62 protein-coding genes and 1 pseudogene (1 of these 63 running past the window's edge) are annotated in these 56,219 nt (G+C 48.6%); 26 read left to right on the forward strand and 37 right to left on the reverse strand.

Annotated elements, in window-relative coordinates:
- Positions 1-310: 310 nt before the first annotated feature.
- A complete protein-coding gene (gene mobB / locus GTPT_RS02865; protein ID WP_029991656.1) occupies positions 311-844 on the reverse strand; it encodes a molybdopterin-guanine dinucleotide biosynthesis protein MobB in 534 nt (177 codons plus the stop codon).
- Positions 841-1,413 carry a molybdenum cofactor guanylyltransferase MobA gene (gene mobA, locus GTPT_RS02870; protein ID WP_029991657.1) on the reverse strand — a complete coding sequence of 191 codons (573 nt, stop codon included), beginning with the start codon at positions 1,411-1,413 and terminating at the stop codon, positions 841-843. Before mobA ends, mobB begins: the two co-directional genes overlap by 4 nt.
- Positions 1,414-1,486: 73 nt before the next feature.
- Between mobA and GTPT_RS02875 the strand changes: the two genes are divergently transcribed.
- The 4 genes from GTPT_RS02875 to polA all read left to right on the forward strand — a co-directional run bounded on the left by GTPT_RS02875 (position 1,487) and on the right by polA (position 6,596).
- Positions 1,487-1,756 carry a YihD family protein gene (locus GTPT_RS02875; RefSeq protein ID WP_025902446.1) on the forward strand — a complete coding sequence of 90 codons (270 nt, stop codon included), beginning with the start codon at positions 1,487-1,489 and terminating at the stop codon, positions 1,754-1,756.
- Between the two features lie 56 nt (positions 1,757-1,812).
- A complete protein-coding gene (locus tag GTPT_RS02880; protein WP_025902445.1) occupies positions 1,813-2,799 on the forward strand; it encodes a serine/threonine protein kinase in 987 nt (328 codons plus the stop codon).
- A gap of 26 nt (positions 2,800-2,825) precedes the next feature.
- Positions 2,826-3,458 (forward strand): thiol:disulfide interchange protein DsbA, encoded by a 633-nt coding sequence (dsbA, locus tag GTPT_RS02885; protein WP_029991659.1) that lies wholly within the window; start codon positions 2,826-2,828, stop codon positions 3,456-3,458.
- 357 nt (positions 3,459-3,815) lie between these two features.
- Positions 3,816-6,596 (forward strand): DNA polymerase I, encoded by a 2,781-nt coding sequence (polA, locus tag GTPT_RS02890; RefSeq protein WP_029991660.1) that lies wholly within the window; start codon positions 3,816-3,818, stop codon positions 6,594-6,596.
- A gap of 236 nt (positions 6,597-6,832) precedes the next feature.
- Here the strand turns inward: polA and GTPT_RS02895 are convergent, their stop codons facing one another.
- The 14 genes and pseudogenes from GTPT_RS02895 to GTPT_RS02955 form a co-directional block, all read right to left on the reverse strand.
- Positions 6,833-7,297, reverse strand: a complete 465-nt coding sequence (locus GTPT_RS02895; protein ID WP_029991661.1) for a DUF943 family protein — start codon at positions 7,295-7,297, stop codon at positions 6,833-6,835.
- Between the two features lie 95 nt (positions 7,298-7,392).
- Positions 7,393-7,857, reverse strand: a complete 465-nt coding sequence (locus GTPT_RS02900) for a DUF943 family protein (protein WP_029991662.1) — start codon at positions 7,855-7,857, stop codon at positions 7,393-7,395.
- Complete coding sequence (locus tag GTPT_RS02905; protein WP_111678773.1) at positions 7,847-8,695, reverse strand: YPO3983 family protein; 849 nt, start codon at positions 8,693-8,695, stop codon at positions 7,847-7,849. Before GTPT_RS02905 ends, GTPT_RS02900 begins: the two co-directional genes overlap by 11 nt.
- Before the next feature lie 380 nt (positions 8,696-9,075).
- A complete protein-coding gene (locus GTPT_RS02910; RefSeq protein WP_038010837.1) occupies positions 9,076-9,540 on the reverse strand; it encodes a DUF943 family protein in 465 nt (154 codons plus the stop codon).
- Positions 9,530-10,378 carry a YPO3983 family protein gene (locus GTPT_RS02915; RefSeq protein ID WP_081671497.1) on the reverse strand — a complete coding sequence of 283 codons (849 nt, stop codon included), beginning with the start codon at positions 10,376-10,378 and terminating at the stop codon, positions 9,530-9,532. The genes GTPT_RS02910 and GTPT_RS02915 overlap by 11 nt, the downstream gene beginning before the upstream one ends.
- Before the next feature lie 384 nt (positions 10,379-10,762).
- A complete protein-coding gene (locus GTPT_RS02920) occupies positions 10,763-11,227 on the reverse strand; it encodes a DUF943 family protein (protein WP_038010840.1) in 465 nt (154 codons plus the stop codon).
- Positions 11,217-12,068 (reverse strand): YPO3983 family protein, encoded by an 852-nt coding sequence (locus tag GTPT_RS02925; RefSeq protein ID WP_029991666.1) that lies wholly within the window; start codon positions 12,066-12,068, stop codon positions 11,217-11,219. Before GTPT_RS02925 ends, GTPT_RS02920 begins: the two co-directional genes overlap by 11 nt.
- Positions 12,069-12,301: 233 nt before the next feature.
- Positions 12,302-12,763 carry a DUF943 family protein gene (locus GTPT_RS02930; protein WP_025902437.1) on the reverse strand — a complete coding sequence of 154 codons (462 nt, stop codon included), beginning with the start codon at positions 12,761-12,763 and terminating at the stop codon, positions 12,302-12,304.
- A pseudogene (locus tag GTPT_RS02935) lies at positions 12,753-13,600 on the reverse strand (YPO3983 family protein). Before GTPT_RS02935 ends, GTPT_RS02930 begins: the two are co-directional and overlap by 11 nt.
- A 243-nt stretch (positions 13,601-13,843) precedes the next feature.
- Entirely contained in the window at positions 13,844-14,137 is a 294-nt protein-coding gene (locus GTPT_RS17965) for a DUF927 domain-containing protein (protein WP_025902435.1), read from the reverse strand.
- 60 nt (positions 14,138-14,197) lie between these two features.
- The gene (locus GTPT_RS02945) at positions 14,198-14,662 is read right to left on the reverse strand and encodes a DUF943 family protein (protein ID WP_029991669.1); all 465 of its coding nucleotides are present in this window, start codon (positions 14,660-14,662) and stop codon (positions 14,198-14,200) included.
- Positions 14,646-15,497, reverse strand: coding sequence for a YPO3983 family protein (locus GTPT_RS02950; protein WP_029991670.1), 852 nt, complete (start codon positions 15,495-15,497; stop codon positions 14,646-14,648). The genes GTPT_RS02945 and GTPT_RS02950 overlap by 17 nt, the downstream gene beginning before the upstream one ends.
- A gap of 18 nt (positions 15,498-15,515) precedes the next feature.
- Positions 15,516-15,689 (reverse strand): hypothetical protein, encoded by a 174-nt coding sequence (locus GTPT_RS17410; RefSeq protein ID WP_156022707.1) that lies wholly within the window; start codon positions 15,687-15,689, stop codon positions 15,516-15,518.
- Between the two features lie 186 nt (positions 15,690-15,875).
- The gene (locus GTPT_RS02955; protein ID WP_025902432.1) at positions 15,876-16,739 is read right to left on the reverse strand and encodes a YicC/YloC family endoribonuclease; all 864 of its coding nucleotides are present in this window, start codon (positions 16,737-16,739) and stop codon (positions 15,876-15,878) included.
- A gap of 144 nt (positions 16,740-16,883) precedes the next feature.
- Here GTPT_RS02955 and GTPT_RS02960 point away from each other — a divergent pair, with 144 nt between their 5' ends.
- On the forward strand, positions 16,884-17,342 hold the full coding sequence (locus GTPT_RS02960; RefSeq protein WP_025902431.1) for a DUF3574 domain-containing protein: 459 nt from the start codon (positions 16,884-16,886) through the stop codon (positions 17,340-17,342).
- A gap of 48 nt (positions 17,343-17,390) precedes the next feature.
- On the opposite strand, the gene GTPT_RS02965 is transcribed toward GTPT_RS02960, so the two are convergent.
- Positions 17,391-18,578 (reverse strand): NupC/NupG family nucleoside CNT transporter, encoded by a 1,188-nt coding sequence (locus GTPT_RS02965; RefSeq protein WP_025902430.1) that lies wholly within the window; start codon positions 18,576-18,578, stop codon positions 17,391-17,393.
- A 544-nt stretch (positions 18,579-19,122) separates the two neighbouring features.
- Between GTPT_RS02965 and GTPT_RS02970 the strand changes: the two genes are divergently transcribed.
- The 5 genes from GTPT_RS02970 (at position 19,123) to pyrE (ending at position 23,597) form a co-directional block, all read left to right on the forward strand.
- Positions 19,123-20,088, forward strand: coding sequence for an HlyD family secretion protein (locus tag GTPT_RS02970; RefSeq protein ID WP_025902429.1), 966 nt, complete (start codon positions 19,123-19,125; stop codon positions 20,086-20,088).
- Positions 20,081-21,001, forward strand: coding sequence for an ABC transporter ATP-binding protein (locus GTPT_RS02975; protein ID WP_025902428.1), 921 nt, complete (start codon positions 20,081-20,083; stop codon positions 20,999-21,001). Before GTPT_RS02970 ends, GTPT_RS02975 begins: the two co-directional genes overlap by 8 nt.
- Positions 20,982-22,121, forward strand: coding sequence for an ABC transporter permease (locus tag GTPT_RS02980; RefSeq protein ID WP_025902427.1), 1,140 nt, complete (start codon positions 20,982-20,984; stop codon positions 22,119-22,121). The genes GTPT_RS02975 and GTPT_RS02980 overlap by 20 nt, the downstream gene beginning before the upstream one ends.
- A 73-nt stretch (positions 22,122-22,194) precedes the next feature.
- Positions 22,195-22,911 carry a ribonuclease PH gene (rph, locus tag GTPT_RS02985; RefSeq protein WP_025902426.1) on the forward strand — a complete coding sequence of 239 codons (717 nt, stop codon included), beginning with the start codon at positions 22,195-22,197 and terminating at the stop codon, positions 22,909-22,911.
- A 44-nt stretch (positions 22,912-22,955) separates the two neighbouring features.
- Complete coding sequence (gene pyrE / locus GTPT_RS02990; RefSeq protein ID WP_025902425.1) at positions 22,956-23,597, forward strand: orotate phosphoribosyltransferase; 642 nt, start codon at positions 22,956-22,958, stop codon at positions 23,595-23,597.
- A gap of 37 nt (positions 23,598-23,634) precedes the next feature.
- Here the strand turns inward: pyrE and slmA are convergent, their stop codons facing one another.
- From slmA to coaBC, 3 genes are all read right to left on the reverse strand, one after another.
- The gene (gene slmA / locus GTPT_RS02995; RefSeq protein ID WP_025902424.1) at positions 23,635-24,231 is read right to left on the reverse strand and encodes a nucleoid occlusion factor SlmA; all 597 of its coding nucleotides are present in this window, start codon (positions 24,229-24,231) and stop codon (positions 23,635-23,637) included.
- Between the two features lie 182 nt (positions 24,232-24,413).
- The gene (dut, locus tag GTPT_RS03000) at positions 24,414-24,872 is read right to left on the reverse strand and encodes a dUTP diphosphatase (protein WP_025902423.1); all 459 of its coding nucleotides are present in this window, start codon (positions 24,870-24,872) and stop codon (positions 24,414-24,416) included.
- Complete coding sequence (coaBC, locus tag GTPT_RS03005; protein WP_029991673.1) at positions 24,850-26,070, reverse strand: bifunctional phosphopantothenoylcysteine decarboxylase/phosphopantothenate--cysteine ligase CoaBC; 1,221 nt, start codon at positions 26,068-26,070, stop codon at positions 24,850-24,852. The genes dut and coaBC overlap by 23 nt, the downstream gene beginning before the upstream one ends.
- A gap of 246 nt (positions 26,071-26,316) precedes the next feature.
- Here coaBC and radC point away from each other — a divergent pair, with 246 nt between their 5' ends.
- From radC to mutM, 4 genes are all read left to right on the forward strand, one after another.
- Positions 26,317-26,973 carry a RadC family protein gene (gene radC, locus GTPT_RS03010; protein ID WP_025902421.1) on the forward strand — a complete coding sequence of 219 codons (657 nt, stop codon included), beginning with the start codon at positions 26,317-26,319 and terminating at the stop codon, positions 26,971-26,973.
- Between the two features lie 258 nt (positions 26,974-27,231).
- Positions 27,232-27,468, forward strand: a complete 237-nt coding sequence (gene rpmB / locus GTPT_RS03015) for a 50S ribosomal protein L28 (protein WP_025902420.1) — start codon at positions 27,232-27,234, stop codon at positions 27,466-27,468.
- Positions 27,469-27,479: 11 nt separating this feature from the next.
- Positions 27,480-27,647, forward strand: coding sequence for a 50S ribosomal protein L33 (gene rpmG / locus GTPT_RS03020; RefSeq protein WP_002436700.1), 168 nt, complete (start codon positions 27,480-27,482; stop codon positions 27,645-27,647).
- Between the two features lie 80 nt (positions 27,648-27,727).
- Positions 27,728-28,537, forward strand: coding sequence for a bifunctional DNA-formamidopyrimidine glycosylase/DNA-(apurinic or apyrimidinic site) lyase (gene mutM, locus GTPT_RS03025; RefSeq protein WP_025902419.1), 810 nt, complete (start codon positions 27,728-27,730; stop codon positions 28,535-28,537).
- Here the strand turns inward: mutM and coaD are convergent.
- The 5 genes from coaD to rfaQ form a co-directional block, all read right to left on the reverse strand.
- Positions 28,534-29,016 (reverse strand): pantetheine-phosphate adenylyltransferase, encoded by a 483-nt coding sequence (coaD, locus tag GTPT_RS03030; RefSeq protein ID WP_025902418.1) that lies wholly within the window; start codon positions 29,014-29,016, stop codon positions 28,534-28,536. The genes mutM and coaD overlap by 4 nt on opposite strands.
- An 11-nt stretch (positions 29,017-29,027) precedes the next feature.
- On the reverse strand, positions 29,028-29,792 hold the full coding sequence (locus GTPT_RS03035) for a glycosyltransferase family 2 protein (protein ID WP_029991674.1): 765 nt from the start codon (positions 29,790-29,792) through the stop codon (positions 29,028-29,030).
- Positions 29,792-31,069: a lipid IV(A) 3-deoxy-D-manno-octulosonic acid transferase gene (waaA, locus tag GTPT_RS03040; protein ID WP_025902417.1), complete on the reverse strand. Its 1,278-nt coding sequence runs from the start codon at positions 31,067-31,069 to the stop codon at positions 29,792-29,794. The genes GTPT_RS03035 and waaA overlap by 1 nt, the downstream gene beginning before the upstream one ends.
- Positions 31,070-31,200: 131 nt before the next feature.
- Positions 31,201-32,328 carry a glycosyltransferase family 4 protein gene (locus tag GTPT_RS03045; protein WP_029991675.1) on the reverse strand — a complete coding sequence of 376 codons (1,128 nt, stop codon included), beginning with the start codon at positions 32,326-32,328 and terminating at the stop codon, positions 31,201-31,203.
- Positions 32,325-33,398 (reverse strand): putative lipopolysaccharide heptosyltransferase III, encoded by a 1,074-nt coding sequence (gene rfaQ / locus GTPT_RS03050; RefSeq protein ID WP_029991676.1) that lies wholly within the window; start codon positions 33,396-33,398, stop codon positions 32,325-32,327. The genes GTPT_RS03045 and rfaQ overlap by 4 nt, the downstream gene beginning before the upstream one ends.
- A 548-nt stretch (positions 33,399-33,946) precedes the next feature.
- Between rfaQ and GTPT_RS03055 the strand changes: the two genes are divergently transcribed.
- Positions 33,947-35,056 carry a glycosyltransferase family 9 protein gene (locus GTPT_RS03055; RefSeq protein ID WP_029991677.1) on the forward strand — a complete coding sequence of 370 codons (1,110 nt, stop codon included), beginning with the start codon at positions 33,947-33,949 and terminating at the stop codon, positions 35,054-35,056.
- A 30-nt stretch (positions 35,057-35,086) separates the two neighbouring features.
- Here GTPT_RS03055 and GTPT_RS03060 read toward each other — a convergent pair whose 3' ends face one another.
- Positions 35,087-36,193, reverse strand: coding sequence for a glycosyltransferase (locus tag GTPT_RS03060; RefSeq protein ID WP_029991679.1), 1,107 nt, complete (start codon positions 36,191-36,193; stop codon positions 35,087-35,089).
- 149 nt (positions 36,194-36,342) lie between these two features.
- Here GTPT_RS03060 and GTPT_RS03065 point away from each other — a divergent pair, with 149 nt between their 5' ends.
- On the forward strand, positions 36,343-37,314 hold the full coding sequence (locus GTPT_RS03065) for a polysaccharide deacetylase family protein (RefSeq protein WP_029991680.1): 972 nt from the start codon (positions 36,343-36,345) through the stop codon (positions 37,312-37,314).
- 8 nt (positions 37,315-37,322) lie between these two features.
- Here GTPT_RS03065 and GTPT_RS03070 read toward each other — a convergent pair whose 3' ends face one another.
- The 7 genes from GTPT_RS03070 to envC form a co-directional block, all read right to left on the reverse strand.
- The gene (locus GTPT_RS03070; protein ID WP_241964932.1) at positions 37,323-38,324 is read right to left on the reverse strand and encodes an O-antigen ligase family protein; all 1,002 of its coding nucleotides are present in this window, start codon (positions 38,322-38,324) and stop codon (positions 37,323-37,325) included.
- 154 nt (positions 38,325-38,478) lie between these two features.
- Positions 38,479-39,387, reverse strand: coding sequence for a sugar glycosyltransferase (locus GTPT_RS03075; protein WP_029991682.1), 909 nt, complete (start codon positions 39,385-39,387; stop codon positions 38,479-38,481).
- Between the two features lie 5 nt (positions 39,388-39,392).
- Positions 39,393-40,364 carry a lipopolysaccharide heptosyltransferase RfaC gene (rfaC, locus tag GTPT_RS03080; RefSeq protein WP_029991683.1) on the reverse strand — a complete coding sequence of 324 codons (972 nt, stop codon included), beginning with the start codon at positions 40,362-40,364 and terminating at the stop codon, positions 39,393-39,395.
- Positions 40,365-41,411 carry an ADP-heptose--LPS heptosyltransferase RfaF gene (gene rfaF / locus GTPT_RS03085; protein ID WP_025902408.1) on the reverse strand — a complete coding sequence of 349 codons (1,047 nt, stop codon included), beginning with the start codon at positions 41,409-41,411 and terminating at the stop codon, positions 40,365-40,367.
- Positions 41,412-41,425: 14 nt separating this feature from the next.
- Positions 41,426-42,358, reverse strand: coding sequence for an ADP-glyceromanno-heptose 6-epimerase (rfaD, locus tag GTPT_RS03090; protein WP_025902407.1), 933 nt, complete (start codon positions 42,356-42,358; stop codon positions 41,426-41,428).
- Positions 42,359-42,603: 245 nt separating this feature from the next.
- A complete protein-coding gene (locus GTPT_RS03095) occupies positions 42,604-43,488 on the reverse strand; it encodes a divergent polysaccharide deacetylase family protein (RefSeq protein ID WP_241964931.1) in 885 nt (294 codons plus the stop codon).
- 40 nt (positions 43,489-43,528) lie between these two features.
- Positions 43,529-44,830: a murein hydrolase activator EnvC gene (gene envC, locus GTPT_RS03100; protein ID WP_051170962.1), complete on the reverse strand. Its 1,302-nt coding sequence runs from the start codon at positions 44,828-44,830 to the stop codon at positions 43,529-43,531.
- A 252-nt stretch (positions 44,831-45,082) separates the two neighbouring features.
- Here envC and GTPT_RS03105 point away from each other — a divergent pair, with 252 nt between their 5' ends.
- From GTPT_RS03105 to cysE, 5 genes are all read left to right on the forward strand, one after another.
- Complete coding sequence (locus GTPT_RS03105) at positions 45,083-45,514, forward strand: rhodanese-like domain-containing protein (RefSeq protein ID WP_025902404.1); 432 nt, start codon at positions 45,083-45,085, stop codon at positions 45,512-45,514.
- A gap of 19 nt (positions 45,515-45,533) precedes the next feature.
- A complete protein-coding gene (gene grxC, locus GTPT_RS03110) occupies positions 45,534-45,788 on the forward strand; it encodes a glutaredoxin 3 (protein WP_025902403.1) in 255 nt (84 codons plus the stop codon).
- 42 nt (positions 45,789-45,830) lie between these two features.
- The gene (secB, locus tag GTPT_RS03115; RefSeq protein WP_025902402.1) at positions 45,831-46,289 is read left to right on the forward strand and encodes a protein-export chaperone SecB; all 459 of its coding nucleotides are present in this window, start codon (positions 45,831-45,833) and stop codon (positions 46,287-46,289) included.
- A complete protein-coding gene (gpsA, locus tag GTPT_RS03120; RefSeq protein ID WP_025902401.1) occupies positions 46,289-47,308 on the forward strand; it encodes an NAD(P)H-dependent glycerol-3-phosphate dehydrogenase in 1,020 nt (339 codons plus the stop codon). Before secB ends, gpsA begins: the two co-directional genes overlap by 1 nt.
- 75 nt (positions 47,309-47,383) lie before the next feature.
- The gene (cysE, locus tag GTPT_RS03125; protein WP_025902400.1) at positions 47,384-48,205 is read left to right on the forward strand and encodes a serine O-acetyltransferase; all 822 of its coding nucleotides are present in this window, start codon (positions 47,384-47,386) and stop codon (positions 48,203-48,205) included.
- A gap of 27 nt (positions 48,206-48,232) precedes the next feature.
- Here the strand turns inward: cysE and trmL are convergent, their stop codons facing one another.
- Genes trmL through cpxR form a run of 3 tightly spaced genes read right to left on the reverse strand, consistent with a single transcriptional unit; the run spans position 48,233 to position 50,812 of the window.
- Entirely contained in the window at positions 48,233-48,706 is a 474-nt protein-coding gene (gene trmL, locus GTPT_RS03130; protein WP_025902399.1) for a tRNA (uridine(34)/cytosine(34)/5-carboxymethylaminomethyluridine(34)-2'-O)-methyltransferase TrmL, read from the reverse strand.
- A gap of 37 nt (positions 48,707-48,743) precedes the next feature.
- Positions 48,744-50,120 (reverse strand): envelope stress sensor histidine kinase CpxA, encoded by a 1,377-nt coding sequence (cpxA, locus tag GTPT_RS03135; protein ID WP_025902398.1) that lies wholly within the window; start codon positions 50,118-50,120, stop codon positions 48,744-48,746.
- Positions 50,117-50,812 carry an envelope stress response regulator transcription factor CpxR gene (gene cpxR, locus GTPT_RS03140; RefSeq protein WP_025902397.1) on the reverse strand — a complete coding sequence of 232 codons (696 nt, stop codon included), beginning with the start codon at positions 50,810-50,812 and terminating at the stop codon, positions 50,117-50,119. Before cpxR ends, cpxA begins: the two co-directional genes overlap by 4 nt.
- Positions 50,813-50,963: 151 nt before the next feature.
- Here cpxR and GTPT_RS03145 point away from each other — a divergent pair, with 151 nt between their 5' ends.
- Positions 50,964-51,434, forward strand: a complete 471-nt coding sequence (locus GTPT_RS03145) for a Spy/CpxP family protein refolding chaperone (RefSeq protein WP_029991686.1) — start codon at positions 50,964-50,966, stop codon at positions 51,432-51,434.
- A 476-nt stretch (positions 51,435-51,910) separates the two neighbouring features.
- Here GTPT_RS03145 and GTPT_RS03155 read toward each other — a convergent pair whose 3' ends face one another.
- Positions 51,911-52,426 (reverse strand): T6SS effector amidase Tae4 family protein, encoded by a 516-nt coding sequence (locus GTPT_RS03155; RefSeq protein ID WP_029991687.1) that lies wholly within the window; start codon positions 52,424-52,426, stop codon positions 51,911-51,913.
- A gap of 449 nt (positions 52,427-52,875) precedes the next feature.
- Here GTPT_RS03155 and fieF point away from each other — a divergent pair, with 449 nt between their 5' ends.
- The 4 genes from fieF to GTPT_RS03175 all read left to right on the forward strand — a co-directional run.
- Positions 52,876-53,778 (forward strand): CDF family cation-efflux transporter FieF, encoded by a 903-nt coding sequence (gene fieF / locus GTPT_RS03160; protein WP_025902393.1) that lies wholly within the window; start codon positions 52,876-52,878, stop codon positions 53,776-53,778.
- Positions 53,779-53,985: 207 nt separating this feature from the next.
- Positions 53,986-54,948 carry a 6-phosphofructokinase gene (gene pfkA / locus GTPT_RS03165; protein ID WP_025902392.1) on the forward strand — a complete coding sequence of 321 codons (963 nt, stop codon included), beginning with the start codon at positions 53,986-53,988 and terminating at the stop codon, positions 54,946-54,948.
- A 133-nt stretch (positions 54,949-55,081) separates the two neighbouring features.
- Entirely contained in the window at positions 55,082-56,071 is a 990-nt protein-coding gene (locus GTPT_RS03170) for a sulfate ABC transporter substrate-binding protein (protein WP_025902391.1), read from the forward strand.
- Positions 56,072-56,142: 71 nt separating this feature from the next.
- Positions 56,143-56,219, forward strand: partial view of a CDP-diacylglycerol diphosphatase gene (locus GTPT_RS03175; RefSeq protein WP_051170970.1) — the 5' end (the start) only. Its footprint extends 706 nt past the window's final position; only the first 77 of its 783 coding nucleotides appear in the window; it begins with the start codon at positions 56,143-56,145; its stop codon lies beyond the right edge, outside the window.

The raw sequence follows: 56,219 nt of genomic DNA on the forward strand, positions 1-56,219 counted from the left end.
TGTCTGTTATGGAATTTTTATCACATTTTTTATTAAGCATGTCTGCGGGCACCGGGGAAAACCGGGCACCGGCGGCATGAAAAGGCAGAGGCCGCCCTGAGGGGCGGCCTTTTTGCATTCCGGCCGGGAAAAAGGGGCGGAGAGGCTCCGTGAGATCACCGCAGCCTTTAATGTGACCACTGAATGATATGCTGAGTGTTTCCATTGAATTACAACCCGACTCAGGTTCAGCCGTCAGGCTCGTGATTTACTACTATGTCCTGATGCAGTAATCATCGTCTCTGCTGCCAGCAGATCGCAACAGCCACGATCAAATCCCTTTTTGTGATGGTTGATCATGCTGGCTAAGACACCACTGATGAATAAACTCCGCAATCGATGCCGGCTGATTAATATCAAGCCAGCTTACCGCGAGTCCGTCTGCCGGGGTGTCACTGGCCAGGGCGAGGGTATATTCATCGATTAATGTGTGAGGGGTGCCCGTACATCCGTGTCGCCAGAGTACAATTTTGGGTATAGGCTCCTGCCTGAACCCTTCTACCAGAATAATATCCAGTGTTTCCTGCGACATCTTCTGAGCTAACGCCATTAATTCAGGCGAATTTTCCGGAGTTTCACTGATAAGAGCCCAACGTTCGCGACTTGCGACCAGCACCTGGCTGGCTCCGGCTTTGCGTAGCTCATAACTGTCCTTACCGGGATAATCAATATCCATCTGATGATGTGTATGCTTTATCAGCCCGGGACGCATACCCTGTTGCTTTAATAACGGGATCAGTTTTTTCAGTAATGTAGTTTTACCTGTTCCGCTCACGGCAGAAATACCCAGTATTGGTAAACTCATTGCATTGCCTCACAGGCTTTCAGTTCCTGCTCAGTGTTGATATTCAAAAAAGCCTGCTCCGGATAATCAACAGACACACTCTTTCCATGCTGACGCAGGAATTGTAAGACCCGTCGTTCCCCGGAATCGAGATAAACCTGCAATGATGGAAGCAATTGTCGGTTCAGCAGGCAAAAGACCGGATGGTCCCGTTGTGATGAACGGATCCAGCAGGCAGGGGCATGGTCTTTCCCCAGCCATAAGTCCCTGACAAAAAAGGGAGGAATGAAGGGAGAATCGCAGGAAGAAAATGCAACCCATTCATTTTCTGATTGGGAAAGCCCGCTTAATATCCCGGCCAGTGGCCCCTGAAAGCCGTTTAAGGTATCAGCGATACACGTATATCCGGATTGTGCATAGATTTCCTGATGTCTGTTAGCGCTGATCAGCAGCGCAGACACCTGTGGTGCAAAGCGATTGACCACATGCATAAACAGCGGTTGCTGTTTAAATATTCGTAGTCCTTTATCTTTCCCTCCCATGCGCCTTGCGGCTCCGCCGGCAAGGATGACGCCGGTAATATTCTTCATATAACCTCGCTTTTCATGTGGAGATAACCCTGATAATTTAAGGGTTAATTATAACCCCGCAGGGAGTTTTAGGATGAAAGATAAACGTCTTACCGAAGTTCTTGAGTTACTGTTACCGGCCTGGAGGGAGGTACCGGATCTCAACCTGTTGCAGTTTTTACAACAGCTTGCCGGAGAATCAGGATACCGGGGAGATCTTTCGTCACTGCCTGATGATGTACTTATCTACCATCTGAAACTGAGGCAGACCGCTAAGACTGAAGCCATTCCGGGATTGAAAAAAGATTATGAGGAGGATTTCAAAACGGCGCTACTGAAAGCCCGCGGTGTTATTAAAGACTAAGCTCGTCAGATAATGGTATTCTTGGGCCAGGTCAGAAGATAGCGATATGAATACTTATGAGCGATGCGGCTTTCAATTTTAAAACACTCGATCCGGAGAGCATTCTGGATGTTCTGTGGGATACCGGGATTCGTGTAGACTCGGGTCTCACTGCCCTGAATAGTTATGAAAACAGGGTATGGCAATTCAGTGATGAAGATAAAAAGCGCTATGTCGCAAAATTTTATCGCCCGCACCGTTGGAATGAACAACAATTACTTGAAGAGCATCAGTTTACTCTGGAACTGGCTGCCGGGGATGTTCCTGTCGTCGCACCTCTTTCTTTCGAAGGTAAGACTCTGCACCATGCTCATGGCTTCTGGTTTGCTGTCTTTCCTGGCATGGGCGGAAGGGAATATGAAACGGATAATTATGACCAGCTGGAAGCTGTTGGCCGCAGTCTGGGCAGGCTCCACCAGATAAGCCGGCAGGGAACATTCAGTCATCGACCGGTTATCGGATTACAGGAGTACTTTGCGGAACCCTGTCAGACTGTGGCGGCATCCCCCCTGATCTCCCCGGCGATAAAACAGGAATTACTTTCTGTTCTTGAAAGGCTGGGTATTACGCTCAGGCAGGCCTGGTATGATATCAGCGCACCCTTAAGGCTGCATGGTGACTGTCACCCGGGAAATATACTGTGGCGTGACGGGCCGTGCTTTGTGGACTTTGATGATGCCCGTAGTGGTCCCGCGGTGCAGGATTTATGGATGCTGGTGAATGGTGATCGCCAGGAACAAGCGATCCAGTGGGATATCCTGTTAGAAGCTTACTCAGAATTCAGCGACTTTGATGTTAATGAATTGAAACTGATTGAACCTTTACGTGTCATGCGCATGGTTTATTATTTAGCATGGATCCTGAAACGCTGGCAGGATCCTGCATTTCCGAGGGCTTTTCCCTGGATGGCAGAAGACGATTTCTGGCGCAGGCAGGTGGCTATTTTCTCTGAACAGGAAAAGTTACTCCATCAGCCTGTATCGCCGTTACATTCGCAATTTTGATTACGTTACCTGGAGTAGTTTATACAATGAAAAAGATCTGGTTCGCGTTAGTTGGTATGATGCTGGTCTTCAGTGCTGCCGCATCTGCATCCTCATTTACTGAGGGAAAACAATATATCACTCTGGATAAAAGCGTTAATGGTGCGCCTAAAGTGGTTGAGTTCTTTTCGTTCTTTTGCCCTCACTGCTACGATTTCGAGCGGACTTATCACATCAACCAGGCAGTCATTGATAGCCTGCCTAAAGGTGTACAGTTTACCCGCTACCATGTTGATTTCCTGGGGGGCGATTTTGCTCCGGTCGTCACTCATGCCTGGGCAGTCGCGATGGCATTAGGCGTAGAAGATAAAGTTGTCGACCCTATCTTTGATGGTTTACAGAAAACACAGACTATTGTTGACCCGGCTTCCCTGAAAGCGGTCTTTATCAAAGCCGCAGGTATTTCTTCTGAAGAGTATGATGCCGCCTGGAACAGCTTTGCTGTTAAGGCGTTAGTCAGCCAGCAGGAAAAAGCAGCCAGTGACTTCAATATCAGTGGTGTCCCTTCTGTATTTGTTGATGGTAAGTACCAGGTGAACAATGCCGGTCTGGATACCAGTTCAATGAATAACTTTGTTGCCGACTATGTGAACGTCGTCAAATATCTGGTATCGAAATAACTCTCAGCGATAAGAGCATAGCGCCGCGAAAGCGGCGTTTTTTTTTATTATAATCAGTGTTAAAAACACTTGTGATAATGAATATCCACAAGATACATATAGCAGCATAACGATAATGATCAATTATAAAAATGCCTATTGATATGATTTAAATTGTTTTTTTTATAACTCCCGGAGAGTGTGATTATAATCCCGGATCTGAGTTAAATTTTACGCACAAAGTTATCCACAGGAAGATCAGTGCGATCTATCCGGCAGATAAATAAATTTCGAGGCACGTGTGCGCTTCCGTTCAACATTCTGCCAGTGATGTGGCATCCTTAGTTATTACCAACAGCGAAGAAGAAATAGCAACCTATGGCTCAAATTGCAGAAAACCCCCTGATTCTGGTAGATGGATCTTCTTACCTCTACCGTGCATATCATGCATTCCCCCCGTTGACGAACAGTGCCGGTGAACCAACGGGTGCAATGTACGGTGTTCTGAACATGCTGAAAAGCCTGTTACTTCAATATAAACCCAGCCATGCGGCCGTGGTTTTTGATGCCAAAGGCAAAACATTTCGTGACGAGCTGTTCGAAGATTATAAATCTCATCGTCCCCCGATGCCTGATGATCTCCGGGCACAGATAGAGCCATTACACCAAATGGTTAAAGCGATGGGATGGCCTGTGCTGGTGATCTCCGGGGTTGAAGCAGATGATGTTATCGGGACACTGGCCCGGGAAGCTGATAAACAGGGGCGTCCGGTCCTCATCAGTACCGGTGATAAAGATATGGCACAGCTGGTTACGCCTAATATCACCCTGATTAATACCATGAACAATACTATCCTCGGCCCTGAAGAAGTGGCCGGGAAATACGGTATTCCCCCTGAACTCATTATCGATTACCTCGCATTGATGGGAGACTCTTCAGATAATATTCCGGGCGTTCCCGGAGTGGGTGAAAAAACAGCACAGGCATTGCTTCAGGGGTTAGGAAGCATGGTGACCATCTATGATAACCTGGATAAGGTGGCCAGCCTCTCATTCCGTGGTGCAAAAACAATGGCTGCCAAACTGGAACAGAATAAGGATGTTGCGTTCCTGTCATATCAGCTGGCGACCATTAAAACCGATGTTGCAGAACTGCCTGGCTGCGAGGCGCTCGGCGTTAATCCTCCGGATAATGAGGTTCTGCTCTCTCTGTTCAGTCGTTATGAATTTAAGCGCTGGATCAGTGAAGTCGATGATGGCCGTTGGCTGGATGACAAAAAACCGGCAAAAAAAGTGGCGGAACAGGCACCTGAAGTCACATCTGCGCCTGCTGAGTCGACTCTTTCGACGGAAAACTATGTCACTATCCTGGATGAGCAGACCTTTGAGACCTGGCTCGAAAAACTGAATAACTGTGAGTTGTTTGCCTTCGATCTGGAAACAGATTCTCTGGATACATTGTCGGCCAATATTGTCGGGCTTTCTTTTGCTGTCGCCCCCGGTGAAGCAGCTTACCTGCCGGTGGCTCATGATTATCTCGATGCGCCAGCCCAGCTTGATCGTAAATATGTTTTAGCGAGGCTGAAAGGGCTGCTGGAAGATGAAAGCCGCAGTAAAGTTGGTCAGAACCTGAAATACGATCGTGGTGTACTGAAGAACTATGATATCGAGCTACGGGGTCTTCATTTCGATACCATGCTTGAGTCCTACATTCTGAACAGTGTTGCCGGTAAACATGATATGGATAGCCTGGCCCGGCGCTGGCTGAACCATAAAACCGTAACGTTTGAAGAAATTGCCGGAAAAGGTAAAAAACAACTGACCTTCAACCAGATTGCGTTGGAACAAGCCAGTGTTTATGCGGCAGAGGATGCTGATGTTACTCTGCAATTACACCTGAAGTTCTGGCCCTTACTGGAAAAAGAGCCGGGTCCACTGAAAGTATTAAACGGCATTGAGATCCCGCTGGTTCCGGTATTATCCCGGGTAGAGCGTAATGGTGTGCTTATTGATCCGGCCATGCTGGCAGAGCATTCACGACAACTGACCGCACGTCTGGCAGAGCTGGAACAGAAAGCCCATGAACTGGCCGGTGAAGCCTTTAACCTGTCATCCCCCAAGCAGTTACAGACAATCCTTTTTGAAAAACAGGGGATTAAACCGACGAAAAAAACCCCGGGTGGTGCACCGTCAACCAGTGAAGAAGTCTTAGCGGAACTGGCACTGGATTATCCGTTACCAAAAGTTATTCTGGAGCACCGCGGACTCTCTAAACTGAAGACAACCTATACCGATAAGTTACCGCAGATGATTAATCCGCTGACGGGGCGCGTACATACCTCTTATCATCAGGCTGTCACTGCTACCGGGCGTCTGTCGTCGACGGATCCGAACCTGCAAAATATTCCTGTACGTAATGAGGAAGGACGGCGTATTCGTCATGCCTTTATCGCGTCTCAGGGACAGAAAATTCTGGCGGCTGACTATTCTCAGATTGAACTGAGGATCATGGCTCATCTGTCACAGGATAGCGGTTTACTGAATGCATTTGCACAGGGTGAAGATATTCATAAAGCGACGGCTGCTGAGGTCTTCGGAACTACAGTGGAAAAAGTCAGTGCGGAACAACGCCGGAGCGCGAAAGCGATCAACTTTGGTCTGATTTACGGGATGAGTTCTTTCGGCCTTTCACGACAGTTAAATATTGCTCCGGGTGAGGCGAAAAAGTATATGGATCTGTATTTTGAGCGCTACCCGGGTGTATTACGCTATATGGAATCTACCCGGCAGAGTGCTGCTGAAAAAGGGTATGTGGAAACGCTGGAAGGGCGGAGACTGTATCTGCCGGATATCAATTCAGGGAATGCCATTCGGCGCAAAGCGGCTGAACGTGCGGCGATCAATGCGCCAATGCAGGGGACTGCAGCTGACATCATCAAGCGTGCCATGATTGGCGTCGATGACTGGCTGAAGTCACAGGACCCGGCAAAAATCAAAATGATTATGCAGGTTCACGATGAACTGGTTTTTGAAATTGATGCGTCATTAATTGAGATCGCCACCGGGAAAATCCGGGAGATCATGGAAAGCAGTCTGAAGCTTGATGTACCTCTGCAGGTGGATATCGGTATCGGTGATAACTGGGAACAGGCTCACTAACAGACTAAGAGGCTCATGCCCGTCGTGGTGGCATGAGCCATTATCTGATCCGGTAATTACCGGACATAAGGTATCTTTCGCTAACGTCCGAATGCGTATTCCAGGGGATCTCTGTTGGGGCTTCCATATGGGGTATAAATAGCCGGAAATCACAATGATTGTATCTTGCTTACTGCGGTGGCAGGTGTTCCGCCGATCGGAAAATTCAGGGCTATCGGTATACGGTGGGGTGTGGTTTACTCGTCTTTCAGCTTTATGATGTTACCGTCATTTTTCATCAGATATCTTCCATTGTAGACGGTAAATATAATTTCTTTGTTCCTGGTGTTCTCGACAGAAAAAACGGAATTTTTATCTATGCAGTTTTCAAGGGTATTCATGTCATTAAAGCAGCGGCGATCATACTTCCCTTCTTCTTTATATCCTTCGCCAAAATCCCAAAAACTCACATAAAAATTACCAGAGGATGAAGGATAGGGGATTTTATATTTTATTTTCAATGAGTCTTTATTTTCCAGCCACCAATTTATCTTTCCTTTATCGGTAAATGGGAAGTTTTTTACCAAGATCTCGCTGAAATTATCCTCCTGATGGACAGCGATAATTTTTACCGGTCGTGAGGCCAACCACCAAAAGTAGCCAGTCAACGCGCAGCTGGTTATACCTAGAACAGAAATAATTATTTTTAGTTTATCTTTCATCGCGTCCCCCGTTGATCTCTACAGTGGCTTCCATATTGGTCGTTTTTTAGCGGATCCGGTAAATGTAGTGCTTTCTTCTGCGAGGCAGGAAGGAGCTACTCTGATTTATTTTTTACTATTTTCCCTTTCTTGTATATCCGGTAGGTTCCGCTATCCAGAGAGATAAAAGTTATTTTTTTATTAAAATTCCTCACAATCATCAGAGATTTTTTATCAATACAATTTATGGGTGGCTTCATATCAGTAAAGCAGCGCCTGTCATATTTTCCTTCCTCTTTGTAACCATCGCCAAAATCCCAAAAAACTATCGAGGAAAACCCATCACTGTCAGGCTTTGGGATATTATATTTTTCTTTCAGTTCAAGGTTTTTTTTAATCCACCAGTCTATTTTTCCCCGATCTGTAAACGGGAAGTTTTTTACCAGGACAGAGCTGAATTCTCCATCTTCATGGACGGCAACCACTTCTGTAGTACGTAACGGAAACAAGAAAAAATAACCCATCAGGACGCAACTCATTGTGAATAATGTACAAAGGAGATTTTTATTTTTAGCTTTCATTACGCCCCCCGGAAATCTCGACAGTGGCTTCCATGTTGGTCATAAATGGCCTGAAGCCGAATTGAGTGTAATGCTGGAGCACAAACCAGATACGAAAGAAATGGAACTGGCTGAACTTTGTTTTCAGTATATCGTCACTATCCAGACCAAAGTGATCCTGAACTTTGTAATGTACTACTGCCACGAAATGGCCATTATTAATATGCAGTGATCTCAGGGTGATATGGGTTGCCCAGGTATCATGAACGGTAACCCCCATGCCGTTAAAGTTGTCTCCGAACCTGTCAAATTTTGGTAATCGCCCCTCAACAATACTTTTTCTCAATTTGTCCTGGTTTACTGCCGGAAGATACATTTTTTCCCAACTGATACCTGTTCGTAAGGCTTTTAATAACAGGATACGTGTACTGTTTTTCTCCGAAGAGTCCCTGATAATTTGCTCCGTTAGCGCCCTGTCCAGGGCCATATCCCTGAAGGGGGTACCGTTGCCAGTCTGCATATGGGTGATCATCTTTTCAATCAGATGACGATAGGGGCCGCAGAAGGAGAACTGGCGGGATAAAAAGCGGAATTCATCGAACAGGATGGCGGCGCACTGCTGGAGGGTGATCTTTTTACCCGGGCCACGCAGATTGCAGCAGAATATGGATTGAGGACGATCCATGGAAGAGCGCCGGGTCAGCGTCCAGGGATCTACCTGATCAGAAATATAATCCAGGCCATAGCATGTTCTTAATTGGGCTTCGGTTAACTCTCCACAGCGCATATCGCCGGCACTATAGTCATCCCTGCGTTTCTGCGTCCTGAAAAGGGTGCAGGGAAGTTGCAGTACATTTATCATGATCTGTTCCTTAGATCGTACTGGCTAAAAAGCAGCCTCTGTATGCAGAGTACTTCGGGCAGCAGGGAAGTACCAGCGCCCGGGGGGAAAATCAGATTCCTGTCTGATCCGCTATGAATGTTGTCAGTTAGAAATGAAGTAAACCAGGGGTGATGCGTGCTGGCAGATCCTGTGGCTCTTAAGTCGTCAGGGGGGGCGCAGAAGCGTATACAGCATCAGGCTTTCCCCGGAGTGCCTTTGTTCACATGTCAGCGCCAGCAGTCTGTCTGTGAATTGACGGAGAATACATTCTGTTATTTTGTTACTTCAGGATGTCTTCGACAGATTTTCGGCAGAACGAGTCACTATATCGCTGACACTGCAACAGGAAGAGCGGTTTAATCGTCTTTCATTTTTATAATGTTACCGTCTTTGTTAATAAAATACCTTTCATTATTAGTGGTAAAATACAGGCCCATATTCCTGCCGTAGTTGACAGTAAATAATTTATTCTTTTCTATACAATTGGCTGGTGGGTTCATATCATCGAAACAGAGTCTGTCATATTTACCTTCTTCTTTATACCCATCACCAAAATCCCAAAAGATAACAGTAAAAAAACCATCAGTGTCAGGCCGGGGGACTCCATACCTGTTTTTAATCATCTTATTTTTTTCCAGCCACCAATTTATTCTCCCTTTATCGGTAAAAGGGAAATGTTTCACTAAAATATAACTATGATTACCATTTTCGTGTACAGCGACGATTTCTACCGTACGCAATGACAGCCAGATTACGCTGGCTGATAGCAGGCAGGCGAAGAATGACAGCATGAACAGACTTACCTGATAGTTAACTTTCACTACGGCCTCCGTTAATCTCTACAGTGGTTTCCATATTGGTCATAAATGGTCTGAACCCAAACCGAGTATCATGCTGGAGCACAAACCATATACGGAAGAAATGGAACTGACTGAATTGTGTTTTCAGTATATCGTCGCTGTCGAGGCCAAAATGATCCTGTACCCTGTAATGCACTACGGCCTGGTAACGGTCATTATGAATCTGCAGTGATCTCAGGGTGATGTCTGTTGCCCAGGTGTCATGAACAGTAATACCCATACCATTAAAATTATCCTGAAACCTATCGAATTTAGGTAATCGTCCTTCAAGGATGGCTTTTGGTAGTTCACTTTTTTGATGGGGCGGGTAATACTTTCTATCCCAGTCGATATATTTTTTTAATCCTTCTTCCAATAACAAGCGTGTACTATTTTCTCTGGAGTTATCCCTGATGATTTGTTCTTTCAATGCCCTGTCCAGGAGCATATCCCTGAAGGGGGTACCGTTGCCAGTCTGCATATGGGTGATCATCTTTTCAATCAGATGACGGTAGGGGCCGTAGAAAGAGAACTGTCTGGATAGAAAGCGGAATTCATCAAACAGGATGGCGGCACACTGCTGGCAGGTGATCTTTTTACCCGGGCCACGCAGATTACAGCAGAACATGGACTGAGGACGATCCATGGAAGAACGCCGGGTCAGCGTCCAGGGATCCACCTGATCAGAAATATACTCCAGGCCGTAGCATGTTCTTAATTGGGTTTCGGTTAAATCTCCACAGCGCATATCGCTGGCACTGTAGTCATCCATTCGCTTCTGCGTCCTGAAGAGGGTACAGGGGAGTTGCAGTGCATTTATCATGATCTGTTCCTTAGATCGTGCTGGCTAAAAAGCAGCCTCTGTACGCAGAGTACTCCGGGCAGCAGGGAAGTGCCAGCGCCCGGGGGAAAATCAGATTCCTGCCTGACCCGCAGGGATTATCGTTCGTTGAAGATGGCTGATGCTGTGCGGGCATATACCGTGGCTCTTAAGTCGTCAGGGGGAGACACAGATAAGTCTTTATAAGCGTATACAGCATACGCGCCTTCCCCCTGAATGCGTGTCGTTCACATGTCAGCGCCAGCAGTCTGTCTGTGAATTGACGGAGAATACATTCTGTTATTTTGTTACTTCAGGATGTCTTCGACAGATTTTCGGCAGAACGAGTCACTGTATCGCTGACACAGCAACAGGGAGAGCGGTTTAATCGTCTTTCATTTTTATGATGTTACCGTCTTTGTTAATAAAGTACCTTTTATTATTCGTGGTAAAATACAGGCCCATATTCCTGCCGTAGTTGACAGTAAAAACTTTATTCTTTTCTATACAATTGGCTGGTGGGTTCATATCATCGAAACAGAGTCTGTCATATTTACCTTCTTCTTTATACCCATCACCAAAATCCCAAAAGATAACAGTAAAAAAACCATCAGTGTCAGGCCGGGGGACTCCATACCTGTTTTTAAGCATCTGCTTGTTTTCCTGCCAACAATTTATTCTCCCTCTCTCTGTAAAAGGGAAGTTATTGACTAAAACTGAGCTATAGTTATCTTTCTTATGCACCGCAATAATTTCCACTGGACGACAGGTCAGCCATAAAAGGTAGCTCATCAGGACAGTCCCTGCTGCAACAATAATCAGCAGCGTTTTCTTCATATTAGCTTCCACTACGTCCCCCGTTAATCTCTATAGTGGCTTCCATATTGGTCATGAAGGGTTTAAAGCCAAACAGATTACTCCGCTGGAGTACAAACCAGATACGGAATAAATAGAATTGGTTATATTGTTTTTTTAGTATATCGTCGCTGTCGAGGCCAAAATGATCCTGTACTTTATAATGTATCACTGCACGGAAGCGGGCATCATCAATATGCAGAGATTTTATAGTGATATGTGTTGCCCAGGTATCATGGGCGGTAATACCCATGCCGTTAAAATTATCACGAAAATTGATAAATTTAGGTAGTTTTCCATACAGGATCGAATCAACTAAATTTTGCTTTCCCTCTGCCGGATAATATTTTTTATCCCACTCGATGTATTTTTTAAATCCTTCTTCCAATAACAAGCGTGTACTATTTTCTCTGGAATTATCCCTGGTAATCTGTTCTTTCAATGCCCTGTCCAGGGCCATATCCCTGAAGGGGGTACCGTTGCCAGTCTGCATATGGGTGATCATCTTTTCAATCAGATGACGATAGGGGCCGTAGAAAGAGAACTGGCGGGATAAAAAGCGGAATTCATCAAACAGGATGGCGGCACACTGCTGGCGGGTGATCTTTTTACCCTGGCCACGCAGATTACAGCAGAACATGGACTGAGGACGATCCATGGAAGAGCGCCGGGTCAGCGTCCACGGGTCTGCCTGATCAGAAATATAATCCAGGCCATAGCATGTTCTTAATTGAGCTTCGGTTAACTCTCCACAGCGCATATCGCCGGCACTGTAGTCATCTATTCGCTTCTGCGTCCTGAAAAGGGTACAGGGAAGTTGCAGTGCATTTATCATGATCTGTTCCTTAGATCGTACTGGCTAAAAAGCAGCCTCTGTGTGCAGAGTACTCCGGGCAGCAGGGAAGTACCAGCGCCCGGGGAAAAATCAGATTCCTGTCCCACAGAGAGGTATGAATTTCCGGAGTGCATTAACGGGCATCAAAACTATGATATCCGGTAAGCGGGTTTTACTATTTTTCGACAAGAATATCAGCACATTTTGTTCTGCTTATGCGCAGAAGAGCAGTTCTATTCGCGCCGGAATTTCATTAACTTTCCATTATCGTTCAATTTATATCGCCCTTCATAAGTGATAAATATCTCTCTATCATAGTTAAACCTTTTTATAGTAAATACAGGTTCTTTATCGATGCAGTTGATTTTTGTCTGCATATCCTCGAAACAGAGTCTGTCATATTTATCTTCTTTGTATCCCTCACCAAAATTCCAAAAAGTCACATCATAACCACCATAAGTGGCAGGTTTTGGAATATTATAGCGACTTTTTATTATATCTTTATTCTTCAACCACCAGTCTGTTTTCCCTTTATCTGTAATAGGAAAGTTTTTTACAAGGATTGAGCTATAGTTACCATCATTATGAATTGCAACAATTTCTACCGGGCGTAAGTTGAGCCAAAAAACATAGCCTGTCAAAGTACCTACAATAATGACAAGAACTAACAGAATGTTTCTGGTATTAGCTCTCATGACGAACCCCGGTGATTTCTACAGTGGCTTCCATATTGGTCATGAAAGGTCTGAAGCCAAACTGTATGTAATGCTGGAGAACAAACCAGATACGGAAGAAATGGAACTGACTGAATTGTGTTTTCAGTATATCGTCGCTGTCGAGGCCAAAATGATCCTGTACCTTGTAATGCACTACGGCCCGGTAACGGTCATTATGAATCTGCAGTGATCTCAGGGTGATGTCTGTTGCCCAGGTGTCATGAACCGTAATACCCATGCCATTAAAATTATCCTGAAATCTGTCAAATTTAGGTAATTTACTACCAGATATTGTTTTACGAAATTCGTCTTTTTTTCTATCGGAAAGGTGTTTTTTTCCCAATTAATATAGTTTTTAATTACTTCTTTTATTCGGAAAAATGTACTCTTATCAGTTATGTCATTGAGAATCTGTTCTTTCAATGCTCTGTCCAGGAGCACATCCCTGAAGGGGGTACCGTTGCCAGTCTGCATATGGGTGATCATCTTTTCAATCAGATGACGATAGGGGCCGCAGAAGGAGAACTGGCGGGATAAAAAGCGGAATTCATCGAACAGGATGGCGGCGCACTGCTGGCGGGTGATTTTTTTACCCGGGTCACGCAGATTACAGCAGAACATGGACTGAGGACGATCCATGGAAGAGCGCCGGGTCAGCGTCCACGGGTCTGCCTGATCAGAAATATACTCAAGGCCGTAGTATGTTCTTAATTGGGTTTCGGTTAACTCTCCACAGCGCATATCGCCGGCACTGTAGTCATCTATTCGCTTCTGCGTCCTGAAAAGGGTACAGGGAAGTTGCAGTGCATTTATCATGATCTGTTCCTTAGATCGTACTGGCTAAAAAGCAGCCTCTGTATGCAGAGTACTCCGGGCAGCAGGGAAGTACCAGCGCCCGGGGAAAAATCAGCTCCCTGCCTGACCCGCTATGAATGTTGTCAGTTAAAAATGAAGTAAACCAGGGGTGATGCGTGCTGGCAGATCCTGTGGCTCTTAAGTCGTCAGGGAGGGCGCAGAAGCGTATACAGCATACAGGCTTTCCCCGGAGTGCCTTTGTTCTCATGTCAGCGCCAGCATGGGAGCGGCGAACGCTGCCGCGATAGCTGTTACCATTGAGGGATTACCGGCCACCAGCCGGGCTACATTATCGCGCCAGCTTTCCGGGGTGCTTTTAACGGTGTAGCCCTGCGCTGTCGCTGAGTGGCCGCAAAAAATAACGGGCCGGGATGGTGAGCCGATGATCTCACCATCTGCTACGTTCGCCTTACTGAAAAGGGGTTGAGGCAGGCGGTAAGGCGCTGCCGCTTTTCTCTCCGTCGAGATAGCCTCCTGAGCATTTTGATACTTATGCATGGCTGGTGCAAGCCGGGCAGGGGATGATTTTATTGCTGTCTCTATGCGAGGGTGGCAAACCTAATCGGATTCGTCTTTTACTATCTTCCCGTTTTTCCTCATGCGATATATTTCATCATGAGTAGTAAAAGAAAGTCCCATGTTTTTACTGTCACTAACTGAGAAAACTCTGTTTTTTTCTATACAATTTTTAGGTGGTTTCATATCTTCAAAACACAGCCTGTCATATTTCCCTTCTTCTTTGTATCCGTCACCAAAATACCAAAAAATGATAGTGAACAAACCATCTGAGTCAGGCTTTGGAATGCCATATTTTTCTTTCAACATATTTTTATTTTCCAGCCACCAGCTTATTTTTCCCTTATCTGTCGGTGGGAAGCTTCTAACTAAAACATCGCTATAGTTATTTTCCTGATGAACCGCGACAATCTCTACAGGACGTAAACACAGCCAAATCCGGTAACCCAGTAAAACACAAACAGCCAGGAAAAAAAGAATCAATATTTTTTTATTTTTTACTGTCATTGTGCCCCCCAGTGATTTCTACGGTTGCTTCCATATTGGTGATAAATGGCTTGAAACCAAACTGGTTATATCGCTGTAGCACAAACCAGATGCGGAAAAAGCGGAACTGGTTGAACTTGAATTTTGAAATATGATCAACATCAAGGCCAAAGTGATCCTGGACTTTGTAATGTACAATCGCCCGGTAGCGGTCATTATCCACCTGTAACGATTTTATGGTGATGTGCGTTGCCCAGGTATCATGCACGGTGATCCCCATACCGTTGAAATTATCCTGAAAGCGGTCAAATTTAGGGAGTTTTCCACGAGATATAGCAATCCTTAATTCATCTTTTTTGCTTACCTGTAAGCATTTATTTTCCCAGTCAACCGCTGTGCTAAAAGCTTCTTTCAATAACAGGCGTGTACTGTTATCTGGATTGTTATCTCGGATAATGTGATCCTTCAAAGCACTGTCCAGGTGCATACTGGTGAACGGTTTGCCATTACCATACTGCATATGGGTGATCATCTTTTCGATCAGGTGTTTGTATGGGCCATAAATCGAGAACATGCGCGATAAATCGCGGAACTCATCAAACAGGATATTGGTGCATTGCTGCCGGGTGATCTTTTCCCCTTCTCCACGGGAGCCATAAAACATAGACTGTGGCTGATTAAACGGGGTGATTTTCGTCAGGGTATAAGGATTGGCCCTGGTTGAAACATCCACCAGCCCGTAATGGGATTTTAACTGTGCTTCGGTCAGATCGCCGCAGCGCATATCACTGGCGCTGTAGTCGTCCATCCATTTTTGAGTTTTGAATAGGGTACAGGGGAGCTGTAGTGCGACCATCGTGATACATTCCTTGTGTTATCGTCCGTGGAGGTCTTCACAGGGAATAATACGCGCTGGTGGGTTGAAGTGTAAACGTTGTACAGCCCCTGCCCGGTAACGCAGGTAAAGCCCCTTACCGTCTGAGCGCCCCTCAAACCGTTCTCCGGCCTTTATCCATGCCCTTATCTGGATATCTGTCAACTTTGCCATAGTGCCGTCTGTCTGTTGAATAGGGGGTGTACCCAAACTGGGTCGTGTAAATACGTTTGGGTACACCTTTGGGTACACCATTTACCCGCGATATTATGCGTTCATATGCGACAGCATGAAAATTAAAAAGCCCGCATTTAGCGGGCTGTATTGGCTTTATGCTACTGAATGCGACAGTATGCAACGTTACTCTATATTCTGAATCTGCTCGCGCATTTGCTCAATCAGTACCTTTAGCTCAATGGCTGAGGCAGTGATATCGGCATTGATCGATTTCGATGCCAGTGTATTCGACTCCCTGTTAAACTCCTGCATCATAAAGTCCAGACGACGACCCACAGCTTCTTTTTTCTTCAGAATGTTGTAAGTTTCTTTCACGTGGGCTTCAAGACGGTCCAGCTCTTCTGCCACATCAATACGTTGTGCCATCATCACCAGTTCCTGCTCCAGCCGGTTATTTTCCAGCTGAACATCGGCCTCTTCCAGTTTAGTGGTCAGCCGTTCGCGCTGCCATTTCAGTACTTCAGGCATGCGGGCGCGGACATTAATGACCTGCTGAGAAACGCCTTCCAGACGCTGTTCAATCATCGTCTGTAATGCTTTACCTTCGGCCTCACGGGCAGTAATGAAATCATCCAGGGCCACTTCCAGCGCTGCCATCAGCTGCTTATTGATAGCATCCAGATCCTGCTCTGCAGCTGCCATCACTCCCGGCCAGCGTAAAATATCCAGCGGATTGATACTGCCTTCATCCGTCTGCAGCTTAACCCAGTTAGCTGACTGAATAAGCTGTCGGGCCAGGCCTTCATTTAGCATCAGCTCAGACTGTGCACTCTGGCTGGCATCAAAGCGCAGGGCACATTCGATTTTTCCGCGAGTCAGACGATGACGTATACGTTCACGGATCATTGGTTCCAGGCTGCGAAATTGCTCCGGGAGACGCATATAAGTTTCCAGATAGCGCTGGTTTACCGAGCGTAGTTCCCAGGTGGCACTGCCCCAGTCACCTTTGATTTCACTGCGTGCGTAGGCGGTCATACTGCGGATCATATCGGGTACTCATATTGATGAAGTGATAGTCGATTATAACGATCGCGGAACAGGGTGCCCAGAGGTAACCCGTAACAATCAGCATATCGGTTTTTCATAAAAGGCTTTACTATGTTGGCGGAGTTTACTTACAGGAAGAAAATAATGAAAAAACAGATGATTTACAGTCTGGCGATGGCTGCATTACTGGCAGGGTGTCAGCAAGCTCACAATGTGCCTCATCCGGCACCATTACCCCCGACAGTAGCACCGGCCGTGGTCAAAAATACATGTGCTCATGGTACCGTGCAGGTCCAGACGACCTTATGGTTTGGTCTCAGCCGTCCTCACGGGAGTAATATTACGGAAAAAGCCTGGCAGGCATTTATCGATCATGATGTCACGCCACGCTTTAAAGACGGTCTCTCTGTCTATAATGCGAAAGGGCAATGGCTGGGGGACGATGGACGTCTGGCAAGAGAGAACAGTAAAGCTCTGATGCTGATCCATTCTGCTGATAAAGAGAATGATCAGAAAATTGAACAATTGCGTCAAATCTACAAACAGAGATTTGAACAGGAATCCGTCATGCGTGTTGATAATAACGTCTGCGTTGATTTCTGATTTCCGGGGCGGAGAGGTTCTCTCCGCCCGTGGTTTCTGCAACCCGTTTTATAAAAACAGCCCGGCAAATGCCGCTGAAAGCAGACTGACCAGCGTTGACCCGTAGACCAGTTTCCAGCCGAAGCGTGATACAACGTTCCCTTGCTTCTCATCCAGACCTTTAATTGTACCTGCAACGATACCGATCGACGCGAAGTTAGAAAATGACACCAGGAAGACAGATAAAATACCCAGCCCGCGGGGAGTGAAATCAGCAGCAATCTTTTTCAGGTCGATCATCGCAACAAACTCACTTGAGACCAGCTTGGTTGCCATAATGCTTCCTGCATGCAATGCATCACTGGCCGGAATACCAATCAGCCACGCGAACGGATAAAACACATAACCCAGCAGTTGCTGAAAGCTATAGCCAAACAGGCTACTGCAGATAGCATTCACCGCAGAAATCAAAGCAATAAAACCGATGAGCATCGCGGTGATGATCATGGCGACTTTGAAGCCAGCCAGAATATACTCACCCAGCATTTCGAAGAAAGTCTGTTCTTCGTGCAATTTTTCCAGAGCGACAGGTTGCTGATCCTCATCATTACTCAGGGGGTTAATAATGGATAGCACGATAAAGGCACTGAACATGTTCAGTATTAAAGCAGCGACCACATATCTGGCATCGATCATTGTCATATAAGCGCCTACAATCGACAGCGATACGGTCGACATCGCTGTTGCTGCCATGGTGTACATACGGCGTGGTGACAGGTCTCCCAGGATACCTTTGTAAGCAATAAAATTCTCAGACTGCCCAAAAATCAGGGTACTGACAGCATTGAAGGACTCCAGCTTACCCATACCGTTGACTTTGGATAATGCGGTGCCGATAACCCGGATAAACAGTGGCAGGATCCGCCAGTGTTGAAGGATACCAATCAGTGCTGAGATAAAGACGATAGGGCAGAGTACCCCGAGGAATACAAAGGCCAATCCCTGATTCGCCATATCGCCAAAGACAAAATCGGTTCCCTGTGCCGCAAACCTGAGAATAGTTTCAAAAAAATCAGAAATACCAGAAACTAATATCGTTCCGCCGGATGAGTGAAGCAGAAAATAGGATAGTGCGCCTTCAATAACCATTAGCTGCAGTATTATCCGCGGCCGGATTTTTTTACGATCGTGACTGAATAGAAGTGCCAGAGAAAAAATGACAACAATGGCCAACAAAAAATGGAGTATATAAAGCATATCAATGCTATCCGCCTGACTGGAAAAGAAGCAGGTATTTAGCCACAACTCGCAACACATTTCACGTAATGTTTGAAATCATATTTTCTGGCCCGGCTTTCTGTTACAGAGAACCGGCTGTACACTTTTTGCCCGCAGATTTCGGTGGTAACCTGGAGAAGGTATTCATTTTTCTGGTATCTGATCAGTCGCATATCTTCCGGAAGGAAAAGTATCGTTCTTCGCTTTTATGAGATTTTTTTAATTTCTGTTCTATATCCGGGAAGAATTTTATTTCAAAGATAATTTTATTACTCTATTTCTCCTTGCGAAATTAATCATTAAATAGGACTTTGTGGGAAATCATGGAATAATCCGTTTCTTTTGTTTTTTTATTCTGTTTTTTATAGTTGATTTTTAATCTTTGAGTGTTTATGGTGCATTTACTTTTAATAAGTTGCTTTTTATTTACATATACTGAAATTTTATTTATCAATAATAATCTCCGGTGTATTAATTATTACCCTTCTGAACCTGACAGAGAAATATTCAGGGAGTTGATAATATGCTACTGAAGTACAGGGAAGTTGCGTTTTTTATTCTGATGATGAGTTTGACAGCATGCCGCGTTCAGTCGCCACCAACATATCCGGGATACTCATACGGTGAATTTATTTATCTTTCCTACTCCGCTAACGAAAGGATTGATCAGCTATGGGTAAAAAAGGGCGATAAGGTCCGTAAAGGCCAGACATTATTAACGATGGAAGCTTTTACAACGCGTAATACACTGGAAATCAGCGAAAAGGAATATCTGGCAGAGAAGGCGCGGCTGACGGATCTCATTTCCGGTGAAAGGCCAGCTGAGCTGGCCGTGATCCGGGCCCAGCTTGAAAGTGCGCTCTCAGAAGAAGAGTTAGCGAAAAAACAGTATACGCGGCTACAAAAGCTCTATCGTACCGGGGTTATTTCGGCGGATGAATGGCAAAAGTCTGCTGCCGGTTACCGGCAAAAAAGTGCCCGGGTAGAGGAGCTGAAATCCAGACTGGATGTCGGAAAACTACCCGCCCGGGATGCCCTGATTGAAAGTCAGCAATTACAGGTTGAGTCTGCCAGGTTACAAAGGGATAAAGCCCGTTGGGAACTGCAACAAAGTACGCTTATTGCGCCGCAGGATGCTCTGGTGTTCGATACCCTCTATCGGCCCGGTGAGCGGGTGATTGCCGGAAGACCGCTCATTAGTCTGCTTTCTCCTGAGAACGTTCGGGTACGCTTTTTTATTCCGGAAAAAGAGCTGGGTGCGTTACATACGGGAATGAAAGTTCAGTTGGTGTGTGATGGCTGTAAGCAATCCTATGCCGGCCGGATTAACTACATCAGCCCGGAAGCAGAATACTCTCCTCCGGTGATTTACAGCACTGAGCGCAGAGAAAAACTGGTGTATATGGCGGAGGCCGTGCCGGAAAAAAGTGCAGCAGCATTGATTAATATCGGGCAGCCTTACCGTGTGGAGATCATCCCGGATGAGTGAATATTGTATTGGTGTCACTGGTCTGAATAAATACTTTGGTGACCATCATGCCGTCAGGGATTTTTCACTGCATATTCATAAAGGGGAGATCCATGGGTTTCTTGGTCCGAATGGCAGTGGTAAGACAACCTCTATACGCATGATGTGCGGGCTTATTACTCCGGACTCCGGCTCGGGTTATTGCCTGGGCAAAGATATTTTCAGGCAGCGTGACGAAATAAAAAAATGTATCGGCTATATGAGCCAGCAATTCTCCATGTGGGGGAACCTGACGATCCGGGAAAATCTGCTTTTTATGGCTCGCCTTCATAATATCAGCCATAAAGCGCAATCTGTGGATAGAGTGCTTTCTGAACTTGGCCTGAGCTCGCGGCAGCATCAGCCTGCAAAGACGCTCTCCGGCGGCTGGAAACAACGTATGGCTCTGGCTGCATGCCTGGTACATCAGCCACAGGTGTTATTCCTGGATGAACCCACTGCCGGCGTTGACCCGCACTCCCGCAGAGATTTCTGGCAGATACTGCACCAGCTTTCTGCACAGGGTATCTCCATTCTTGTCAGTACCCACTACATGGATGAAGCCGAACGGTGTCACCGGTTGGCATACCTGGCCTACGGCGATTTATTAGCCAGTGGTACTGCGCAGTCAATTATCCGTCAGCAAAATCTGACTACCCTGCAGATAGCGGGTCAGGGGCTCTCTTTACTCGAAACCCGGTTACGTTCCTGTCCCGGTATTGAGCACACTATTATTCGCGGAAATTACCTGAACGTGACTTCGCGGGATAAAGAGCACCTGGTCACGATCCTGTCTGCTCTTGTTTCTGAACAACACACGATTTCTCCGGTGGTGACCTCACTGGAAGATGCGTTTTCATGCCTGATGAAATCTGATGCAAATAATAAACAGTAAGTTTTCTTTTATCCGCTGGCTGGCTGTCGTCATCAAAGAGTTACATGAATTAAGACGCGACAGAATCAGTATCCTGATGGTGTTTATGACCCCGCTTGCCCAGCTGATTATCCTGGGGTATGCCGTTAATATGGATCCCCACCGTTTGCCGTCGGCATTACTGAATTATGATACCGGGCCGTTGAGCCAGGTGTTTGTCAGTTCCGCCCAAAATACAGACTATTTTAATTTTCATCTTTTCCCGTCCCCTGAAGAGGCCCGGCAAGCCTTTGTCCGTGGTGATATTATGTTTATCCTGACAATACCTGAGGGCTTTACCCGTCAGGTTCTGCGCGGAGAAAAGCCCCGGATTTTAGTGCAGGGCGATGCCGTTGATCCGCTGGCCATCAATAATGCTCTCAGTGCCCTGACCGGTGCGACGAAAACTATGTTCAGAAATGATCTGCCGGAAGTCTTACGTGCAGAAGAGGGGGCTGGAGAGTTTGAGCTGGTCATACACCGTATGTTTAATCCTGAAGGGATCACGCAATATAATACGGTTCCCGGGATTATCGGTTCTGTCCTCAGTACCACACTGATCTTAATGACTGCACTGGCTGTGACGCGGGAAAGGGAAAATGGCGGGATGGAGAGCCTGCTCATATCTCCGGTGACAGGAATGGAAGTGATCCTGGGGAAAATCACGCCCTATGTCATTATCGGCGGTTTTCAGTCGGTAATGATCCTCTTATCTGCACTTTTTCTGTTTAAGATACCGATGCTCGGCAGTGTTTTTTTGCTGTTTGTCGTACTCATTATTTTTATCTTTCTCTGCCTGGCCATCGGGGTCACCATCTCCGGTATTGCCAAAAATCAGTTACAGGCGTTACAGCTGTCTTCATTTTATTTTATTCCCTCGGTTATGCTCTCAGGATTTATCAGCCCCTTTATCAGTATGCCGGTGTGGGCGCAGTGGATTGGGGCCTGCCTGCCATTAACCTGGTTTATTCGCCTGATAAAAGGGGTGATGCTGAAGGGATATACCGCCAGTGAACTTATGCCAGAGCTACTGGCTCTGGCTTCATTAGCGATGATCACGCTCTTTATCGCCGCCATCAGTTACCGTAAAACGCTGGACTGATCGTTCCGGCATAGGCATAAGGCAGTGAAATCCGTATAATGCGCAGCCAGTTAATAGCCGTCGGAGAAAGAACATGCGTCCAGCAGGCCGTAGTGCACAACAGGTGCGTCCAGTCACCCTGACCCGCCATTACACCAAACATGCTGAAGGTTCAGTGCTGGTGGAATTCGGGGAAACCAAAGTACTTTGTACGGCCACAGTGGAAGAAAGTGTCCCGCGTTTTCTGAAAGGAAAAGGCCAGGGATGGGTAACCGCAGAGTACGGTATGTTACCGCGTTCTACCCATAGTCGTATGGCCAGGGAAGCCGCGAAAGGGAAACAGGGGGGAAGAACCCTTGAAATCCAGCGTCTGATCGCACGTTCTTTGCGTGCTGCTGTGGATTTACAGGCTCTGGGTGAATATACCATCACTCTGGATTGTGATGTGATCCAGGCTGACGGCGGCACCCGTACTGCATCTATTACCGGTGCCTGTGTGGCATTGGCCGATGCACTGAATGCCCTCGTGGCTGCCGGGAAACTGAAAGCCAACCCGATGAAAGGTATGGTCGCTGCGATTTCTGTCGGCATTGTTGAGGGAGAAGCTGTCTGTGATCTCGAATATGTAGAAGACTCAGCAGCAGATACCGATATGAATGTTGTCATGATGGAAGATGGCAGAATGATCGAAGTGCAGGGGACGGCAGAAGGCGAACCGTTCAGCCACGAAGAATTGCTCAGCCTGTTGGCCCTGGCGCGTGGCGGTATTGATACCCTGATCGATGCACAAAAGGCTGCGTTAGCGATCTGACAGACAGGCGACCCCCGGGTCGCTTTTTTTATATGAGGAATAAAATGAAACCCTGGCAACGTGAATTTATTGAATTTGCACTGGATAAACAGGTTCTGAAGTTTGGCGAATTTACGCTGAAATCAGGACGTAAGAGCCCTTACTTCTTTAATGCAGGTCTCTTTAATACCGGACGGGATTTAGCCCGCCTGGGCCGTTTTTATGCACAGGCGCTCACGGACTCAGGGATCAGCTTCGATTTACTTTTCGGACCCGCCTATAAAGGTATTCCGATTGCCACGACGACAGCAGTGGCGCTGGCCGATCATCATGACCACGATGTTCCTTACTGCTTTAACCGGAAGGAAGCTAAAGATCATGGTGAAGGCGGCTTATTAGTCGGCAGCCCGTTACAGGGAAGGATCATGCTGGTGGATGATGTCATCACGGCCGGTACGGCTATCCGTGAATCGATGGAAATTATTGCGGCGCATAAAGCCACCCTGGCCGGAGTATTAATTTCACTGGATCGCCAGGAACGGGGCCGCGGTGATATTTCTGCCATTCAGGAAGTTGAGCGTGATTATCAGTGCCAGGTGACGTCAATCATTTCCCTGAATGATCTCATCTGCTATCTGGAAGAGAAACCGGAAATGGCAGAGCATCTGACAGCCGTACGTGCATACCAGCAACAATACGGCATCTGACGTCTTTAATAATCTAGCGGGCAAGCAGCCCGCTGAATTATTGAAGCTGCATTGCCAGTAAGGGCCAGCGGCTTTCGAACTCAGCAGTCGGACGGAAGCGGAACTCTGATCTGACAAACCGCGAAAGTAACCCTTCACAAAATGCCAGTAACTGGCTGGCCAGCAGAGTTTCATCTGTCATGAAACCTTCGCCCTCACGCAGTTTTTTCTCACGCATGACCAGACGCAGCTGTACTTCAATACGTTCAAATAATTGATTAATTCTGTCCTGCAGACGGTCTTGCTCAAACATCAGCGCATGTCCGGTAAGAATGCGTGTCAGCCCGGGGTTACGCTCACCGAAACCCAGGATTAACTGGATAATCAGTTTTAACCGCATCAGCGTTTCTTTTTCATCATTCAGAATAAGATTGATGCGGGTAATCAGACTGTCTTCGATAAACTCGATAAGACTGTCAAACATTTTTGTCTTGCTTGGAAAGTGGCGATACAGAGCTGCCTCTGAGACGCCTACATTCGCAGCCAGCTTAGCGGTTGTTATACGCTGACTACCATCCCCGGACTCCAGCATCTGCGCCAGTGCCTGCAAAATCTCTTCGCGACGATTCCGTTTCGCGTTCTTTTTTTCTGCCATGTGTTAAAGGACCCCTGAAAATCACCTTAAAACGCTGTACCGGTTCACTAACTCCGGAGTACCGGTGCCGTGTTGAGTGGCTTTTTTTACTGGCCACTTTTTGTGAGCACACAAGTTCCGGTTCATGTTATCTGTTGCCAGGGAACCGGAAGATGAAAGGTACAGAAGTTGCTGCTGATAAATTACTGACGACCGGAGTGACCAAAGCCGCCTTCACCGCGTTCACTGGTATTGAATTCTTCAACCAGGTTGAACTCAGCCTGTACGACCGGGACAAAGACTAACTGTGCAATGCGATCCCCTGGCTGGATGGTAAATGCCTCCTGAGCGCGATTCCAGACGGAAACCATGAGCTGCCCCTGGTAGTCAGAATCGATCAACCCGACCAGGTTTCCCAGAACGATACCGTGCTTATGCCCAAGCCCGGAACGTGGCAGGATCACAGCGGCCAGCTGAGGGTCAGCGACGTGGATAGCCAGTCCGGTCGGTAACAAGGTGGTGTCACCTGGCTGAAGGGTTAACGGTGCATCGATACAAGCCCGTAAGTCGAGACCCGCAGATCCCGGGGTGGCATAAGCCGGCAGCGGGAATTCTTTCCCGACACGCGGGTCGAGGATTTTAATGTCGATTTTTTTCTTCATAAAGGCGGACTATCTCGTCTAATAATTGCTGGCCAAGGAGTTGTTTCGTACTAAGGGGTAGTACTTTCTCTCCCTCCTGCCAAAAAAGGTGAAGCGCATTATGGTCACTTTTGAATCCTTGTTCAGTCAGAGACACATCATTGGCGCAAACTAAATCCAGCTGTTTTCGTATTCTTTTCTGCCGGGCGTATTCTTCCACATTACGTGTTTCCGCCGCAAATCCGACCACATAGGGGCGATACTGTTCCAGTGCTGCGACACCGGCAACAATGTCCGGATTTTTAACCAGTTGTAGCATCAGTGAGTCATCACTTTGCTCTTGTTTTTTTATTTTATCACTGGCTATGGTTGCCGCCCGATAATCAGCGACAGCCGCAGTGCTGATAAAGATATGCTGCTGACGGATATCCGTCATGACGGCCGCTTGCATATCAAGCGCCGTCGTTACGTCGATACGTCTGACGCCGTGCGGGGTGGGTAATACTACCGGTCCGGCAACCAGCGTAACACTGGCACCACGTCGGGCAGCGGCATCTGCGATGGCAAACCCCATTTTACCTGAGCTGTGGTTCGTAATATAGCGCACAGGATCCAGGGCTTCCTGTGTCGGGCCTGCAGTGATCATTACGTTCAGATGTTGCAAATCTGTGACAGCACCGGCAAGGCAAATAGCATGGCGAACGATCTCATCCGGGTCAAGCATTCTTCCCGGGCCGATATCACCACAAGCCTGGCTTCCGCTGTCCGGTCCCCAGAGATGTATTCCGTGTTTCTCAAGGCGATGCAAATTTTCCTGAGTAATTGACGAACGGTACATTTGCTGGTTCATTGCCGGTACTACCGCGACAGGCGCAGCGGTGGCCAGACAGGCTGTGGTCACCAGGTCGTTTGCCATTCCCTGACCGATACGGGCGATAATATCTGCAGTAGCCGGCGCGATAATGACGAGATCTGCCCATTTTGCCAGTTCAATATGTCCCATCGCCGCTTCGGCGGCTGGATCCAGCAGATGATCAAGCACCGGGTAACCACTGACAGCCTGCAAACTCAGGGGGGTAATAAATTCCTTTGCGGCATCCGTCATCATGACTCTGACGTCGGCGCCCCGTTCGCGCAAACGGCGTACCAGTTCCGGAGTTTTATAGGCGGCGATACCACCGCTGATCCCCAGCAGGATCTTTTTACCGACTAATTCCATCATTTTCGCCTCATGTTTGTCCCCGTTGCCGTAAAGCCCGGCCACGACAACGGCATTTTATCATATTCACGGTCCGGCAAAACGGTTAAGGGTACAGAATGTGGCTTACGGTCCGGTTAGCAATACGGTGCTGTTTTTCCGCGATACCCGATCAGCGCTCTGTGATCCCGTGCCGCCTTTCTGCCGGTGTCCATAGAATCCGGCGGGACAGTGCAATACAGTGCAGAGAACGGAGAGGAGGTGACTATGGATGAACTACTACCCAGAGAAAAGCTGAGCAGATTTGGTGCAGAGGCGTTAACGGATACAGAACTGCTGGCGATATTTTTGCGTACAGGCGTCACAGGGATGGGGGTGATGGCGCTGGCAGAGGCGATTCTGAAGCAATTCGGTTCATTATATGCACTCATGAGCGCAGGGAAAGAAAATTACCTGGCGGTACACGGTATTGGCATGGCAAAAATGACCCAGTTGCTTGCGGTGACTGAACTTAGCCGCCGTTTTTTTCAGGCACAACTGCATACCGTGTCAGTGCTGGAAGACCCGGGCGCGACCTGGAATTATTTGGCCAGTCAGTTATCCCACCAGGAACGTGAAATTTTTATGGTGATCTTCCTGGATAATCAGCATCGGGTCCTGTCAGCCCAGAAAATGTTCACGGGTTCACTTAACAGTGTAGAGGTGCATCCACGGGAAATTGCCCGTGAAGCGTTGAAAATTAATGCAGCGGCATTAATACTGGCCCATAATCACCCCTCCGGAATAGCCGAACCTAGTCAGGCCGATAAAGACGTGACTCAACGTATTCATCAGGTCTGCAGGTTACTGAACATAAGGCTTTTAGACCATCTGGTGATCGGCAAAGGGCAATATGTCTCTTTTGCGGAACAGGGCTTGCTTTAGTATAAAAAGCGCGCATTCATTGCGGGGTACAGGCGAAAAACAGTAGTTTTTCGCCGATCCGAAGAGATCTTTATCTGTTCGGGACTTGAGCGTTTGCCCCGCAGAGCGTATACTACGCCACCTTTGAGAATCTCGGGTTTGGCGTTTAGGCCTGCTCAGCGGGTTCGCATTGAACTCGCCTGGATGGGTTAAAAGCCTGACGAGGCGGCCAGAACCTAAGTACAAAGCTCGAGCTGATTTGATTTTTGGAGATATGACATGTCACGAGTCTGCCAAGTAACTGGCAAGCGCCCGGTGAGCGGAAACAACCGTTCCCACGCACTGAACGCGACGAAACGCCGTTTCCTGCCTAACCTGCACTCACACCGTTTCTGGGTTGAGAGCGAAAAGCGTTTTGTTACCCTGCGTGTATCTGCTAAAGGTATGCGTATTATTGATAAAAAGGGCATTGATTCTGTATTAGCAGACATCCGTACCCGCGGTGAGAAGTACTAAGGAACTAAATCATGGCTAAAGGTATTCGTGAGAAGATCAAGCTGGTTTCTTCTGCTGGTACAGGTCACTTCTATACCACTACGAAGAACAAGCGTACTAAGCCGGAAAAACTGGAACTGAAAAAGTTCGATCCAGTTGTCCGTCAGCACGTTGTCTACAAAGAAGCTAAAATTAAATAATTTTGGTATTCTGAAAAAACCCGGCTCCGGCCGGGTTTTTTGTTTTCCGGGCCTGCAATTATCGTGTGTAAGGAGTATCGATGCCTGAACTACCTGAAGTAGAGACCAGTCGCCGGGGGATTGAACCTCATCTCACTGGCGCGACCGTACTTCATGCTGTGGTACGGAATTCCAGACTGCGCTGGCCCGTCTCCCCTGAAATCCTGTCACTCAGTGATCAGCCGGTACTGAGCGTGCAGCGCCGTGCGAAATATTTGCTACTGGAGTTACCGGAAGGCTGGATCATTATTCATCTGGGCATGTCCGGTAGTCTGCGGGTTTTGCCGGAAGAGTTACCGCCCGGAAAGCACGATCATGTGGACCTGGTCATGAGTAACGGCAAAATTCTGCGTTACACCGACCCCCGACGATTTGGTGCCTGGCTATGGGAGCGTGATCTCTCGACCAGCAGGGTACTCTCACACCTGGGGCCGGAGCCATTAAGCGAGGCCTTCACCGCCAGCGGGTTACAGGAGAAGTCACGGCGTAAGCGCATCGCTATCAAGCCCTGGCTGATGGATAATAAGCTGGTCGTGGGAGTAGGAAATATCTATGCCAGTGAATCTTTATTTGCTGCAGGTATCCTGCCGGACAGACTGGCCTGCGAGTTAACTGATAGCGAAGCCGCGACGTTGGTGAATTGTATTAAGCAGGTTCTGCAGCGGTCTATTGAGCAGGGCGGCACCACATTACGTGATTTCTTACAGACCGACGGAAAGCCTGGCTACTTTGCACAGGAGCTGCAGGTTTATGGCCGGGCCGGAGAACCCTGCCGTCAGTGCGGCAGCCTGATCCTCAGCGGCCGGCACGCACAGCGCAGCACGTACTGGTGCCCTGAATGCCAGCGTTAGTCGTTCAGCTTACTCAATAGCGCCTGACAGGTTTCCGGAGTGACAAATCCGGAGATATCCCCATGATGGCGGGCCACCTCTTTTACCAGAGACGAAGAGATAAAAGCATAGGCTTCGGCGGGGATCAGGAAGATACTTTCCAGGCCGGGTAATAAGTGATTATTCATCAGGGCCAGCTGACGTTCGTAGTCAAAGTCAGAGACGGAACGTACGCCCCGGATCAGGACATTTGCCTGCTGTTTTCTCGCGAAATCCGCCATCAGCTCACTGAAGCCTGTCACCTCGACATTGGACAGATGACAGGTTGCCTGTTGTGCCAGCGTCACCCGTTCTTCCAGCGTAAACATGGGTTGTTTCGTGCTGTTATACGCAATCGCCAGAATGACGTGGTCAAAGAGTCGGGAGGCCCGGGTAATGATATCCAGATGTCCCAGCGTCAGGGGATCAAAGGTTCCGGGATAAATCGCTCGGGTAGTCATCGCGGTCTCCGTCACTTCGTCCGGGTTAATGCCCAGAGTATGGCATATTTATTAAACGTATATTGCGCATTCACCAGCGCAAGTATCCACCCCTGACGGCCATCCAAAAAACCAGCCCGCAGAATGGCTGTTTTCAGCCATGCCGCCACGGAATGGCTGTAGACAGAAAAGAGTCCGCAGCGGCGGCCCTGTCGGGCACGTTGCTGTGCCCAGGCATTCGCATAGGCTAATTGCTTCTGTTGAAAATGATGCAGGTCGCGGCAGGTTAAATGCTGCAGATCGCCTGAAAGCCTGATGACCGCTGCACCCGGATGTTCGAGAGATTCATGCACCAGATGGGAATTATAGGTAAAGCTGGCAGGGTAAAGACGAGTAACCCTGTCCGGGTACCAGCCACTGTGTCGCATATAACGTCCAAGGAACCAGTTACTGCGTGCAATGCTGTAAACCTGGTGTGCCTGTGGCGGTTGTGACAAGAGCGTTTCAATCGACTGACGTAGTTCAGGCGTCACCCGTTCATCCGCATCAATCATCAGGATCATATCGCCGCTGGCGTATTGCTGGGCCTGCTGACGTTGGGGTCCGAAGCCGGGCCACTGAGTGTTCCGGAATACTTTGGCCCCCGCCTGACGGGCAATTTCACAGGTCTGATCGGTGCTTCCGGAGTCCAGTACAACGATTTCATCGGCCCAGTCCACAGAGGCCAGGCATTCCGGGATCAGCTCTGCTTCATTTTTTGTGATCATCACGACAGAAAGGCGCTGGCGAGTATTCATCAGTGTGTCCGTGGCGGAAGGTGAGGTTCAAGGAGATCCACTAAGCGTTGCAAGGCCCCCTGATTCCTGCGTAAAACGTCAACAGCATGGTGGCCAAGGTAGCGGCGGTAATCATCATCCTGTAATAATTTACTGACTTCACTGGTCAGAGAGTCGGTATCCGTTACTGTCAGCATACCCTGAGCATCCTGCAGCTTGCTGCAGATATCCTTAAAATTCCAGATATAAGGACCCATGATGACCGGAATAGCATGCGCCGCAGGTTCAAGGGGGTTATGACCGCCACGCTCGACCAGACTGCCGCCGACAAAAGCCAGATCGGCAATACCGTATAGCAACATAAGCTCACCCATCGTATCGCCTATCACAACCCGGGTGCCGGCCGACGGTATTTCACCACTGCTACGGGTGATATAGCTGAGACCGGCTTTTTGCGTCAGGGAAACAGCCTCCGGAAAACGTTCAGGGTGACGGGGCACGAGGATCAGTAGCAAATCCGGGTACTGCCGGAGCAGACGCTGATGGCTATCCAGAATAATACTTTCCTCACCTTCGTGGGTGCTGGTGGCTATCCAGACCGGCCGACGCGGAGCCCATTGACGACGTAAGGTGACGGCCCTGGCAGCCAGTTCCGGCGTGACTGAAATATCAAATTTCAGGCTGCCGGTCACGGCCAGGTGACTGCGTTTCAGGCCCAGCGCAACAAATCGTTCACCATCCTCAGCATTCTGGGCAGCAATAAGCGTAATACTACCCAGCAGGCGTTGCATAAAACGCCCCAGCTTCTGATAACCGCGGAACGAACGTTCAGATAATCGCGCATTCGCGATAACCAGCGGGATGTTCCGTTGGTGCAATATATGAATGAGTCCCGGCCAGAGCTCGGTTTCCATGATAATCATCAGCCGTGGTTTGGCGGTATTCAGAAAACGGTGCGTTGCTCCGGGTAAATCGTAGGGAAGATAGACATGACCGACATCTTTCCCAAAAGCCGACTGGGCACGCTCTGAGCCGGTAGGGGTCATGGTGGTCACCGTAATCGGAAGCGAGGGATAACGATGACGCAGTGCTCTGACCAGCGGTACGGCAGCCAGGGTCTCTCCGACAGACACGGAATGCAGAACGATACCTTCCGGCCTGACTTTGCCTTCGCAAAACCCATAGCGTTCTGCCCAGCGTTTACGGTAGGCAGGTGCTTTTCGGCTACGAATAAGTAATTTAACCCATATAAAGGGTTGAATCAGATAAAGAATTGTCTGGTATAAACGCAACAACATTATATGAATTCGGCTTGGGATGTTACAGGTATGGTAGCATAAATGTCAGTGAATAGGCATTTAACGCCGATGCTGAATAAGATGGAATAATCTCTGTTTTCCGGGCCATGCAGACCCGGAAAAGTCAGTTATCATGATAATAAAGTCTCATAAAGACGAAATAACTGTTCTGATAAATGTTCAGGCGTATAAGGGAGTATCGTTTCCCGCGCATGTCGTCCCATGTCCGAGTGCAAAGCCTGTAGGGGAAGTTGCCCGATAGCCTTAGTCATCCCGGGAATATCCAGGGCATCGGTGACAAAACCATTATGTCCTGATTGTATAAATTCAGAACCGCCACAGTGGGTACTGGTGATCACCGGTAATCCGCAAGCCATAGCTTCCAATATCACGTTCGGAAACGGATCGTAGAGTGTAGGCAGAAGTAATCCGTCGGCCAGCTGGTAAAAAGGTAATGTCTGAGGTTGCATACCTGCAAAATGCACCCGCTGCTCACATCCCAGCGAACGTGCAAGCTGGCGATAGCGTTGCTCCATTTTATCTCTGCCCACTACCAGTAAATGACTCCCGGTGGCAGAAATGGCTTCAATGGCTGCTTTAAGTCCCTTTCTTTCGAAGCCGGAACCGACAAAAATCAGACAATGCGCCTGTAACGGAATATTGTGTTGCTGGCGTAGTTGTTGACGTGTTTCTTCATCTGCCGGCCGGAATTTCTGATGATCGATAGCGTTATAAATGACATGGATTTTTTCTGGCGGGACCGCAAAGTCTTCAATGATTTCCTGCTTCACCATCGCGGCATTACAGATGACTGCTTTGAGATGTGGTGAGGTGTACATTTCATGTTCCGCCTGCATGACGTACCGGTGGTAGCGGTCGCCCATTAACTGGCGCTGTTTCCAACCCGACAGGATACGTGAACGCTGCAGTAACCAGCGGCGATGTACGCCATCGCCGGCACGGTAAATATCGCAACCGGCAATACGTTCATGGCTTTGAACAATATCGAATGCCTGTTTTTGCCAGAGCTTCCTGGCGGCACTGGCGAACCCTCGTTCCCGGCTGATGCGTCCCCATTTTATGGGGTCACACAGATGAATTTTCCAGTCAGGATCTGCATCTCCCTGCCACTGGCGGGTAATGACGTTGAGCTCCATCTCTTTATGATTTAATGCTTCAAGGGCCCTGGAGATAAACCGTTCGGCACCGCCATCCGGGCGATATTTCTGACGGACGATGGCCAGACGTATTTTTTTCATTTCAGTAGATCCCGTGCTGCAGTGAGCACTGTTTCAACCGGAATTAAATCCAGATAGCGTTTAGTCGTGTTGGTTTGAATGTTATCCGGGTCAGGTAACGCACCAAAATTTCCGGCCCAAATCGTTTCCCCTTTTCCTTCCCAGGGGTGCCAGAATGTCAGCTTGGAGGGGCCAAACAAAGCGACATAAGGCGTATTCAGGGCGGCGGCCATATGCATCGGCACAGAGTCGACACCGATAAAGAGTTCGGCCTGATCGATTAACGCGGCTAATTGGGGGAGAGTCATTTTTCCTGCCAGAGAAACAATATGCTCACCGTGGCTGAGTGACTGTATGTTGCCTGCCATCTCAGTTTCTGCCTGATCGGGGCCGGATGTCAGGACAATCGAATAGCCGTCAGCGGCCAGTTGTGTGATCAGTGCCGCCATTTTTTCGTCCGTCCAGCATTTAAAAAACCATCGGGATGACGGGTGTACCACAATGTACCGGCCGGTAATCAGCCTCTGTTTCAGCAATTGACGTATGGTATCTGCATCGGCTGGCAGATAGCTCATGGTAACTTCACTGCGGATATCCGGCAGCGCAAGAGGATCCAACAGGGAAAGATTTTGTTCAACCGTATGCATCGTAGCGTGCCCGGAGACCGGGACCAATTGCGAGTGGCAGAATCGCCACATTGCACCCTTCCGTTTAGGATAATCAAATCCTAAACGTTGTTTAGCCCCGGTAAAGCGAGTAATCAATGCACTACGCCATTGGTCAGCCAGATTAATGACTAAGTCATAATGCTGTGCTCTGAGTGTACGTAATAAACGCCATTCCCGGGAGATATGACGCAATGGCCCCAGCTTTTTCCAGGCCCTGTCGATGGAAAAACACTGATTGATAAGCGGGTTATTGATCAGCATAGCCTCTGTTTCTTTGTACAGAAGAACATCGATCCTGGCCCCGGGATAATTGGCATTGAGAGTTCTGATCACCGGAGTCGTCAATAACATATCACCATGATGGCGAAATTTAATAATCAGTATACTTTTAGGTGGAGGGGATGGTGCCGGCGTATGACTCATACCTGTCGCTTTTCTTAAATTAAAAAATCCCATTGAGGGCCTTTGCCTGATAACCCGGGTCGAATCTCTGCATGTCGCAGCATTCGACCCATTATCCCGCCATTAGTTCGCCAAAACTCACCTCAGGCGCAGGATAAGATCATCCACAGAATAACGAATAATTTTTGATAAACGACACTGTATCAAATAAATATGACAGCAGGGGAATGTTGCGGGAAAAATCCTGTTACCGCTGATGAATCATAACGCTTTATCGGCAGATTCTGTCAGTGTTAGCATCATGTACGCATGGATAAGAAGAGTTACCGCTCCGTTATTCAGATGGAGTGCTTAATGTTCCCGGAAATCATCGCACGAAAGATATCTGTCGGCCGGGGAAGGGGTAGTATTATTTTCAGCTTTATTCCATCATGTGAGGCACATGCTTCCCAACGGGAAATTTTCCGCTATTTCCTTCGGGTCCCGTGTTTTCAAAAGATTAGAATTTTCTTTTGATTTATATGGGTTTTTTATAGTGATATTTGATTGTCAGGGATGAGCCAGTCAAAATGAGAGAAACAAAGAAAAATAAAATCAGGCTGGTGAACGCCTGGTTAAGTCTTTTCCATCGTAATACCGCAAGCTCAGAAGAGAAGGCTGCACAACTTTCCTGCAGGGAGTTCCGTTCAATTCTGGTGTATTCAACAACCGCCCTTGGCGATTACATGTTTAATACACCCGCATTAAGGGCAATCCGCCGGCGTTATCCTGATGCCAGAATCACCCTGGTCGCTCACCCTAAATATGCGCAATTGCTGAAAGAGCGGGAATTCTATGATGATGTAGTGTTCTGGAACAATAAGATAGGCACCCTGGCGAGGGTGATTCGCGAGGCTAAAGCGTTCTCTCCTGAGCTGGCCATCATGCTGCATTCACATATTCCTTACGACATTCTCAGCGCAGCGATGGTGGGTTGCCGTTATCTGGTGCGTGACAATTACGGTAAAGATATCGGGGAACTATCACGCTGGCTGGTTTATGGCGTGGATCAATGTGAAGGGCATATTATCGGACGAAAAATGCAGCTGGTATCGGCTCTGGGATGCGATATCTCTGATGTCGATATGGCTCCGCCTTGTGCTTATATTCCGCAGCCAAAATCATCGTCAGTCTTCCGGGTCGGCTTTCAGCTGGGAGCCTCTACACGCATCCGGTGCTGGCCACCCGCGTATTTTGCAGAACTGGCCGGAAATATTTTACGTGAGTTCCCGGGGAGTGAGATCGTTCTTATCGGGTCGCCCGCGGAGGCTGATCTGGCCCGGCAAGTGATGGGATCTTGTTCACCGTCAGTCAGGGAGTCTGTGACCAGTTTTGTCGGAAAAACAACCTTACCTGAACTACTGGGGGTTATCTCCTCAATGGACATGCTGGTAACCGGTGATACCGGGCCTCTGCATTTGGCTATCGCCCTGAAAGTACCGACATTGAGCCTGTTTGTGACGGAATCACCTGAAAACAGTGGCCCCTATCAGGACCGCCATTTACATCGTTGTATTTATCTGCCTGCCACTGACCCACGGGTCACAGATAACGACGTGCCGCTGAAGGCGATTTCTGTTGCGACGGTATTCGCCGGACTGTCAGAAATGAAGATATCCCTGTCACTTCCTCAGCCGTAATAATCAGGCCCCCTTATCAGGACAGGGGGCTTACTGATTAATCAGTGCGATATATTGACGACAAACAGAGTCGAGTTGATACACAGACAATGATGTGTCACTCAGGGGGATGGGATGGCTGTCGATAAATTTGATTTTCTCTGCCAGTGATTCCGGTGTCAGATCCGAAAGTCCGGCCGCTAACGGACCGGTTAATATTTCTGCCGGTCCGCCTGCACAGCGCGTACTGACTACCTGAGTACCGCAGATCAGTGCCTCTGCTAATACATTACCAAAACCTTCGCTGTCTGAACTCAGGACAAGCATCCTGGCATTTTTTATCCATCGATACGGATTACTGTCGAATCCCCGGAATATCACCTTGTCAGTAATACGGAGTTCCCCGGCCAGTACCTGAAGCTTTCTTTTACTCTCTTCACTGCCTTCGCCGAGTAATACCAAAGGGCAGGTCAGGCCGCTCAGTGCATAGGCCCGTAACAGACGATCGTGACGTTTTACGGCATGGAAACGCCCGATATGTAGCAGATAACTTTTGGGCGGATAAGGTACAGGCTCAACCGCAGCGTTTTTGATAGCGGCGAAGTCAAAGGGATTAAAGATAACGGTTTGCTCTGCCGGAACGACAGAGAACTGCCGACAAAGATCGTCTGTCACATAGCGGGAGACGCCAATAATCTTTCTGTGGTGATATACACGGTGTATTTTCCTGGCTTTCAGCCAGCGCGAGGCCCCGGTACGGTGCCCGAGATAAGACGATGAAAAGACGCCATGCAGGCAGAACCAGGTTTTACTGGCAGCAATCTTTCGGCTGCGTCGGACAATTCGGTCTGTTTTATGCAGATGGGACAGAATCAGATCTGCGGGGCCCCGTTCGGCCGTGAGTTTACTGAATGTGTCATCAAGCTGGCGGGCACGACGGGACAGCTCTGTCAGTTTGCGCCAGGGGACTTTCGAGGTATCTTCAACCACCCGGTAATCCAGTCCATCGGGTAATGTGTAATTACAAACATCGCGCAGAGAAATCAGTGAGACCCGGTGTCCTTGTGTAATAAACCCCTGCGCCAGCGTTAAAACCACTTTTTCAGCACCGCCGCCTGGCAGACCATCAATAATCATTATGATATGATGTTGTGACATTGTTTATATCCTTCTGTGGGAACGTGCGGTTATCGAAAACGGATAAAGAGGATCTTTCTCCCGTTCAGTGACGAAAAACCGGCCGGAATCTCCTGTGAGCGTATGCAAAAATACCAGAAAAACTGCCTGGTAAACATCAGAGATAATTCATGAGCAGACCTGCTTTTCTCATCACCATCGATACCGAAGGTGATAATCTGTGGCAAAATCATCGGATAATAGCCACGGAAAACACCCGCTTCCTCTCCCGTTTTCAGCAACTCTGTGAGAAATACCAGTTCAAACCTACCTGGCTTACGAACTATGAGATGGCGAAAGACCCGGCGTATGTGGAATTTGCCAGTGATGTCATTGCAAGAAATCAGGGGGAAGTAGGGATGCATTTGCATGCCTGGAACAGCCCTCCGGAATATCCGCTGACCGATGATGACTGGAAATGGCAGCCTTATATGATCGAATATCCGGATGATATTCTGGAGGCCAAAGTCCGCTTCATGACAGAGTTACTTGAAGAGTCTTTCGGGGTTCCGATGAAAAGTCATCGGGCCGGACGCTGGGCATTTGACGAGCGTTATGCGGCCGTCCTGACCCGACTGGGTTACTGTGTTGACTGTTCCGTGACGCCGCGTGTGAATTGGCAGTTTACTGCCGGAGCCCCTCAGGGCAATGGCGGGACAAATTACACCGGATTTCCGCGTGAAGCCTATTTTATTGATCCTCAGGATATTTCCAAAGCAGGCCCGGGAACATTGTTAGAAATACCGATGAGTACGGACTATAAGTATTCTCCGGGGGTCCGGCGTATTAAACAGGGAATTGATAAGCTCCGGGGCCGACGGCGTTCTCCGGCTGTTTATTGGTTGCGGCCTTCCAGAGATAATCTCAGTGCTATGAAACGGGTGGTTGAGCGTAATCTGGCATCGGGCAGTGATTATGTAGAATTTATGCTGCATTCCTCTGAATTTATGCCTGGCGGTAGCCCGACGTTTAAGACAGCGGCGGATATCGAAACCCTGTATGAAAACCTCGAACAACTGTTTGCCTGGCTGCAGCCGCAGACCAGCGGGATGACACTGTTTGAGTATTATATCGACAGGACGCAGAGGGCGAAAAACTCTTAGTTTCCGGGTTATCTTCGCCCGATAACGGACTTATCAGGCGAAGACGATAAAGCATAACCGATCGGGAACCAGAACAGATACCAAAACTCCTGCGGATTTCCGATGATAAACATTCCCTGCGTCGTATAAAAAAGCATGCTGAAAATCATGAGTATTGCACCACAGTGATCCCCGTGTTTAGAATTTTTCAACGCAATATTCAGGGGGTAAACCAGCAGAGAAAGCAGTAATCCGCCTCCGATAATACCGCCTTTGAGCAGTGCTCCGATATACAGGCTGTGAGTGGTATGTATATGCTCTCCGGAATAATTAATGAAGTTCAGCTGATAACCGAATCCGTTACCGATGATGTAGTGGTGGGAAAAAAGCTCAAGACTGTGCTTCCAGATACTGAAGCGTAAGAAAGATTGCGTATATGCCTCCTCTGCCCGTAACTGAATCAAAGTGACCAGCGTGGTAGTTTCAATAAAAATTGCTGATGAAATAATTATTGCTAATGAAATAGTAATATTCTTGCGGGTCAGTCCCGGCAACCCCTTACCGATAAAGATCGCGATAATTAATGAAAGAAAAGGGCCCCTGCTTTGAGTCAGCAGGATAAAAAAAATGAACAGCATCATGCAGGGAAACAGTAATTTATTTTTTGTTTCCTGATAAAGTGATATTGATAATATTAATGCAATGCAGGCCAGTCCGGAAAGATCTATCACGTTTTCCGCTGTCGGATTATGGTTGGTTACCGGGCCACGGTTAAGGACTACCTGAAAATTTGATACCAGCAGCCAGGTAAATACAGCTGAAAACCCCAGGATAATCAGTCCCAGGGTCACCTTCCTGTCCGGTGAACTGAGGATCACCGCTGTCATGGTAATATAGAATAAGATATAGAGGCTATGAGTCAGGGTCGCCGTGATATTACCCGGATTTTCCGACCAGAGGTTACTTAGTGAAAAGTAAAATAAAAAAACAGCGACAATCAGTAGTCCCCGGATGAGAACAGAGTTAGTCATCAAAGCATAGAAAGGCTTCTTGTTTACGATTAAATGGAAAATAAAAAGCAGAATTGACAGATGTAAAAGGTTATTGGTTTTTGTTGAACCATTAAAGATGGTGTTGAAAAATAAGAATCCGGTAAAAATAAAAGCATAAGGTATGAACATCCTTTTACTGTCTGAGAAAGAAATCATTCCCATTTTCCTTCCTAAAAATAGAATCAGGTATTGCACTCTGAGGCGATAAATTGATGACTTTCACTCCATTTTTTCTTAATATTTCACTGGCAAGTTTAAAGGAGGGGATTATCGTACTTTCCAGGAAGTCATCCAGTAGTGTCGGAAGTTTATCCTGACTATCTTCATAAAATCTGGGTCGGTTGAAGTTATTCATATCCAGACCGATAATATATATCTTTTCAAAGCCACAGAAAAATAATATCTGTAATCCCCAGTAAACGACAGTGGCGGCATCTGCAATTCCGTGTCTTATGTCGCTATTGAATGCAATATCTTCTCTCTCATTACTATAAAGGATCCCTGGCGGTGGCCGCAGGGTATGTCTGATATTCTTTATAGGGACAAAAGGTTCGTAAATCTTGTAACTGATATCTTCTATCGGGATTAATGTACACTTTATTTGTTCGCGCCCGAAGTTATCAACTATATTAATGATTCCGTGCACCGTGGTGAACAACTTTATGGCTGGATCTGCAATGATATTCTGTACTATCTGCGGTCTGTCGTTAAAGAAACCCATATCGACAATGATGTAAAAACAGAAATTAACTTTTTTATTCAGATGATACGCCCCGTTAACCCCCATTGCCGGAATGGAGGGGAACAGGTCAAAATTGAGTGAGTTTACCGATGGCCCTGTCGCAGAAAGCAGTATTTCACCCTGATACCGGGAGGCGAACTCAGACAGTCCGGTAACCGGAATCTGCTGCTGCTTGTAGGAAACCGAGATGATCTCCCCGGTGCCGGCCCGGCGTATTTTAACAAAAGGCCAAAGCGTTTCATTATGCCGGAGGGATCTTGGGTGAGAATAACGGTATAGCTGCTTATAGAAAGAGCCCATCTTTTTTAGCGATCCAGTAGTGCCTGTATTTTTGTATCTACGGCATCGGCAGTGATGTCGCCCATAGTGTTACCGGCTGGCGGACGCAGTGCTATCTGGTTTTTTCCATAACCGCCAATTAACCCGGGGTCTGTCGGGCCATATAAAGTAATGTTAGGGCGGTCCAGTGCCGCGGCCAGGTGGCTAAGGCCCGTATCCACAGAAATAATGACTTTTGCACCGGCCAGCTCACGGGCAACTTCTGCCAGTGACAGTTTTGGCAAAACAGTGACCTGTTCTGAGCCGGTCGCCAGCCGTGCCGCACGCTGATATTCGGCCTCTGTGCCCCACGGCAGCTTGACGGTATAACCCTGCTGAGTAACGCGATGAATAAGCGCTTGCCAGTGTTCTTCCGGCCAGTGTTTATTATCACGAGTCGTGGAATGCAGAAAGACCATATATTTTCCGGCATCGTCCGGCAAATCATGAATAAAATGCCTGGCAATTGCGTAATCACCCTGCGTTACCGGCTTTTCATACCCCAGACTTTTGGCAAATAATTGCCGGGTACGTTCAACGGCATGCTGTTGCAGAGGTATGGAATGTCGTTTGTCATACCACCAGCAGGCGAATGGCTCGCGCACGCTACTTTTGTCGGCCCCGTGTTTGGTTCCGTGGGCCAGTCGGGTCACCAGCGCGGCGCTTTTGATAAGCCCCTGAGCATCAATAATCGCATCATACTCACGCAGTCGCAGACGTTGCTTGAAGCGAAAGCGTTCTTCCCGCTGTTGCGTTCCAAACCAGTGCTTACGCCAGCGTCTGATAGCGACCGGCAGTACCTGATCGACCGCAGGATGCCACCCCGGGATCTGGCTGAAATTTTCTTCGACGACCCAGTCAAAGCGGATGCCGGGAATAGCCTGCATGGCATCAGTTAATGCCGGGAGGGTATGGATCACATCTCCCATGGAAGATGTTTTAACAATCAGGACCTGCATTTATTCTCCTGCGGGGCTAAGTAATAAAGTCAGCTCATCCATAACACGTGCAGGTGTAATATCAATCAGACTCTGATGATAACCAAGGTCAGTGTCGCCTTTTCGGATTTTATGATAGCCAGTGATCAGACGGATCACCCGTGCTTTATCTGATAACGGAGGCGTAAAATCGGGGCTGCTGGGGCCATATAACGCGACCAGTGGCCGGTCAAGCGCCGCGGCAATGTGCATAAGCCCGGAATCATTACTGACAACCGCCGCGCATCTTGCCAGCAGCACCACCGCCTGTTCCAGGCTGGTTTTTCCGGCCAGATTATGGCAGCAGGCATTGTCATCGTCATCCAGACTGTGGCGGATATCTTCCCCGACATCGTGATCTTTTTCTGAACCGAACAGTACAACCCGGTAACCCCGGGCGATGAGTTTCTGAGCCAGCACAGCATAGTGATAATGTGGCCAGCGTTTCGCCGGGCCGAACTCAGCGCCGGGGCAAAAACCGACGACAGGCCGGTCACCCGGCAGGGAGAATAATCCAGCGGTCTCTGTTTTTTCTGATTCACTGACGGAAAGCTTTGGCCATAACAGCGGCTGAGGCAGGTCGGCTGCGGAGGCTATTGTCCCCGCGTCATACGCCAGTGCGACGTAGCGCTCTACCATCAGCGGAAAGTCCGTTTTATTCAGCGTTCTGGCATCGTTAAGTACGCCATAGCGCATTTCTCCGCGCCAGCCGGTGCGTGTTTTTATCCCCGCAAAGAAAGGAACCAATGCAGATTTAAACGAGTTAGGTAATACATAGGCCTGGTCATAATGACTGCTACGTAGTGATCGGCCAATCTGTCTCCTTTCCCCTAATGCCAGAGCGCCATGCCCGAGGGGCATCGCCAGAGCCTCATTCACTTCGGGCATTCTCGACAATAAAGGGCGACACCAGGCCGGAGCCATCACATCAATGATAGCCTCCGGATAGCGTGTCTTCAGTGTACGATAGAGACTTTGTGACATCATCATATCGCCAACCCATGAAGGGCCGATCACCAGTATTTTCATCGCGATAAGCTCTCTTAAGCTTTATGATTCAGCCAAGCCATATACTCTGTCACACCTTCAGCCACGGTTTTGAAAGGCTTATCATAGCCAGTCGACCGCAGGTTAGTGAGATCCGCCTGAGTATATTCCTGATAACGTCCTTTCAGCTTTTCCGGGAAAGGAATGTATTCCACTTCACCCTCACCGTGCCAGGCAAGCACAGCATCGGCAACGGCCTGGAAAGACTCTGCCCGGCCGGTACCGCAGTTATAAATACCTGAAACGTGGTTTTCCCAGCACCACAGGTTGACGGCCGCAACATCCTGAACATAGATAAAGTCACGCTGGAAGTTTTCGCTGCCGGCGAACAGTTTCGGGTTTTCACCCTGATTAATTTGAGTATTCAGGTGGAAGGCGACGCTGGCCATGCTGCCTTTATGCCCTTCGCGCGGACCATATACATTGAAATAACGGAAACCACAGACCGGTGATTCGGCTTCCGGCAGAATGCTGCGCACATAATGATCGAACAGCATTTTTGAGTAACCGTACACATTGAGTGGTGCTTCGTACTGACGCTCTTCTATAAAATTATCATTCCGGCCGCCGTAAGTTGCTGCAGAAGAGGCATACAGGAACGGGATCTGGCGTTCAAGACAGAAATGCAGCAGCTCTTTTGAGTACTGATAGTTATTATCCATCATGTACTTACCGTCCCACTCCGTCGTTGAGGAGCAGGCACCCTGATGGAAAATAGCGTCGATAGGGCCAAAATCGTCACCCGCCATCAAACTGACAAGGAATTCTTCCTTATCCATATAATCGCTGATATTCAGATCAGCCAGATTGACAAATTTTGTACCATCTTTCAGGTTATCTACGACCAGAATGTCGGTATATCCACGGTCATTTAGCGCTTTAACAATATTGCTGCCGATCATGCCGGCGCCACCAGTTACGATAATCATAAGCGTGCCTTTCAGTAAGGACGTAGAGTCCGGAGAAACAGGTTGATATGGCTGAATGATACCATTTCACGCGGAGTAAAGGCAGAGGCCGTCATACCGCGTAACGTATCCCGGCGCACGGTAAAACATTTTTCAGAATTGATGAGACAGAGAAAGGTAAGGTCGATATCCGGGAGGATGATCTTCAGCAGTCGGCAGGAATTACGGCACCCTTACCGGTGGTTGATAAGGGTGCCTGTTACTGCTTAAAAGAGCGCGCGAAGATCCCGGATAAACTGGCTGTTCTTCAGGCTGTTATAGATTATTGCAACCCCCTGAGACGGTTGTAACGGGGCTGATTTATGCGCAGTACGGCACTGTTGTGTCATCTCTGATACCGCCGGAGCCTGTTTTTTAGCTCCGGTGTGTGTTGTTTGTTTCAGAGCGGCTTCGCCCTGTGACGGTAACGGGTTTTCATTCAGTAACTGGCTGGGCCGGACCAGGGTGATATCCGGCGGAAGCGTTGCCAGCATCTGTTGTAAAACCCTTACTGTGGCCGGATGAGGGTGTCCGATAGCAATGGCTGAGCCATCGCGCCTGGCGAGTGCGATGGCACGTAAAAACTGTTTTCGGATATCTGCGTCGTTCTGTGTATCATCAAGGAAGACTTTCCGCTTCAGTACCCGGACATGAGTCCCTTTTGAGGCAGGGATCGACTGACTGTTACCGATAGTCATGCTGTCGAGAAAATAAAAGTTGTAGTGGTTGAGTACCTGCATCACTTTTATCATGCCTGGCAGGCTGGACGTCATTTTACTGCCCATATGGTTGTTCAGCCCGACGGCATAAGGAACGTTCTGTACAGCCCGCTTAATAATTTCGGCAATTTGGTCACTGCTCATGTCCGGAGTCAGGGTGTTTTTTTCCAGTGGCTGCTTGCTCAGAGGAGCCATGGGTAAATGGATCAGGACTTCATGTCCTGTCTGATGTGCTCTGATGGCCATTTGCCTGGCATGAGTGGCATCCGGCAACACGGCAACTGAGATGGCTGCCGGCATTTGCAATACTTGATTTTCTTCTTTAGGGCGATAGCCGAAGTCATCGATGACAATTGCCAGCTTACCGGCCAGCGCAGACTGACAAATCAGCATACCACCCAGAAAAGCGGCTATTTTCAGAGTCTGTGACACATTATTTCCCTAACCAGCTGAGAGGATTGACCGCCTGTCCCTGTCGACGTATTTCAAAATACAACGCAGAAACACCTTGCCCGCCACTGGTACCGACCAGCGCGATGGGTTGCCCTGCGCTGACTTGTTGACCGACATTCACCAGAGCGCTTTGGTTATAGCCATACAGCGTCATATCACCTTTACCATGTTCTATCACAATAACCAGCCCGTACCCCTGCAGCCAGTCAGCCATAATGACACGCCCGTCAGCAATTGCTCTGACATCGGAACCTTCAGGTGCGCCTATGACTAATCCTTTCCAGCGTAGTTCACCTTGTAATGTTTCACCAAACCGGTGTAACAGTTTGCCCCGTACCGGCCACGGATACTGGCCGGCAGGTCGTCCCAGTCCTCCCGTGCGGGCCATTAGCTCACGCTCACCGGTGGTCGGCTGGTAACTGGACCCGGACGCTTTGGCCTGAGCCTGACGCTGGCGAACCTGTTCTGCTTCCCGTGCCTCCTGCTCGGCGCGGGCTTTCGCTATCTGTTCTGCTCTGGCAATTTTTGCCTGCAGGCGGCTTTCGTTCTGGCGCATTTCCACCAGATCCGCCTGATCTTTTTCCAGCGAGGATTCCAGAATCGTCAGTGTGCGCTGACGCGCGCTTCTGGCCTGCTCCAGCCTGACCTGCTGGGCCTGATGTTGTCGGAGTAATTGTTGCTGTTGCTGCTGTTTCTGTTCCAGCACGCTTTTTTTCTCTGCCAGATCGGCCCGGGTCTGTTTCAGGTCAGTGATATTTTGCTGACGGGCCTGATTGAGATACGTGAAATACGTCAGAATACGGTCATCACGTTGTCCTGCCTCACCACTGAGCAGCAGTTCGAGACCGCTGTGCTGCCCCTGCCGGAATGCAGCGTCCAGCTGCTGAGCCAGCAGATCTTCTTCGCGGTTTTGCTTATCTTGTAACGTGGCAATATTGCGGGCCAGGTCGCCGATATCACGGTTGATCCCGTCGAGCGTCAGTTGGGTCTGCCGTAATTGCCGGCTCGCCTGAGCGATGACTTTTTCCTGGCTTTGCAGTTGATCCAGTAAATTACTGCGCTGAATTTTCTGAGTCCGGACATGTTTTTCCTTATCAGCAATATCCTGTCGGATAGAGTTCAGCTGTGCCTTACTATCGTCGGCCGTCTGGCCTGGAAAAGGAAAGCAAACGATGCCCGCATAAAGCAGGCTCATGACCAGCGGCAGCAGTTTCCGGGGCAACGTTTGTTGGCAGGATCCTGTTTCTGGCGAAATGCGGATTTCAGGCTTTTTTTTCGTCATAAGGAGACGATTATTTCACGATGCCTGACGCCTTACCAGCGTCGCCGGAGGGATTTAGTGTTTGTATCCGCTCATTAATGGCATAATCAGACAACAGGTAAGGGTTGAGCGCTGAATTGCAGGATTTATCGGCCAGGTCTCACATAAATTGAACCTTCGATGGTGTTAGTGTCTGTACATGGCAGGCTGCACAGGTATACTCAGAACCCTTATATTATCTAAATTTTGTCCGGTCTGGAGTTGTTACCCCTCATGCAAGATATTATGGAATTTGCACACAATCACCTGGTGCTTTGCCTCGCCTGGGTTGTCTTATTAGTCCTGGTGATTGTTACTACCTTTAAGGGGCTGTTTTCAAAAGTTAAAACCATCAGTCGTGGTGAAGCGACGCATCTTATCAATAAGGCCAATGCAGTGGTGGTTGATGTGCGTTCACGTGATGACTTCCGCAGAGGTCACATTTCCGGTGCGGTGAACCTGGCCGCGGCTGAGGTGAAAAAAGGCAATCTGACTGAAATCGAAAAATTTAAAGATCAGCCAGTGATTGTTGCCTGTGCTACCGGACAGTCTGCCGGTGAGGCCGCAGCGCAGTTGAGTGCTGCCGGTTTTACTCAGGTTTCGGTATTGAAAGAAGGGATCAGTGGCTGGAATGGTGAAAACCTGCCGCTTGTTCGTGGAAAATAATGTCGCAGAGGTACTGACAATGGCAATAATCGATATTTACACTAAGCAGACCTGCCCGTTCTGCCACCGTGCAAAAGCACTGTTAGAGAAGAAAGGGGCTGCATTTAATGAGATCCCTATTGATGGTGATGCCGAAAAACGCGCCGGAATGATCGAGCGCAGCGGGCGAACCACAGTACCTCAGATTTTCATTAACGGAACACATATTGGCGGTTGTGATGACCTGTATGCCCTTGAGGCTGAACAGGGTCTGGACCCTTTATTACAAGCCTGATTTCCGGGCGGGACTACTTTCAACTTAACAGGACCAAGTACCATGTCAGAACAAAATAACAGTGAAATGACTTTCCAGATCCAGCGTGTCTACACTAAAGACATCTCTTTCGAAGCGCCAAATGCACCGCAGGTTTTCCAGAAAGAGTGGGAACCTGAAGTTAAACTGGACCTGGATACAGCATCCTCACAACTGGCTGACGGTATTTTTGAAGTCGTATTACGCGTCACCGTGACGGCGACAGTGGGTGAAGAAACTGCTTTCCTGTGTGAAGTACAGCAGGCGGGTATTTTCACTATCTCCGGCATTGAAGGAACTCAGATGGCACATTGCCTGGGTGCCTATTGCCCGAACATCCTGTTCCCTTATGCGCGCGAGTGCATTTCAGGTCTGGTGTCCCGTGGTACGTTCCCACAGCTGAACCTGGCACCGGTAAACTTTGATGCATTATTCATGAACTACCTGCAGGAACAGGAAGGTAGCGCTCCGCAGGAAGCCTGATGAATAGTCGTAGTGATTCTGTCAGTGTTATCGGTGCCGGTTCCTACGGCACCGCTCTGGCCATTACGCTGGCGCGTAATGGCCATCCGGTCGTTTTGTGGGGGCATAACCCGCACCATCTTGAACGTCTGCAGGCCGACCGTTGTAATACGGAATTTCTGCCGGATGTGACTTTCCCCGACAATCTGCTGATTGAGCCTTCTCTGGAAAAAGCGGTGGCGGCCAGCCAGGACATTCTGGTTGTGGTTCCCAGCCATGTCTTTGGTCAGGTGCTGAAGCAGATCCAGCCTTTGCTGGAAGCCGATTCCCGTCTGGTCTGGGCAACAAAAGGGCTGGAAAGTGAAACCGGAAGATTACTGCAGGATGTGGCGCGAGATATTCTCGGCCCGGCGATCCCGCTGGCTGTCATTTCCGGACCGACCTTTGCCCGGGAACTTGCCGCGGGGATGCCGACGGCTATAGCTCTGGCGTCTGCCAGTCCGGAATTTTCTGAAGCGTTACAACAGAAGTTGCATTGCGGAAAAAGCTTTCGTGTGTACAGCAACCATGACCTGGTCGGTGTACAACTGGGCGGTGCCGTGAAAAATGTGATTGCTATCGGGGCCGGAATCTCTGATGGTATAGGCTTCGGGGCGAATGCCCGAACGGCCTTAATCACTCGCGGACTGGCCGAGATGAGCCGCTTAGGTGTGGCGCTCGGGGCAGACCCGACCACATTTATGGGAATGGCCGGACTGGGCGATTTGGTACTGACCTGTACGGACAATCAGTCGCGTAACCGGCGTTTTGGTATGTTACTGGGCCAGGGGAACAGCGTCGATGTGGCAGAGAAAAGTATCGGCCAGGTTGTCGAAGGTTACCGAAATACTAAAGAAGTCAGAATACTGGCAGCCCGTACGGGGGTTGAAATGCCCATTACCGAGCAAATCTATCAGGTGCTGTATTGCGGGAAATCTGCCAGAGAGGCAGCCCTGTCTTTATTAGGCCGTGAAAGAAAAGATGAGAAAGAGGCGCTCTGAGCAACGCGCTGAATAGTATTCCATCACTAAGTCTTTAAGCGCCTGTCCGGGCGCTTTTTTATCGGGAGTTTAACGATGTCGTCTGAAGAGTTAGCGCAAATCTGGGAAAGCATTATTACGGAAGCCAGGAGTCTGGCGGAAGGTGAACCTATGCTTGCCAGTTTTTTTCATGCGACACTGCTTAAACACGAAAATCTGGGCAGTGCCCTGAGCTATTTGCTGGCCAATAAACTGGCTAATCCTATTATGCCGGCCATTGCTGTCAGAGAAATTGTCGAAGAAGCTTACCGTAAAGACCCGTCAATGATCTTCTCTGCCGCCCGGGATGTCACCGCGGTTCGTCAGCGTGACCCGGCCGTGGATAAATACTCTACTCCGTTATTGTATCTGAAGGGGTTCCATGCGCTCCAGGCTTACCGTATCGGTAACTGGCTATGGAAAGAGGGACGTCGATCGCTGGCTGTTTATCTGCAGAATGAAATTTCCGTCTCATTCGGGGTGGATATTCATCCCGCAGCGACTATCGGGTGCGGCATCATGCTGGATCATGCCACCGGTATTGTGGTCGGGGAAACGGCGATTATCGAAAATGATGTTTCCATTCTGCAATCTGTCACTCTTGGCGGAACCGGAAAAACCTGTGGTGATCGTCACCCTAAAATCCGCGAAGGGGTGATGATTGGTGCAGGGGCAAAAGTTCTGGGTAACATCGACGTCGGGCGGGGGGCGAAAATCGGTGCAGGTTCAGTCGTTCTGCAACCGGTACCGCCTCATACGACGGTGGCTGGGGTGCCGGCAAGGATCGTTGGCAGGCCCGCCAGTGAAAAACCAGCCATGGATATGGATCAGCATTTCAATGGCACTATCCCGGGGTTTGAATTCGGGGATGGTATCTGAATCCGGCGCATGCGGCGCCGGCTTTATTTACGCTTTAACCAGCGCCCCGGCATAGTCCAGCTGTCGCCAGGCCTCATAAACCACAACAGCCACTGAGTTTGATAAATTCATACTCCGGCTTTGCGGTACCATCGGGATACGTATTTTCTGCATCGCAGGTATACTTTCCAGTATTTCCGCAGGTAAACCACGGCTTTCCGGGCCAAACATCAGATAGTCACCTGCCTGCCATGCCACAGCACTATGGGCCGGAGTGCCTTTGGTGGTAAGCGCGAACAAGCGGGCAGGGTGTTCACTGTCGAGAAAGGCCTGATAATTTGCATGACGGCGGATAGCCGTAAATTCATGGTAGTCCAGGCCGGCACGACGCAGGCGTTTATCATCCCAGGTAAATCCGAGGGGTTCAATTAAGTGCAATGAGAAACCGGTATTCGCACACAGACGAATGATATTACCGGTATTCGGTGGAATTTCTGGCTCAAATAAGACGATATTAATCATAAAGGGCTCCCGCTCACGAGAGCCGCAGAATAACAAATTATTCGCGTACAGAGTATAACGGTAGCCAGATAGTCAGACGTAATCCGCCTAACGGACTGTCATCCGCTTTAACCCAGCCGTTATGCTGCTGCAATGCAGTATCGACAATTGCCAGTCCCAGACCTGTACCTCCGGATTCCCGATCTCTGGCTTCATCCGTACGATAAAACGGCCTGAATATTTGTTCTCTGTCCTCAGGACTTACGCCTGGCCCGTCGTCGTCCACATGGATAGTGATACCGGAACGGTCAACAGAGAACTCCACACTGATGTGTGAATGCGAATAACGCAACGCATTACGGATAATATTTTCCAGCGCACTCTCCAGGGCGTGAGGGTTGCCGTACAACGGCCATGGTCCTGGCGGATAGGGGATATCCATCTTTTTCCCCATTTGTTCCGCTTCAAACTGAGCGTCTTCCAGCACCCCGTTCCATAGCTGACTGGCTTTCATCGCTTCGCTGACCAGTGCATTGTTGTGCTGGGTACGGGAAAGCACTAATAAATCATTGATCATACCGTCCAGACGCTGGGCTTCTGTTTCAATCCGGGCAAGTTCCTTGCTCTCACCCGACCGACGGCGCAGGAGTGCGGTGGCCAGTTGCAGGCGTGTCAGCGGCGTTCTCAGCTCATGGCTGATGTCCGACAGTAATCGCTGCTGGGCCGTCATCATACGTTCAAGTGCACTGATCATCTGGTTAAAACTGGCGCCTGCGGCCAGGAACTCCTGAGGCCCTGATTCCAGTTCCGGGTGTTGCCTCAGGTTGCCCATGGCGACTTCGTCTGCGGCATACTTTAGTTTTCGGGCGGGTTTCGCCAGGCTCCATGCCAGCCATAACAGAAGCGGTGCACTGATCAGCATGGTAACAATCAGCAGCAACAGAGGCCGGTCAAACAGAAGGTTAATAAAGTCCAGCTGAGAACTGGTGGCCGGGCGAACCATATAGAGCTGGTAATTATCTTCACCATCCTGGACCGAAAAAGGCCCCACCATTTCTATACGGCCATAGGTTTTCTTTTGCGGATGATCAGCATTATCGGACTGGCCTATAAAATTACGGATAATCTGCATTTCATTGTGGCGGGCACCAATAACCCGACCTTCAGAGGTGACCAGCAGAAGGTGCTGGCCCGGCGGGGCCCATTTATCGATAGCCCGATAGAGCCTGCGCCACCACATAAGATCATTGGGTGGGTCCTGTGCCAATTCTGCTTCCACATGCTGCTCAATCATCACTCCCTGGCGCTGTTCGCTTTCAAGGAGGGATGTCATTTGCCGTGAGTCGAGTTTCGGCAGCATAAGAACCAGCATCAACACTAATGCCAGTGTTAACCAGAATATAGCGAAGATGCGGGTAGTTAAGCTGCTGATCATGAAGCGGATACCATCAGGTAGCCTCTTCCGCGCAGGGTTTTAAACCACGGATGACCGTCCAGACGTTCCGGAAGCTTACGCCGCAGGTTCGAGATATGCATATCAATGGCCCGGTCAAAAGGCGTCAGGCGTTTACCCAGCACTTCCTGGCTCAGATGCTCCCTGGAGACTACCTGGCCCAGGTGCTGCGCCAGTAAGTAAAGCAGTGTGAATTCAGTCCCTGTCAGTTCCAGCACCTCTTCACCAAAGCTCGCTTCCTGACGGCCAGGATTAAGTTTCAGCTGATCGACCTGTAATGCCGGAGAGGCGTTATCGGTATGTTGCTGCTCACTCCAGTTTGAACGGCGTAAAATAGCGCGGATCCTGGCCACCAGTTCACGGTCATTAAACGGTTTCGGTAAATAGTCATCTGCCCCCAGTTCCAGGCCCAGAACTCTGTCCAGCTCGCTGCCGCGGGCTGTCAGCATAATCACCGGGGTCTGGTGCTGCTGGCGGAGTTCTTTTAAGGTATCAATACCATTTTTCCGTGGCATCATGACATCCAGTAACAGCAGGTCAATGGAGTTATCCAGCAGAGACAGAGCCTTCTCGCCGTCATCCGCCACTATGATTTCAAAGCCTTCCATCTCGAGCAGCTCTTTTAATAAAGACGTCAGCTCACGATCATCATCAACCAGCAAAATTTTATTCATTATGGTTTCCTCCGCAGGAAAAATACCGTGTTCCATGGATGTCAGGTTGTCACTTTACGTAGTTTTACACCCCCTGACGGATGTTTGCAGCCACTCGATTACACTGGCTCTCGTTGGGTTGAGAAACGCCAGTTCATCTCCGGAGTCAAGGATGCGCCAACTTATTTTCGCCGCACTTTCGTCACTGGTTATTGCAGGTTACGCATCTGCACAAGACGAGCTGAAGGATCCGGCACCGTTCATGACGATGACTGCTGAGAGTATGACTGCTGATAGTATGGCGCAGAATCTTCAAAATCATATGTTTGATGGTATCGAATTAACAGAACAGCAGCGTCAGCAAATGCGGGACTTAATGTTTCAGGCCCGCCAGATGCAGCCGGAACTGTTTCTCAGCGAGATGATTCAGCAGTACCGCTTAGTGACTGCGCCCTATTTTGATGAAGCCGCAGTGCGTACGCAGGCCGAAAAAATGGCACAGAGATACGTGAGCGAGCAGGTAGAAATGGCCCGGGTTCGCCACCAGATGTTTACTTTGCTGACCCGCGGGCAGCAGGCTACCGTGCAAAAGAATTTTGAGTTACGCATTGATGATATGCGTGACGCCAGCCAGTTACCGTAACCAGCCGCGCTGATTACCGTAAAGCAGTACCAACAGTATGCCATACCCTTTTCCTTGCCATAGACACCATCCCTGTCTTCCCCCTCAGTCATGAGGGGTTTTTTTTGTCAGGTACTTAGAAAAAACCCCTTATAAATCAGACCTCCTTGCAACAGCCATAAGCAGTTACAAGAAGGATATAGCGTTACGGGTGTAGACAAGATGTAGACAACGTCGCGGGGTCTTCAACAGGTGTTGTTCAGTTCAGGTATGGTGCTTTTTGTTGAGTCGGTGACGCATGTAAAATCCCCCGATCAGTGCGCCGGTTATAACAGTCAGGGGAGCACCTATAACGAATAATGCCGTATTCTGATTCATTTCATCATTACTGAGTACGGGACCGTTAATTAACAGAGCGAGTCTGGGAAAACAGGCTACAAACGCCAGCAGGAACAGCATCCCTCCGATGAATGCTGATATGCTTATTTTTAACGCCTTCATCGCACTTTCCAAAACCAGATTTCTCTGGAGTTAAAAAAATCGCTGGCGACTCCTTCCACATGAAAACCCCATTGGATACGGAACCAGGTGAATCTTGCTGTCAGTCGTTCGCCGTTCCACAGGTCGATGTGATCGCCGGTGCGGTTAGCAAATATCTCATTTCCACGCCTCCAGAAATCTTTAAAGAATATGATCCCTCTCTCATTTCTCAAAACAGACTCAAAATTTTTAACTGTCACTTTTACCCAAGGGGCCATGCCATTGAACGGGCTAATCCGCAGGGCGTTAGCCAGTTCTTCAGCCCGCAATATATGTCCCTCTTTTTTGGGGTGATGCCAGCAGAACGCAGCTTTTAGTTTGGTAACATCGCAGCCACAACGGGCCAGTGCCGTACCCAGGCGGATAGCGCATTGATCATCAAAAGCTTTGAGGCCGTTAGGCAGGCGGCAAGGGTTTGCATCACCTTTAATTTCAGGATGGGCGTTCCATAAAGATTCAAACGATAAAGCCATAACGCAACTCCTGTAACGTTAAGTGTTTAGAGATCACGTATTAGCACAAAGTTTAAGCAAAAGAAAATCCCCGGCTCGCTGGGGATTTTTTCGAAGTGTAGTCAATATGTAGACGATTTATGGAACAAATCCTTTTATTCCATTTGGTTACATACTGGGTTTCTTCACCATCCCTGTCTTCCCCCTCAGTCATGAGGTTTTTTTTGTCCGTAATTTACTGACGGCTGAAGAGACTTGCCCGACGCATGGCGTGATGTACAGAATACCGGATAAGAAATCATGAGATGAAAAAAACCGTTTTTTCATCTGCAACCCTTGTTACACTGATAAAAAGTGAGCAGCAACAGGGAGGTATCTCTGCTTTCTGTCAGCGGATTACCCCGGCAGAAGCCGTTGCAGCCATTTACACAGTTCACTGTTTCTTGATGTCCAAACGTTCAGGAAGGTTTATGGTGAGTTCTTATGCCAGACTGGTGACGTCGGCAGCTATTGCTGCGACGGTGCTTGCGTGTGTGCTTCTGGTGGTTAAAACGATAGCCTGGTGGTATACCGGCTCGGTCAGTGTATTAGCGGCACTGGTCGATTCGCTGGTGGATGTTGCCGCGTCATTAACCAGTTTATTAGTTGTGCGTTACTCCTTACAGCCGGCGGATGATGACCATGCTTTTGGTCATGGTAAGGCCGAGTCTCTGGCGGCGCTTGCTCAAAGTATGTTTATCAGCGGGTCGGCGTTATTTTTATTTCTGACCAGTATTCAGCATCTCATCACACCCGGTCAGCTCAGAGCTCCGGTGATCGGGGTTGTCGTCGCGGTCTGCGCGCTGGCCTCCACCCTGATGCTGGTGCTGTTTCAGCGCTGGGTGGTCAGTAAAACCCAAAGTCAGGCTATCCGCGCCGATATGCTGCATTACCAGTCCGATGTCATGATGAACGGAGCGATTGCTCTGGCGCTGATCCTTAGCTGGCATGGTTTTTCCTATGCTGATGCTCTGTTTGCTTTCGGGATCGGTATCTATATCCTGATCGCTGCGATACGGATGGGATATGAAGCCGTTCAGTCTTTACTGGACAGGGCTCTGCCTGAAGACGATCGCCAGCAGATTATCAGGATAGTGTCCCAATGGCCGGGAGTCTGTGGCGCACATGATTTCCGAAGCCGGCAGTCAGGTGCCACGAAATTTATTCAGCTTCACCTTGAGATGGCCGATGATTTGCCGTTGAGAGTTGCCCATGATAGGGCCGATGCGCTCGAAAAAGCCCTGAAAAACCTTTTCCCGGGGGCTGATGTAATCATCCATCAGGATCCATCATCTTCAGTGATTGATGAAAAACGAGGCAGGTTTATTATTTAGCATAAATATCAAAATGTTAAATTTTGCAGCGGCCCGGAGAAACGTTATTATTGTGACGTCATCGCGTTGAGTGACCTGAATCAATCCGGTTATAAATGTTTGGTATATGATAGAACGGAATGAATTCTAATTTTCGGCGCTGACACAGATAATGGTCGCGTTGAGTGAAAAGATTAACCCTTAGTTTCAGACTATCCAGAGGTTGTCATGATCAAAAAAATCGGTGTATTGACCAGTGGCGGGGATTCCCCTGGCATGAATGCAGCTATCCGCGGTGTGGTCCGCGCCGGATTAGGAGAAGGGCTGGAAGTTTTTGGGATCTATGATGGCTACCTCGGATTGTATGAAGACAGGATGGTCAGCCTTGATCGCTATAGTGTCTCAGATTTGATTAACCATGGCGGGACGTTTCTGGGATCAGCGCGTTTTCCTGAATTCCGTGAAGAAGCGACACGTCTGATCGCCATGGAAAATATGAAGAAACGCGGGCTGGACGCGCTGGTGGTGATCGGTGGTGATGGTTCTTACATGGGGGCTAAACGGCTGACCGAGATGGGCTTCCCCTGCATTGGCTTACCGGGCACTATCGATAACGATGTGGCAGGCACAGATTATACCATCGGTTATCATACGGCTCTCGAAACCGTGGTTGAAGCTATAGACCGTTTACGGGATACCTCTTCGTCGCATCAGCGCATTTCTATTGTTGAGGTCATGGGTCGGCATTGTGGTGATTTAACTCTGGCGGCTGCGATTGCCGGAGGCTGTGAATTTTTTGTGATGCCGGAAATCCCGTATACCCGTGAAGAATTAGTGGCTGAAATTAATGCCGGTATTGCGAAAGGTAAGAAACATGCCATCGTTGCCATCACTGAACTTATCTGTGATGTCGGTGAGCTGGCACGCTATATCGAAAAAGAGACCGGCCGGGAAACCCGTGCGACGGTGCTGGGCCATATTCAGCGTGGCGGATCCCCCTGTGCTTACGACAGGATTCTGGCTTCGCGTATGGGGACTTATGCGATCGATCTGCTATTGCAGGGCTATGGCGGCCGTTGCGTCGGTGTGCAGAACGAGAAAATGGTTCATCACGATATTATCGATGCCATTGAGAACATGAAGCGTCCTTTCCGCAAGGATGTGCTCGAAACCGCCAAGAGATTGTATTAATTCAATAAGCTGCCGGCAGTTTTCTGCCGGCACGCATCTTTTATTCATTTGAGATATAAAAACGACTTTTTAGTTCTTTAAGTTATTTTTCCGGTTATGCCACCCTGTATCTATATAACCAGGGGGGCTAAAAATGAAGAAGTGGCATATTGGTCTGGCATTACTGATGGTTTCCGGAAGTACGCTGGCAAAAGATTATCAGTTGCTTAATGTCTCTTATGATCCTACCAGAGAATTTTATGAGCAATATAACAAAGCGTTCAGTGCTCACTATAAGCAGGAAACTGGCGATAATGTGATTATTCGTCAGTCACATGGTGGTTCCGGCAAACAGGCTGTATCGGTGATTAATGGTATCAGAGCCGATGTGGTGACTCTGGCACTGCAATCAGATGTGGACGCCATCGCCAATAGCGGCCGTATTAATAAAAACTGGATTACACGCCTTCCTGACAACTCAGCACCTTACACCTCAACAATTGTTTTCCTTGTCCGCAAGGGGAATCCGAAGCATATCCATGACTGGAATGATTTGATTAAGCCTGGTATTGCCGTTATTACTCCGAACCCGAAAACGTCCGGGGGGGCGCGCTGGAACTACCTGGCCGCCTGGGGCTATGCACTTGATCATAATCACGGGGATCAGCAGAAAGCCCAGGCGTTCGTTAAAGCGTTATATAAAAATGTTCAGGTTCAGGATTCCGGTGCCCGTGGTGCGACCAATACCTTCGCAGAACGCGGAATAGGGGATGTCCTGATCGCCTGGGAAAATGAAGCTTACCTGGCAAAGAATAAGCTGAAAGACCAGGATTTTGAAATTATCACCCCGAGCGAATCTATTCTTGCAGAGCCGACTGTCGCTGTTGTCGACAAAGTGGTTGATGAGCGTGGTACCCGTAAAGTTGCGGAAGCTTATCTGAAATATCTGTACTCCAAAGAAGGGCAGACGATTGCTGCCGAAAATTATTATCGTCCGCGTGATCCTCAGGTAGCGAAAGAGTTCGCATCACAGTTCAAGCCGATTAAGCTCTTTACGGTCGATGATAAATTTGGTGGCTGGCAGCAGGCTCAGAAGACACACTTCAGTGATGGCGGGACTTATGACCAGATCATGAAACAGTAACTATCACGGTAAGTGACTTTCCCCCTGATTGACGTAACATAGAGGCTCGATTAATCAGGGGGATAATGGAGATGAGTGTTTTTACTGGCAGAAAAAAACAATGGCTGAGCATCGCTATTGTAACTTTATTGGTTTTACTGACGGCTCT

This window comes from Tatumella ptyseos ATCC 33301, assembly GCF_000735525.1.
GTDB lineage: Bacteria > Pseudomonadota > Gammaproteobacteria > Enterobacterales > Enterobacteriaceae > Tatumella > Tatumella ptyseos.

Coding starts and splice junctions, on each gene's coding strand:
- GTPT_RS03095 (WP_241964931.1), bottom strand. CDS start 43,488: ATGCTGATTTGTCAGTCTGCGCTGGCCGGTAAGCTGGCAATTGTCATC.
- GTPT_RS03070 (WP_241964932.1), bottom strand. CDS start 38,324: ATGACTAACTCTGTTCTCATCCGGGGACTACTGATTGTCGCTGTTTTT.
- GTPT_RS03035 (WP_029991674.1), bottom strand. CDS start 29,792: ATGAATACTCGCCAGCGCCTTTCTGTCGTGATGATCACAAAAAATGAA.
- rfaQ (WP_029991676.1), bottom strand. CDS start 33,398: ATGAGTCATACGCCGGCACCATCCCCTCCACCTAAAAGTATACTGATT.
- mutM (WP_025902419.1), top strand. CDS start 27,728: ATGCCTGAACTACCTGAAGTAGAGACCAGTCGCCGGGGGATTGAACCT.
- slmA (WP_025902424.1), bottom strand. CDS start 24,231: ATGGCAGAAAAAAAGAACGCGAAACGGAATCGTCGCGAAGAGATTTTG.
- envC (WP_051170962.1), bottom strand. CDS start 44,830: ATGACGAAAAAAAAGCCTGAAATCCGCATTTCGCCAGAAACAGGATCC.
- pfkA (WP_025902392.1), top strand. CDS start 53,986: ATGATCAAAAAAATCGGTGTATTGACCAGTGGCGGGGATTCCCCTGGC.
- GTPT_RS02895 (WP_029991661.1), bottom strand. CDS start 7,297: ATGAAAGATAAACTAAAAATAATTATTTCTGTTCTAGGTATAACCAGC.
- rpmB (WP_025902420.1), top strand. CDS start 27,232: ATGTCACGAGTCTGCCAAGTAACTGGCAAGCGCCCGGTGAGCGGAAAC.
- rfaC (WP_029991683.1), bottom strand. CDS start 40,364: ATGCAGGTCCTGATTGTTAAAACATCTTCCATGGGAGATGTGATCCAT.
- trmL (WP_025902399.1), bottom strand. CDS start 48,706: ATGATTAATATCGTCTTATTTGAGCCAGAAATTCCACCGAATACCGGT.
- GTPT_RS03145 (WP_029991686.1), top strand. CDS start 50,964: ATGCGCCAACTTATTTTCGCCGCACTTTCGTCACTGGTTATTGCAGGT.
- GTPT_RS02950 (WP_029991670.1), bottom strand. CDS start 15,497: ATGGTCGCACTACAGCTCCCCTGTACCCTATTCAAAACTCAAAAATGG.
- GTPT_RS02970 (WP_025902429.1), top strand. CDS start 19,123: ATGCTACTGAAGTACAGGGAAGTTGCGTTTTTTATTCTGATGATGAGT.
- mobB (WP_029991656.1), bottom strand. CDS start 844: ATGAGTTTACCAATACTGGGTATTTCTGCCGTGAGCGGAACAGGTAAA.
- GTPT_RS17965 (WP_025902435.1), bottom strand. CDS start 14,137: ATGCATAAGTATCAAAATGCTCAGGAGGCTATCTCGACGGAGAGAAAA.
- GTPT_RS02960 (WP_025902431.1), top strand. CDS start 16,884: ATGAAAAAACAGATGATTTACAGTCTGGCGATGGCTGCATTACTGGCA.
- GTPT_RS02930 (WP_025902437.1), bottom strand. CDS start 12,763: ATGAGAGCTAATACCAGAAACATTCTGTTAGTTCTTGTCATTATTGTA.
- GTPT_RS02880 (WP_025902445.1), top strand. CDS start 1,813: ATGAGCGATGCGGCTTTCAATTTTAAAACACTCGATCCGGAGAGCATT.
- GTPT_RS02900 (WP_029991662.1), bottom strand. CDS start 7,857: ATGAAAGCTAAAAATAAAAATCTCCTTTGTACATTATTCACAATGAGT.
- GTPT_RS03075 (WP_029991682.1), bottom strand. CDS start 39,387: ATGGGCTCTTTCTATAAGCAGCTATACCGTTATTCTCACCCAAGATCC.
- cysE (WP_025902400.1), top strand. CDS start 47,384: ATGTCGTCTGAAGAGTTAGCGCAAATCTGGGAAAGCATTATTACGGAA.
- mobA (WP_029991657.1), bottom strand. CDS start 1,413: ATGAAGAATATTACCGGCGTCATCCTTGCCGGCGGAGCCGCAAGGCGC.
- dsbA (WP_029991659.1), top strand. CDS start 2,826: ATGAAAAAGATCTGGTTCGCGTTAGTTGGTATGATGCTGGTCTTCAGT.
- GTPT_RS02965 (WP_025902430.1), bottom strand. CDS start 18,578: ATGCTTTATATACTCCATTTTTTGTTGGCCATTGTTGTCATTTTTTCT.
- secB (WP_025902402.1), top strand. CDS start 45,831: ATGTCAGAACAAAATAACAGTGAAATGACTTTCCAGATCCAGCGTGTC.
- waaA (WP_025902417.1), bottom strand. CDS start 31,069: ATGTTGTTGCGTTTATACCAGACAATTCTTTATCTGATTCAACCCTTT.
- cpxA (WP_025902398.1), bottom strand. CDS start 50,120: ATGATCAGCAGCTTAACTACCCGCATCTTCGCTATATTCTGGTTAACA.
- pyrE (WP_025902425.1), top strand. CDS start 22,956: ATGAAACCCTGGCAACGTGAATTTATTGAATTTGCACTGGATAAACAG.
- GTPT_RS17410 (WP_156022707.1), bottom strand. CDS start 15,689: ATGGCAAAGTTGACAGATATCCAGATAAGGGCATGGATAAAGGCCGGA.
- GTPT_RS03105 (WP_025902404.1), top strand. CDS start 45,083: ATGCAAGATATTATGGAATTTGCACACAATCACCTGGTGCTTTGCCTC.
- coaBC (WP_029991673.1), bottom strand. CDS start 26,070: ATGGAATTAGTCGGTAAAAAGATCCTGCTGGGGATCAGCGGTGGTATC.
- cpxR (WP_025902397.1), bottom strand. CDS start 50,812: ATGAATAAAATTTTGCTGGTTGATGATGATCGTGAGCTGACGTCTTTA.
- coaD (WP_025902418.1), bottom strand. CDS start 29,016: ATGACTACCCGAGCGATTTATCCCGGAACCTTTGATCCCCTGACGCTG.
- GTPT_RS03055 (WP_029991677.1), top strand. CDS start 33,947: ATGAGAGAAACAAAGAAAAATAAAATCAGGCTGGTGAACGCCTGGTTA.
- GTPT_RS02975 (WP_025902428.1), top strand. CDS start 20,081: ATGAGTGAATATTGTATTGGTGTCACTGGTCTGAATAAATACTTTGGT.
- polA (WP_029991660.1), top strand. CDS start 3,816: ATGGCTCAAATTGCAGAAAACCCCCTGATTCTGGTAGATGGATCTTCT.
- GTPT_RS03060 (WP_029991679.1), bottom strand. CDS start 36,193: ATGTCACAACATCATATCATAATGATTATTGATGGTCTGCCAGGCGGC.
- GTPT_RS03045 (WP_029991675.1), bottom strand. CDS start 32,328: ATGAAAAAAATACGTCTGGCCATCGTCCGTCAGAAATATCGCCCGGAT.
- GTPT_RS02980 (WP_025902427.1), top strand. CDS start 20,982: ATGCAAATAATAAACAGTAAGTTTTCTTTTATCCGCTGGCTGGCTGTC.
- GTPT_RS02925 (WP_029991666.1), bottom strand. CDS start 12,068: ATGATAAATGCACTGCAACTTCCCTGTACCCTTTTCAGGACGCAGAAG.
- GTPT_RS03170 (WP_025902391.1), top strand. CDS start 55,082: ATGAAGAAGTGGCATATTGGTCTGGCATTACTGATGGTTTCCGGAAGT.
- rfaD (WP_025902407.1), bottom strand. CDS start 42,358: ATGATTATCGTAACTGGTGGCGCCGGCATGATCGGCAGCAATATTGTT.
- dut (WP_025902423.1), bottom strand. CDS start 24,872: ATGAAGAAAAAAATCGACATTAAAATCCTCGACCCGCGTGTCGGGAAA.
- GTPT_RS02875 (WP_025902446.1), top strand. CDS start 1,487: ATGAAAGATAAACGTCTTACCGAAGTTCTTGAGTTACTGTTACCGGCC.
- GTPT_RS02945 (WP_029991669.1), bottom strand. CDS start 14,662: ATGACAGTAAAAAATAAAAAAATATTGATTCTTTTTTTCCTGGCTGTT.
- GTPT_RS03065 (WP_029991680.1), top strand. CDS start 36,343: ATGAGCAGACCTGCTTTTCTCATCACCATCGATACCGAAGGTGATAAT.
- grxC (WP_025902403.1), top strand. CDS start 45,534: ATGGCAATAATCGATATTTACACTAAGCAGACCTGCCCGTTCTGCCAC.
- rpmG (WP_002436700.1), top strand. CDS start 27,480: ATGGCTAAAGGTATTCGTGAGAAGATCAAGCTGGTTTCTTCTGCTGGT.
- gpsA (WP_025902401.1), top strand. CDS start 46,289: ATGAATAGTCGTAGTGATTCTGTCAGTGTTATCGGTGCCGGTTCCTAC.
- GTPT_RS02955 (WP_025902432.1), bottom strand. CDS start 16,739: ATGATCCGCAGTATGACCGCCTACGCACGCAGTGAAATCAAAGGTGAC.
- fieF (WP_025902393.1), top strand. CDS start 52,876: ATGGTGAGTTCTTATGCCAGACTGGTGACGTCGGCAGCTATTGCTGCG.
- GTPT_RS03155 (WP_029991687.1), bottom strand. CDS start 52,426: ATGGCTTTATCGTTTGAATCTTTATGGAACGCCCATCCTGAAATTAAA.
- radC (WP_025902421.1), top strand. CDS start 26,317: ATGGATGAACTACTACCCAGAGAAAAGCTGAGCAGATTTGGTGCAGAG.
- rph (WP_025902426.1), top strand. CDS start 22,195: ATGCGTCCAGCAGGCCGTAGTGCACAACAGGTGCGTCCAGTCACCCTG.
- rfaF (WP_025902408.1), bottom strand. CDS start 41,411: ATGAAAATACTGGTGATCGGCCCTTCATGGGTTGGCGATATGATGATG.